This window comes from Pectobacterium parvum, from assembly GCF_020971565.1.
In the GTDB taxonomy this organism is placed as follows: Bacteria; Pseudomonadota; Gammaproteobacteria; order Enterobacterales; family Enterobacteriaceae; genus Pectobacterium; species Pectobacterium polare.
Genome location: NZ_CP087392.1, coordinates 1,845,488 through 1,902,464 on the forward strand (window position 1 = coordinate 1,845,488; position 56,977 = coordinate 1,902,464).

Annotated in this window: 56 protein-coding genes, 2 tRNA genes and 1 pseudogene (2 of these 59 cut by a window edge); 28 read left to right on the top strand and 31 right to left on the bottom strand. The window is 48.1% G+C overall.

Annotation, left to right across the window (positions count from 1 at the left end):
- The 3 genes from LOZ86_RS08245 to LOZ86_RS08255 all read left to right on the top strand — a co-directional run.
- Nucleotides 1-768: the 3' portion of an ArdC family protein gene (locus LOZ86_RS08245; RefSeq protein WP_039513709.1), read on the top strand. It extends 177 nt beyond the left edge of the window; 768 of the gene's 945 nt are visible here — the last part of the coding sequence; its start codon lies beyond the left edge, outside the window; the stop codon is at nt 766-768.
- Between the two features lie 320 nt (nt 769-1,088).
- The gene (locus LOZ86_RS08250) at nt 1,089-1,325 is read left to right on the top strand and encodes a type II toxin-antitoxin system CcdA family antitoxin (protein ID WP_014699357.1); all 237 of its coding nucleotides are present in this window, start codon (nt 1,089-1,091) and stop codon (nt 1,323-1,325) included.
- Between the two features lie 2 nt (nt 1,326-1,327).
- Nucleotides 1,328-1,642 carry a CcdB family protein gene (locus tag LOZ86_RS08255; protein WP_039513711.1) on the top strand — a complete coding sequence of 105 codons (315 nt, stop codon included), beginning with the start codon at nt 1,328-1,330 and terminating at the stop codon, nt 1,640-1,642.
- 33 nt (nt 1,643-1,675) lie between these two features.
- Here the strand turns inward: LOZ86_RS08255 and mobC are convergent, their stop codons facing one another.
- The 16 genes and pseudogenes from mobC to LOZ86_RS21400 all read right to left on the bottom strand — a co-directional run.
- Complete coding sequence (gene mobC, locus LOZ86_RS08260; RefSeq protein WP_039513714.1) at nt 1,676-2,428, bottom strand: MobC family replication-relaxation protein; 753 nt, start codon at nt 2,426-2,428, stop codon at nt 1,676-1,678.
- Between the two features lie 8 nt (nt 2,429-2,436).
- Entirely contained in the window at nt 2,437-4,173 is a 1,737-nt protein-coding gene (locus LOZ86_RS08265) for a type IV secretory system conjugative DNA transfer family protein (protein WP_039513716.1), read from the bottom strand.
- 793 nt (nt 4,174-4,966) lie between these two features.
- A complete protein-coding gene (locus tag LOZ86_RS08270; RefSeq protein WP_161547089.1) occupies nt 4,967-5,269 on the bottom strand; it encodes a conjugal transfer protein in 303 nt (100 codons plus the stop codon).
- Nucleotides 5,270-5,312: 43 nt separating this feature from the next.
- Nucleotides 5,313-6,329, bottom strand: a complete 1,017-nt coding sequence (gene virB11, locus LOZ86_RS08275; RefSeq protein WP_039513719.1) for a P-type DNA transfer ATPase VirB11 — start codon at nt 6,327-6,329, stop codon at nt 5,313-5,315.
- The gene (gene virB10, locus LOZ86_RS08280; protein ID WP_230243061.1) at nt 6,319-7,551 is read right to left on the bottom strand and encodes a VirB10/TraB/TrbI family type IV secretion system protein; all 1,233 of its coding nucleotides are present in this window, start codon (nt 7,549-7,551) and stop codon (nt 6,319-6,321) included. The genes virB11 and virB10 overlap by 11 nt, the downstream gene beginning before the upstream one ends.
- Nucleotides 7,548-8,441, bottom strand: coding sequence for a P-type conjugative transfer protein VirB9 (gene virB9 / locus LOZ86_RS08285; protein ID WP_230243063.1), 894 nt, complete (start codon nt 8,439-8,441; stop codon nt 7,548-7,550). Before virB9 ends, virB10 begins: the two co-directional genes overlap by 4 nt.
- Nucleotides 8,438-9,121, bottom strand: coding sequence for a VirB8 family type IV secretion system protein (locus tag LOZ86_RS08290; RefSeq protein ID WP_230243065.1), 684 nt, complete (start codon nt 9,119-9,121; stop codon nt 8,438-8,440). The genes virB9 and LOZ86_RS08290 overlap by 4 nt, the downstream gene beginning before the upstream one ends.
- Nucleotides 9,114-9,254: a hypothetical protein gene (locus LOZ86_RS08295; protein ID WP_181892575.1), complete on the bottom strand. Its 141-nt coding sequence runs from the start codon at nt 9,252-9,254 to the stop codon at nt 9,114-9,116. The genes LOZ86_RS08290 and LOZ86_RS08295 overlap by 8 nt, the downstream gene beginning before the upstream one ends.
- 87 nt (nt 9,255-9,341) lie before the next feature.
- A complete protein-coding gene (locus LOZ86_RS08300; RefSeq protein WP_039513725.1) occupies nt 9,342-10,382 on the bottom strand; it encodes a TrbL/VirB6 family protein in 1,041 nt (346 codons plus the stop codon).
- A gap of 11 nt (nt 10,383-10,393) precedes the next feature.
- Nucleotides 10,394-10,618, bottom strand: a complete 225-nt coding sequence (locus LOZ86_RS08305) for an EexN family lipoprotein (protein ID WP_039513726.1) — start codon at nt 10,616-10,618, stop codon at nt 10,394-10,396.
- Nucleotides 10,619-10,628: 10 nt separating this feature from the next.
- Entirely contained in the window at nt 10,629-11,345 is a 717-nt protein-coding gene (locus LOZ86_RS08310; protein ID WP_039513729.1) for a TrbJ/VirB5 family protein, read from the bottom strand.
- 23 nt (nt 11,346-11,368) lie between these two features.
- A complete protein-coding gene (locus LOZ86_RS08315; RefSeq protein ID WP_230243067.1) occupies nt 11,369-14,116 on the bottom strand; it encodes a VirB4 family type IV secretion/conjugal transfer ATPase in 2,748 nt (915 codons plus the stop codon).
- A gap of 9 nt (nt 14,117-14,125) precedes the next feature.
- Nucleotides 14,126-14,407, bottom strand: coding sequence for a TrbC/VirB2 family protein (locus LOZ86_RS08320; protein ID WP_107332632.1), 282 nt, complete (start codon nt 14,405-14,407; stop codon nt 14,126-14,128).
- Nucleotides 14,404-15,069, bottom strand: coding sequence for a lytic transglycosylase domain-containing protein (locus LOZ86_RS08325; RefSeq protein WP_039513734.1), 666 nt, complete (start codon nt 15,067-15,069; stop codon nt 14,404-14,406). Before LOZ86_RS08325 ends, LOZ86_RS08320 begins: the two co-directional genes overlap by 4 nt.
- Before the next feature lie 79 nt (nt 15,070-15,148).
- On the bottom strand, nt 15,149-15,370 hold the full coding sequence (locus LOZ86_RS08330) for a hypothetical protein (RefSeq protein WP_039513735.1): 222 nt from the start codon (nt 15,368-15,370) through the stop codon (nt 15,149-15,151).
- A 900-nt stretch (nt 15,371-16,270) separates the two neighbouring features.
- Nucleotides 16,271-16,420: pseudogene (locus LOZ86_RS21400) on the bottom strand (IS256 family transposase); the annotation flags it as partial.
- Between the two features lie 887 nt (nt 16,421-17,307).
- Between LOZ86_RS21400 and gntA the strand changes: the two are divergent.
- From gntA to LOZ86_RS08365, 7 genes are read left to right on the top strand one after another with little or no spacing between them, the layout of a single operon-like run.
- Nucleotides 17,308-17,988, top strand: coding sequence for a guanitoxin biosynthesis heme-dependent pre-guanitoxin N-hydroxylase GntA (gene gntA, locus LOZ86_RS08335; RefSeq protein ID WP_052237791.1), 681 nt, complete (start codon nt 17,308-17,310; stop codon nt 17,986-17,988).
- A gap of 21 nt (nt 17,989-18,009) precedes the next feature.
- Nucleotides 18,010-18,765: an SDR family NAD(P)-dependent oxidoreductase gene (locus tag LOZ86_RS08340; protein ID WP_039513738.1), complete on the top strand. Its 756-nt coding sequence runs from the start codon at nt 18,010-18,012 to the stop codon at nt 18,763-18,765.
- Complete coding sequence (locus LOZ86_RS08345) at nt 18,762-19,793, top strand: hypothetical protein (protein ID WP_039513740.1); 1,032 nt, start codon at nt 18,762-18,764, stop codon at nt 19,791-19,793. Before LOZ86_RS08340 ends, LOZ86_RS08345 begins: the two co-directional genes overlap by 4 nt.
- A gap of 33 nt (nt 19,794-19,826) precedes the next feature.
- Nucleotides 19,827-20,498, top strand: a complete 672-nt coding sequence (locus LOZ86_RS08350) for a 2Fe-2S iron-sulfur cluster-binding protein (RefSeq protein ID WP_039513742.1) — start codon at nt 19,827-19,829, stop codon at nt 20,496-20,498.
- A gap of 2 nt (nt 20,499-20,500) precedes the next feature.
- A complete protein-coding gene (locus LOZ86_RS08355) occupies nt 20,501-21,145 on the top strand; it encodes a LysE family translocator (RefSeq protein WP_039513744.1) in 645 nt (214 codons plus the stop codon).
- Nucleotide 21,146: 1 nt separating this feature from the next.
- On the top strand, nt 21,147-21,839 hold the full coding sequence (locus LOZ86_RS08360) for a phenylalanine--tRNA ligase beta subunit-related protein (protein WP_039513747.1): 693 nt from the start codon (nt 21,147-21,149) through the stop codon (nt 21,837-21,839).
- Entirely contained in the window at nt 21,836-22,594 is a 759-nt protein-coding gene (locus LOZ86_RS08365; protein ID WP_039513750.1) for an MOSC domain-containing protein, read from the top strand. The genes LOZ86_RS08360 and LOZ86_RS08365 overlap by 4 nt, the downstream gene beginning before the upstream one ends.
- A gap of 466 nt (nt 22,595-23,060) precedes the next feature.
- Here the strand turns inward: LOZ86_RS08365 and LOZ86_RS08370 are convergent, their stop codons facing one another.
- The 5 genes from LOZ86_RS08370 to LOZ86_RS08390 form a co-directional block, all read right to left on the bottom strand.
- Nucleotides 23,061-23,270 carry a TraR/DksA family transcriptional regulator gene (locus LOZ86_RS08370; protein WP_039513753.1) on the bottom strand — a complete coding sequence of 70 codons (210 nt, stop codon included), beginning with the start codon at nt 23,268-23,270 and terminating at the stop codon, nt 23,061-23,063.
- A complete protein-coding gene (locus LOZ86_RS08375; RefSeq protein ID WP_039513756.1) occupies nt 23,260-23,844 on the bottom strand; it encodes a DUF2857 domain-containing protein in 585 nt (194 codons plus the stop codon). The genes LOZ86_RS08370 and LOZ86_RS08375 overlap by 11 nt, the downstream gene beginning before the upstream one ends.
- A 16-nt stretch (nt 23,845-23,860) precedes the next feature.
- Nucleotides 23,861-24,055, bottom strand: a complete 195-nt coding sequence (locus LOZ86_RS08380) for an AlpA family transcriptional regulator (RefSeq protein WP_024108950.1) — start codon at nt 24,053-24,055, stop codon at nt 23,861-23,863.
- A 153-nt stretch (nt 24,056-24,208) separates the two neighbouring features.
- The gene (locus tag LOZ86_RS08385; protein WP_230243069.1) at nt 24,209-25,123 is read right to left on the bottom strand and encodes a hypothetical protein; all 915 of its coding nucleotides are present in this window, start codon (nt 25,121-25,123) and stop codon (nt 24,209-24,211) included.
- 414 nt (nt 25,124-25,537) lie between these two features.
- The gene (locus LOZ86_RS08390) at nt 25,538-25,810 is read right to left on the bottom strand and encodes a helix-turn-helix domain-containing protein (protein ID WP_014699383.1); all 273 of its coding nucleotides are present in this window, start codon (nt 25,808-25,810) and stop codon (nt 25,538-25,540) included.
- A 146-nt stretch (nt 25,811-25,956) separates the two neighbouring features.
- On the opposite strand from LOZ86_RS08390, the gene LOZ86_RS08395 reads away from it, so the two are divergent.
- Both LOZ86_RS08395 and LOZ86_RS08400 read left to right on the top strand, forming a co-directional pair.
- Nucleotides 25,957-26,271 carry a helix-turn-helix domain-containing protein gene (locus LOZ86_RS08395; RefSeq protein ID WP_039513758.1) on the top strand — a complete coding sequence of 105 codons (315 nt, stop codon included), beginning with the start codon at nt 25,957-25,959 and terminating at the stop codon, nt 26,269-26,271.
- A gap of 184 nt (nt 26,272-26,455) precedes the next feature.
- Complete coding sequence (locus LOZ86_RS08400; RefSeq protein ID WP_025918867.1) at nt 26,456-26,770, top strand: helix-turn-helix domain-containing protein; 315 nt, start codon at nt 26,456-26,458, stop codon at nt 26,768-26,770.
- A 131-nt stretch (nt 26,771-26,901) separates the two neighbouring features.
- On the opposite strand, the gene LOZ86_RS08405 is transcribed toward LOZ86_RS08400, so the two are convergent.
- The 3 genes from LOZ86_RS08405 to mtfA form a co-directional block, all read right to left on the bottom strand.
- On the bottom strand, nt 26,902-28,173 hold the full coding sequence (locus tag LOZ86_RS08405; protein ID WP_230243070.1) for a tyrosine-type recombinase/integrase: 1,272 nt from the start codon (nt 28,171-28,173) through the stop codon (nt 26,902-26,904).
- Nucleotides 28,174-28,334: 161 nt separating this feature from the next.
- A tRNA-Asn gene (locus tag LOZ86_RS08410) sits at nt 28,335-28,410 on the bottom strand.
- A gap of 110 nt (nt 28,411-28,520) precedes the next feature.
- Nucleotides 28,521-29,318 (bottom strand): DgsA anti-repressor MtfA, encoded by a 798-nt coding sequence (gene mtfA / locus LOZ86_RS08415; protein ID WP_039480098.1) that lies wholly within the window; start codon nt 29,316-29,318, stop codon nt 28,521-28,523.
- A 93-nt stretch (nt 29,319-29,411) separates the two neighbouring features.
- Here mtfA and LOZ86_RS08420 point away from each other — a divergent pair.
- Nucleotides 29,412-29,495, top strand: a tRNA-Ser gene (locus tag LOZ86_RS08420).
- 1,102 nt (nt 29,496-30,597) lie between these two features.
- On the opposite strand, the gene LOZ86_RS08425 is transcribed toward LOZ86_RS08420, so the two are convergent.
- Nucleotides 30,598-30,996, bottom strand: coding sequence for an H-NS family histone-like protein (locus LOZ86_RS08425; protein ID WP_039480102.1), 399 nt, complete (start codon nt 30,994-30,996; stop codon nt 30,598-30,600).
- A gap of 526 nt (nt 30,997-31,522) precedes the next feature.
- Here LOZ86_RS08425 and LOZ86_RS08430 point away from each other — a divergent pair.
- Entirely contained in the window at nt 31,523-31,690 is a 168-nt protein-coding gene (locus tag LOZ86_RS08430; protein WP_039480104.1) for a YqaE/Pmp3 family membrane protein, read from the top strand.
- An 81-nt stretch (nt 31,691-31,771) separates the two neighbouring features.
- Here the strand turns inward: LOZ86_RS08430 and LOZ86_RS08435 are convergent, their stop codons facing one another.
- Nucleotides 31,772-33,247 carry a sensor domain-containing diguanylate cyclase gene (locus LOZ86_RS08435; RefSeq protein ID WP_230243155.1) on the bottom strand — a complete coding sequence of 492 codons (1,476 nt, stop codon included), beginning with the start codon at nt 33,245-33,247 and terminating at the stop codon, nt 31,772-31,774.
- A 283-nt stretch (nt 33,248-33,530) separates the two neighbouring features.
- Between LOZ86_RS08435 and LOZ86_RS08440 the strand changes: the two genes are divergently transcribed.
- Nucleotides 33,531-34,445, top strand: coding sequence for a lipid kinase (locus tag LOZ86_RS08440; protein ID WP_039480106.1), 915 nt, complete (start codon nt 33,531-33,533; stop codon nt 34,443-34,445).
- Between the two features lie 194 nt (nt 34,446-34,639).
- On the opposite strand, the gene LOZ86_RS08445 is transcribed toward LOZ86_RS08440, so the two are convergent.
- The 3 genes from LOZ86_RS08445 to moeA all read right to left on the bottom strand — a co-directional run bounded on the left by LOZ86_RS08445 (nt 34,640) and on the right by moeA (nt 37,336).
- The gene (locus LOZ86_RS08445) at nt 34,640-35,239 is read right to left on the bottom strand and encodes a nitroreductase family protein (protein ID WP_039480107.1); all 600 of its coding nucleotides are present in this window, start codon (nt 35,237-35,239) and stop codon (nt 34,640-34,642) included.
- A 100-nt stretch (nt 35,240-35,339) separates the two neighbouring features.
- Nucleotides 35,340-36,098 carry a molybdopterin-synthase adenylyltransferase MoeB gene (gene moeB, locus LOZ86_RS08450; RefSeq protein ID WP_039480109.1) on the bottom strand — a complete coding sequence of 253 codons (759 nt, stop codon included), beginning with the start codon at nt 36,096-36,098 and terminating at the stop codon, nt 35,340-35,342.
- A gap of 2 nt (nt 36,099-36,100) precedes the next feature.
- Nucleotides 36,101-37,336, bottom strand: coding sequence for a molybdopterin molybdotransferase MoeA (moeA, locus tag LOZ86_RS08455; RefSeq protein WP_039480111.1), 1,236 nt, complete (start codon nt 37,334-37,336; stop codon nt 36,101-36,103).
- 601 nt (nt 37,337-37,937) lie between these two features.
- Between moeA and LOZ86_RS08460 the strand changes: the two genes are divergently transcribed.
- The 4 genes from LOZ86_RS08460 (at nt 37,938) to gsiD (ending at nt 43,353) form a co-directional block, all read left to right on the top strand.
- Nucleotides 37,938-39,839, top strand: a complete 1,902-nt coding sequence (locus LOZ86_RS08460; protein ID WP_039480113.1) for a dipeptide ABC transporter ATP-binding protein — start codon at nt 37,938-37,940, stop codon at nt 39,837-39,839.
- Between the two features lie 25 nt (nt 39,840-39,864).
- Nucleotides 39,865-41,409: a glutathione ABC transporter substrate-binding protein GsiB gene (gsiB, locus tag LOZ86_RS08465; RefSeq protein ID WP_181892708.1), complete on the top strand. Its 1,545-nt coding sequence runs from the start codon at nt 39,865-39,867 to the stop codon at nt 41,407-41,409.
- A gap of 108 nt (nt 41,410-41,517) precedes the next feature.
- Entirely contained in the window at nt 41,518-42,438 is a 921-nt protein-coding gene (gene gsiC / locus LOZ86_RS08470; RefSeq protein ID WP_039480114.1) for a glutathione ABC transporter permease GsiC, read from the top strand.
- Between the two features lie 9 nt (nt 42,439-42,447).
- Nucleotides 42,448-43,353, top strand: a complete 906-nt coding sequence (gsiD, locus tag LOZ86_RS08475; RefSeq protein WP_039480116.1) for a glutathione ABC transporter permease GsiD — start codon at nt 42,448-42,450, stop codon at nt 43,351-43,353.
- Between the two features lie 161 nt (nt 43,354-43,514).
- Here gsiD and pepT read toward each other — a convergent pair whose 3' ends face one another.
- Nucleotides 43,515-44,744 carry a peptidase T gene (gene pepT, locus LOZ86_RS08480; protein ID WP_039480118.1) on the bottom strand — a complete coding sequence of 410 codons (1,230 nt, stop codon included), beginning with the start codon at nt 44,742-44,744 and terminating at the stop codon, nt 43,515-43,517.
- A gap of 173 nt (nt 44,745-44,917) precedes the next feature.
- Between pepT and LOZ86_RS08485 the strand changes: the two genes are divergently transcribed.
- On the top strand, nt 44,918-46,513 hold the full coding sequence (locus LOZ86_RS08485; protein WP_039513764.1) for an ABC transporter substrate-binding protein: 1,596 nt from the start codon (nt 44,918-44,920) through the stop codon (nt 46,511-46,513).
- Between the two features lie 45 nt (nt 46,514-46,558).
- Here LOZ86_RS08485 and LOZ86_RS08490 read toward each other — a convergent pair whose 3' ends face one another.
- A complete protein-coding gene (locus LOZ86_RS08490; RefSeq protein ID WP_014914935.1) occupies nt 46,559-47,230 on the bottom strand; it encodes an epoxyqueuosine reductase QueH in 672 nt (223 codons plus the stop codon).
- A 209-nt stretch (nt 47,231-47,439) separates the two neighbouring features.
- Here LOZ86_RS08490 and dusC point away from each other — a divergent pair, with 209 nt between their 5' ends.
- The 8 genes from dusC to LOZ86_RS08530 form a co-directional block, all read left to right on the top strand.
- Entirely contained in the window at nt 47,440-48,372 is a 933-nt protein-coding gene (gene dusC, locus LOZ86_RS08495; RefSeq protein ID WP_039513765.1) for a tRNA dihydrouridine(16) synthase DusC, read from the top strand.
- A gap of 313 nt (nt 48,373-48,685) precedes the next feature.
- A complete protein-coding gene (locus tag LOZ86_RS08500; protein WP_156890176.1) occupies nt 48,686-52,477 on the top strand; it encodes a putative adhesin in 3,792 nt (1,263 codons plus the stop codon).
- A 146-nt stretch (nt 52,478-52,623) separates the two neighbouring features.
- Nucleotides 52,624-54,036 (top strand): S-methylmethionine permease, encoded by a 1,413-nt coding sequence (gene mmuP, locus LOZ86_RS08505; RefSeq protein ID WP_039480123.1) that lies wholly within the window; start codon nt 52,624-52,626, stop codon nt 54,034-54,036.
- Nucleotides 54,029-54,976 carry a homocysteine S-methyltransferase gene (gene mmuM / locus LOZ86_RS08510; RefSeq protein WP_039480124.1) on the top strand — a complete coding sequence of 316 codons (948 nt, stop codon included), beginning with the start codon at nt 54,029-54,031 and terminating at the stop codon, nt 54,974-54,976. The genes mmuP and mmuM overlap by 8 nt, the downstream gene beginning before the upstream one ends.
- A gap of 16 nt (nt 54,977-54,992) precedes the next feature.
- Entirely contained in the window at nt 54,993-55,541 is a 549-nt protein-coding gene (locus tag LOZ86_RS08515; protein WP_039480126.1) for a hypothetical protein, read from the top strand.
- A gap of 397 nt (nt 55,542-55,938) precedes the next feature.
- Nucleotides 55,939-56,481 carry a class IV adenylate cyclase gene (gene cyaB / locus LOZ86_RS08520; protein WP_039480130.1) on the top strand — a complete coding sequence of 181 codons (543 nt, stop codon included), beginning with the start codon at nt 55,939-55,941 and terminating at the stop codon, nt 56,479-56,481.
- Between the two features lie 60 nt (nt 56,482-56,541).
- Nucleotides 56,542-56,898 carry an FMN-binding protein gene (locus tag LOZ86_RS08525; RefSeq protein ID WP_039480132.1) on the top strand — a complete coding sequence of 119 codons (357 nt, stop codon included), beginning with the start codon at nt 56,542-56,544 and terminating at the stop codon, nt 56,896-56,898.
- A gap of 62 nt (nt 56,899-56,960) precedes the next feature.
- Nucleotides 56,961-56,977, top strand: the 5' end (the start) of a protein-coding gene (locus tag LOZ86_RS08530) for a DUF6622 family protein (RefSeq protein ID WP_039480134.1). It continues 493 nt past the right edge of the window; 17 of the gene's 510 nt are visible here — the first part of the coding sequence; it begins with the start codon at nt 56,961-56,963; its stop codon lies off the right edge, out of view.

A 56,977-nucleotide genomic window follows, 5' to 3' on the forward strand; every position in this document is an offset into this window, starting at 1 on the left:
TCTTTCCCGTGGCAACGAGTGCCGGGCATGTCTGGGGTGCCTTCCAACTTCGCAACCGGTATCGCGTATAGCGGAATGAATATCATGCTGTTGTGGTGCAGTGCGTCAAAACAGGGCTTCGGTGATTCACGCTGGATGACCTACAAACAGGCGCAGGCAATAGGCGGGCAGGTTCGCAAAGGCGAGCACGGCACGACAGCCATTTTCTACACAACCTTAGAGAAAGAAAACGAAGACGGTGACATCGACCAGATCCCGATGCTGAAAACCTTCAATGTGTTCAATGTTGAACAAATTGATGGCCTTCATCTGCCAACTGAAACAGTCAGCCCGGAAGCAACCTTTGACCCGTTGCCGGAGGCTGAAAATCTGTTCCAGAAGAGCGGCGCAAACATCATTGAGAAAGGACAAAACGCCTTTTTCAGACCCTCAACCGATGAAGTCTGGCTACCAGAGCGCCATCTGTTTTCAGATGCAGCTAATTTCTATGCTACCGGCCTGCATGAGCTGGTTCACTGGAGCGGTGGTAAAAAACGACTTAATCGTGAAATGAAAGGGAAATTTGGCAGTGCAGATTATGCGGAGGAGGAATTAGTGGCGGAGCTGGGAAATGCTTTTCTGATGGCGGATTTGGGGATTGTTGGAGAGGTACAGCATGAAAACTATATTGCTTCCTGGCTGAAAGCACTGAAAAACGATAAGCGCTATGTTTTCAAAGCGACCAGCGCCGCCTCAAAAGCGCATCGTTATTTGATGGATAAGATTTGAGTTGAAGAATAAAAAGCTGCAAAGGAATGCGGCTTTAACCTTATATCGGGGCAGGGAAGGTGACAGATGTTTAAATTTCCCTGAGAATTTTCCGGGCATCGAATGCCCGGAAAATTCTCAGGCTGCGGGTGCGGGCGGCAAAGAGCCCGCGCATCTCGCAAACGGCCTTTGTACAGCGGTGATTGCTGTAAACGACGGCTCAGGTATGGCGGCTGACTGTGAAGTTTGCAGGACTGCAACGGTAGCAGAGCCTGTTTTTGGTGTTATGATAAGTGTATTATGCCGTGTAATACACACGTATTTCATGCAGGAGAGAAACCATGACCGCGAAACAACGCAACACGCAGAGCGTGACCATGACAGTGGAGCGTGCCTTACTGGTAAGAGCGCGTGAGGCGGGTATTAACCTGAGTGCTACCCTGACAACCGCGCTGGATGCAGAGCTTCGCTATCATGAAGCGAAAAAATGGCAGGAAGAAAACAGGGAGGCTCTCGCAGCACTAAATCGTTTTCATGATGAGCAGGGGTGTTTCAGCGATGAATACAGGACGTTTTAACCATGCAATCCACCGTATACGGTAATACCGGGAAAAGCGTCGTTTACCCGCTGTTGCTCGATGTCACGAGCGATATTATTGGACAACTGAATCGTCGGATAGTGATCCCATTGCTCCCTATTGAAAAGTATCCGGCAGGCCGCCGGCCGGAGCGCCTTGTCCCCGTCGTCAGGCTGACGGACGGCAAAGAATACGCCGTAATGACCCACGAGCTGGCAAGTATCCCTGTTCAGGCTCTGGGGGCGGTGTTTTGTGATGCGTCGCAGTACCGCACTCAGGTAAAGGCGGCAATAGACTTCCTCATCGACGGGTTCTGACATTTCTTTCTATGCGGTTAAACAGGCATACCTTTAATCGTCGCTGACGGGGGCCTGTTCAAGTTCGTCTATCGTGCGGAAGAGAAACATCTCCCGGATCTTTGCATCAAACGGGACGGGAACGTTGTTCCTTACCACCGTCCTGATACTGTCAAACAGCCTGATGAGCGCGATTTTGGTTTTGTTGTTCTGCATAACATACATCGCATAGTGCCAACGTCCGGCGTCGCTGGCGGCCAGGTGACTGTTAACGATGCTGATGTAACGGGCGCGGGTTTTCATCGACCGCTCTGTTTCGACCGCAACGATGGCACCGCTGTTTAAGGTAATAATGCCGTCCGGTCTGTGCCGGAAGCCCGGGTATTGCGACATAAACTCTCTCCGATCGCCGTTAAGCCAGCCTGTACCGCCTTTTTCCTCAAGGGCGATCCTGACCCGCTGATTTAACAGTCGATGCTCCAGCGTCGAGTGTTTGAGTTTTCCCGGTTCAAAATAGGCGGGGAAAACCTTGTCATCAGCGCTAACCACCATCGCCAGTCCCTGCATACTGAGCCCCCACAATGATTTTTTCCCGGTCAATACCGGATATTCGTGTTTAATCAGGAGGCCCATCGCAACCGCTTTATTGAGCAGTTTATACATCGCATGGTTATGTTTACCTTTATAGCCGACAACTTTTTTTAAGGTACGCAAATCAGAGAACGTTTCTTCCTTGAGAAAATACAGCAATGCCTGCATTCTCCGTTTTGCGGCTTCATTTCTTTCAGTAACGTTATGAATAAGCATTGATAGCCTCACAGGTTAACGGAGGGTTTGTGAATCTGATTTTCTTTTTCGGTATGCGGAGGTTTTTTATGCTCAAATGAAAACAGGTCGATATATTGCTTCTTCACTGGTATGTGGAATAGTTTGGTTGCCTTCGCCAGATCGTTCTGGGTAAAAACAAAACCAACAAATTTGGGGAGGTTAAGCAACATGTTGCTGTCTATATAATATCGTTCAGCCTGGCGGATCATCCTGTCAGTATCCATTTTCTCCGTCAGGGATATATCCGTTTTAACTTTCCTCATTTCATCGTCTACCAGAATAGAGCCGGTCATCCTTGCCACCCAGTCAGCAGTGTCCGGATCGCGAAGGCGATAAACCAGCATAAACTTGCAGTTCTCAATCACCGAACCGGCTACAGCATCACCCTCCAGATCTGCCGGACAGTCATACAAATCTTTTACCGACTGGTGAGCCATGATGATATGCACACCTTTGTCCCGCGCTGCGCCAAGTCCTTCAAGTGCAGGGCGGGACAGGTGATACTTGAGTTCATCAAGGAAAATAGCGACCGGACGAGGTTTGCCTTTTATCCGGTCACGCGTTTCGGCTATCTGAATCAGGCGGGTTAAAATCATTCGCTGAGCCGAGATGATTTTCTGGTTACGCATCGAGCCGATGATGTAGCAACATCCGCCTTCATCAAAAATGGTCTTTAAGGAAAATCCCTTATTGGCATTAATGGAGTTCACTAAAGCGATTTCCTCAAGCTCGCCATAAAAAGCAGGCACATCTTCACTGAGGGATTTCACAAAGTCGGTGTTAAATAAGTCGCGTAACGTCATTTCCTTTTCATAAATAGCTGCCGTATTTCTGGCTGCCCGACGATCGGCAATACGGTAAAAGTCAGCGCCTTCACCTTTTTTACCTAGGCTGAAACCGGCATTAAACAGTTCCTCCAGTTGTTCATGAGAAATATCAGCCAGTAAATCAAGCTGAAAATTAAGGTCATTCAGGTTAATAAGAACAAATTTTTTTCCCGCTTTCTGACAAGCTTTCCGTAGTACATGCGGTGCCCACTCATCATTTTTAGGATCTTCGACAAATACGCCTTCACCTGAAAGTATTGCCTGATAAAGCAGTACACAGGCACTGACGCCTTTACCGGAACCTGTGGTGCCGATAAGGTCGGCGTGCTGAGTTTGAAATTCGTCGGGGGTGATATATTGCGGCTGATTATCTTTATCCAGCCCGATAAAAATACCTTTACTCAGATCAATATAATCCAACGGGTTATACGCAATACTGTCAGGTAACATGTCTCTGACTTCACGAACATCCGTTCTGACATTTCTTTCCAGTTTACTTTTTTTAATCATCCGATGTTTTAAACTGTCGATTTCACCCGTCAGCAGCCTTCGGGCAGTAATATGAAAAGCCAGACCAGAAAACGTAAATCCGACAGTCAGTATCCAGCGTGATAATCTGAGCAGGATGTTATTATCGAGCACTTTAAAGAAAAAACTTAGCCCCTGAATGGTCAGCGGTGACAGGGTACCAAATATGAAAAAGAAGGTGGATACACCCGCCACCAATTTTAACCAGAAGGGGGCATTTTTTCTTTCTTCACGTGGCAGATTAAATATAAATGGCAGCGTCAGTCCGGCAAATATGGATAATATTACCGGGTTGTGTTGCAGCCAGAGTAGAAAAAAAGAAAAGGCATCCGTAAAGGCATTCAGCCTTTGCATCAGATGAGTTCCCATTACAGTGACCTCCGGTCTGATTTCGGTGTGACGGGCGCATCGCATGGGCGTCACCGATGGACGCTAAACCCCACGCCCATACGCGACGCCTATTGATGACGCCCATAAATGAATGAAAAGCACTGAACGTCTCCGACGCTCATGCCCGTTATCCGCGCTTTCAGAAAACAGCCGACGCATGGTCGTCAATTCCCTGAAACGCCCGAATGACGGGCAACGGCGTGTGACATTACGCTCGTGCTGGACGCTCTCACTGCATGTCATATGGGGGTAATGTCGCGGCTGGACGCTGCGCCAAAACCCCCAAGGTCAAAGGCGGCACACCGTCGCCCGCTACGCGCGACCACCCCCTTTGAGACGCCGTTTTTCGCCTATTTTTTCTTTTGTCCGTTCCGGCCAAGCGAAAAAATGGGAAAACGCCTTCAAAGCGGGTGGTCGCGCCACGCTACCGGCTTTTGGCCGGAGACTTAGCTGCGACGGTGTGCGGGGCAAGCCCCCCAAATAAACCGCTATCGTGGGCGATAGCTTTTCGCTCGCTGGGGCGGCGAAATTTATTCGGCTCCCCCGGCCTGCAAAATCCGCGTGGGCGCGGCTGTTTGCAGATGGGTTCGGCGACGCAAATTAGCTATTTCTACGAAATAGAATTTACTCGCCTTACGCCACTTTTAAATTTCTGCTATTCGCATAAATTTAAAAGCCTAAAACCGTCACGACCAGTGCCGAGTTTGCCATCTCGATTTGACAGGGGAATCGGTAATAATCCAGATGTTGTTATTACCGTTTTTCATTGATTTCAATTACGCACGCGGCCAAATTTATTAATTATCTGGTCGATAATTTTCGGGTTGGCTGATTTGCATTCGAGCAATAAGTCTCTTCGGGCATCGGCGGTACGGTTAGGGTGAAATCCGTGTCTGCTCTTTTTTACAACATTAAAGAAAGAGCTTTCAGCAGACTGACATCCATTTCCTCCGCCGTTACCGGTTGTTTTACCGTACAGACATAAAACAATCTCACAGGCATCAGCGGCCATTACGGAAGAGGGCAGTAAAAAATTCATGCAGAAAAGGCAGGCGGTGAATATGATTGTTTTCATATCAAATACCTTTATTGAGAATGAGCGGGCTTTAACTGTTCGTCTATCTGAATGATTTCTTCATTTGATGAAGGTGTATCGGTTTGAAATAAATATCCCCCATCCGGCGAATATCGCCGTGAATATCTACGCTGACGATGATATCTACGCATTTAAGCACTTTGCGTAACAGCACGTCGAACGGGATATTTTTACAGTCAGGATTTTCATAACAGCGGTCAATGATCCCTTCAATACATTCTTCCGGGCTGCCTGCGTGCAGGGAGGTGATAAGGCCTTCATGCCCGGAGCCGATAATTTTCAGCGCATCCCACGCTTCCCGCCCACGAATTTCCGCCAGCAGAATCCGATCTGGATTCATTCGATAATTCGCTCTGATAAGTCTGCCGGGTGTGATAATCGCCTCGTCTCCTGCATCCGCCGGGTAAAACAGATGAACATAATTAGCGTGGCGGTAAAACCGAATTTCGGGATTATCTTCAATCGTGGTTAGCCTGAGATGTGGCGGAATATAGTGCAGCAACGTCTTCATATAGGTGGTTTTACCGGAGCCAGTTTCACCAACAATAAAGAGGGTTTTGCCATACTCGACGGCCTTTTCGATAAAGTGGGGAATATCACCATTGTTATAACAGCGGGTCAGTTCATCATCTTTGCTTTCGTTTCTCTCCTTACCTGCTATTCGGTTATAAAACCCGGCATCAATCCAGGACTGATGCGTTTTCTGCTCAAATGACGGGTTTCGCAGCGTAATAGATACGGTATTCCACTCGCAGGCTGGGGGGATAATGGTCTGGACACGTTCACCTGATCCTAATGTAGCGGAAAGGATAGGGGAGGTATCATCGATATTGTCCTCATTCCATGAGGCCAGTGCTTTGGCAAACGCATGGCACTGACGCAATGTAACCGGAGAATCATGCTTCTGCCATCGACCGTTTATTTTGGTGTGGATCTCTCCGGGGCGGTTGATGGCGATTTCTGTCAGGCCTGCCAGTGGCAGAAATTCACCAAATAACTGGTTTTTCATAAAATCCAGCGACAGGTTTTCAACGTTCATACCACCTCTTTTTTAAACGCAGTTGATAAACGGAAGAGAAATCGATATCCGTACCTGTCATGATGCCGATCACATCGCCCTGATTGAGGTACATCGTGGGCGGGATATTGATGCTGTTTTCTAAGGCTGTTTTCGCCATTTCTGACGCGGCAGCGCGGGTGTTTTCGGTGTAATCGGTATTGCAGTCTTTCCCCGGTGCTGAATCGGATGCGGCGGCGGCCACATCTTGTACGGTACTCAGCATCAACGCATTGCCGAACCGTTCCCAGAAATGGGTATCAATCCAGCCGCTAATCCCAGCCTCACCCAATGGACCTGTGGCTTCGGTATCAATCAGCGGGATTTGCAGGCTACCGGGTTCCGGTGTGCGTAATTCCGTCCAGATGACAAACATTCGGCTCCGGCCATGTTGCAGCGCCCCGGTGCGGTAGATGCCTCTGGCGACGGTTCCGGCAGGGAGCAACTTCACGTAATGGTTGGCGCTGTAGACATCTTCGCCGATGAGGCACGAAATACGACCGCCCACATCAGAGACAAAACGCCGCATCATTGAACACGGAATATAACGATCAACCGGAAGGTAAAGATTGGGATCGAGACCCAGCCGCCTGACGCTGGTCACTTTCGCCACGCTGGGATTGGCGTCGTTAGTTTCTGTGCCAGATGTGGTTGCAGGCGCGCCTTTGTTCTGATGGCTCTGTGTGCCGGAAGGTGCAGTTTGTGAAGCCTGAGCATGACCGCGTTGTGTGGACTCAGCGGCACTATTTGACCCATCAGTCAGTGCTGCTGCCTTATTTAAAGCAGGTGGCTCTGACGGTGGTGCAGCCTGTATTGGGGGATTATCTGTTGCGGTTTCTTGTTTGTCCTGACGGAATAGGCCGAACGGATTGTTGTCCATGCCGAGGTTTTTACGCTCATGTTGCCCCGTACTGGCTGACGGCGGACTTGGGGTTTCAGCCGCCCTATCATCGCTTTGCTTTAATGATGCAAGGAAGCGATCTCCACCCAATGCCAGCGCAATCAGTGCGCCCAGACTTAGCAGGCTGACCAGCAGTGTCCGGCGGCTTGAGGCTTTCTTGAAACGGGTGACTTCGGGTTGACCGGGAAGCGTGTTCTGCTCCGGTGCCTGACTCGCTATCGCTGAACGGGCGCGTTCACGGGCTTCGGCTTCCAGCTCCGCCACGGTTTTTTCCGTTGTCTCTGAGTCTGCTTTATCAGTCATCTGGCCTCCAGTGTGACGACAGGTGAAACGGTGTTACCGCTGCCAACGGTGGCGTTGCCGAATGACGTATTCTCAATCCCGACCACCGCGCTGCCGTAGCGCAATACCAATTGTGGCGACATTGCCCGCACGACGACCACGGTGTAGTTTCCGTGTTTGGTTATGCGGGGTGTTACGGTCTGTTCCTGCCCGTTAACGACCCGGAAGATAGACGGAAGGATTTTGGCGGGAGAAAAACCCAGATAGATAAAGCGGCCATCATCGTAAGTAAAATCTGGTGCTATGGAGGCTGAACCTGTCGCGACTCGCTTGGTATAAAGCCAGTTACGCGGCGTGGTAGCCTGCTCAAATGCTGTTGTTATCTGCTGCTTTTCCTGTGTTTCACGCAGGAGTTTCAGCCGCGCTGAGCTGGCTGCGTCTGATCGTTTGCGCTCGTCATCCGGATAGCGAAAACGGATAATAAAGGCCTGGAAAGGCGAGTCATTCTCCAGTACGTTCAGTTCCAGACTGTAATCGCGCTTTGATGTTACGACAAAGAGATTGGTTCTCCACTCGCTCGCCGTTGGCAGAAACACCTTATTGACGTTGTTGCCATTATCATCGGTTACCGGTTGGGTGATAGGGTTTGGGCTGATACCGACTCGATTATCGCTTTTTGTGACTTTCCAGCCCTTTGGAAAACCCGCTTGCGCGTCGATGACTTCTTCATCGTCATCAAACAGGAGTGTGGTGAGGTAGCCGGGGCGGGTGTTGACGATGGTCGCATTTTGGCTGTTATAGGTGACATTCTGCATTCGGCTGTCATACGTGCTGCTGCGCGGTATCGCCGCGCTCCAGGCTGTGGATGACATCAGAAGGAGCCACAAAATCACTGTTTTTTTCAGCATCATTCAACCCTCAGTTCTTTATCTCGCTGGTAACTGGTCACGATGAACCCCAGCGGATTCACTTCTCGTTGGCTGTCGGTCAGTTGTTTGCGGGGGAGGTAGCGATAAGTCAGACGAATGTTCCAGACATCTGTTTTAACAGAGTTATCGACAATGCGGCGGATAGTCCGTTTAATGCGTAAGGTCGCCAGATGATCAGGATCTGTCGCGGTCGCGTGAACGTTGGAAATAATGTCGATAGACACGACATATTCCGCTTTATTGAAAATGACATCGGGTGCCTGATTGCTGTTAAACCCGTCGAGATAATCCCGGTTCACGCTGTCGCTGTTGAATAACTGCACATCGTCATAATCGCGCTGGAGAGCAAAATAGTTATACCCCTCGCGGAGCCTGACGTAATGCGCCGCTAACGCCTGAGCCAGTGCTTTTTCAGAGGAAATATTCTGCTCTTTAATCCGAGTCATATATTCATAACGCCCGGTTTGTTTGTCCACCGACCATAATTCTATTTCGGTGGTTGTCAGCGGTAGCAGAATAATCAGTGCGGTGATCGCCATAGCGGCCAAAGCAAACCCTATGGCCGCTATGCGCCACGCCAGTTTTTTTTCCCGTTCATCCTTTTCCAGCAGGACCGATTCAAAGGTTCGGGATGACGCAATGATGTTTTCTGTTTCAGCCATGCTTTGTCAGCTCCTGAATAATCGCTGGAGAATTAACCGGTTGGGGATCGCCAGATACTGGCGGGAGATCGTGCTGACGCTGTGCGCAGCCCATGAGGACGCATAGCATCAGAAAGATGAGGCTGGATTTCATATTGATTCCTGTGTTTGTCGAAGACCGAAATACTTTACCGATGGCGGTTGCCACGGTACGAGATGGAGGGATGGGGTTAGAAGGAGATTAGCGGTTACGCTGTTGGTTGAAACGCTTCATGCTGTCGATAGACGCCGCACGTTTTTGCCATGCGGAGAGGGCTTTGCTGGTGCCTGCGGCGATAAGTGTACCTGTTGCATTAGCGGCGCTGAAGCCCCCTTTTGCCGCCAGTCGAGCACCCGCCGCCCCAGTTTTCATGGCGGGTTTCGCTGCATCGGAAGAGGGTTTCGCCAGCCCACGCAGACCACTCATGGCGGCACCCTGTAGTGCGACCTGAACGGCGACGCCACCTAATGCGTTCGCGATTTTGGCTGAAAACCAAATAATGACGCCTGAAATAACACCCGCAACGCAGCACTGAACACCCAGTGTGATGATGTTGGCGCTATCTGCAAAATTAACCGCTTTATCTAACAGGCCATTAAGATAATTGATGACAATCCTGATGGATAACGCGGAAAACATAATCGTCAGGATCACTGTGAAGATAATTTTCAGCCAGTTGTTAAACATCGGAATAAGGAATCCATACAGCAGGCAGAAAATAAATAGCGGTGCAGTGGTAGTCATTAATACAATGATAATTCCGGCTAACAGGTTAACCGCCGAACCAAATAGCAAAGTGACGATTGCACCTCCCCAGACCAGAAGTTGGGCAATACCGCCGTTGAGCTTTACATAGGTGGAATCATCCTGCTGATAAAGCTTTTGTCCTATTGTTTGCGCTTTCGCCCAAACGGTATCCAGTAACACCCAGACATTGTCATCACCGCTGACGCCGTCGGTTAATCCGTGAATGGCAGAAATGGCTAAATCCAGCCAGCCATCGAGATTTAAAACGAATGTCATGATTAATAGCATTCGCCCGACATCCCATATGACATCTTCTACTGGTGTGTGGAGTTTTCCTGCTAGGGTTTGATAACCCCGATAAGTGACAAATAACGTGAAGGAGCTGACGGCGATAACGCTTACCATATCGCCGTACACGGAGGTTTGTCCCCGCAGTACGGCATGTAAACCGTCAGTGATCGTGTTGTTCATTCCAACAAACATACCACCTGACATAGATGACCCCTTTAATTCAAATCGGGAACCTTGGCATTTTCCTGACGGAGTTCAAATCGCGCCTCTCGTGCATTTTTGCAATCTTGGGTGTCATCACCGGATGATTCACACGCTTTATATCGTTGACTCATTTCATCCGGATGTTCTTTGTACCACTGCGTTGATTTCGGGTTGTCACACCCTGTCAGAAATAATGAACCTAAAATAATCGGGAAAATGCAAAATGACGTTTTCATTCTTACCCTCTCAATGATTAAAGTCAGGAATCGGGGAGACGAGTTGTTGTTCATTGAATGCTTTTTGCCGCTGTTGAGTCAACATCGTGGATCGCTGTTCAGCCTGCTTGACTGACATTTCCCATTGGCTGGTTAATGCATTCAATTGTACGCTTTTGGCTGCTACCGCGTTAGCCAGGTCCTGTGACTCTTTCGAGTCTTTGGCGTTGGCAATGCGGTCAGATAAGTCTGATATATCGTTTAATGTGCTATTAATCTTGTTTTGAACATCGCTGGTATTCTCAATCGAGACCGCCTGATTGAGAACAAGTTGTTTGCAACTTTCCAGATAACGTTGCGATGAACTGAACTGATTACAAATATCAAACGATTGATATTTTTTATATAGGCGCTGAAGGTCAGAAGAGTAATAACCGCTTGGATTAGTCAGCAGGTCATCCAGTGAAATACCATTTTTACTGAGGTGTTCGATATCATTTTTTAGGCTTTTTGCCTCGCGGAGAAACCCCTGAATATCGCGTATGCCTGTTGCGGCTGCTAATTGCTGCTTATAAGCGTCAAGCTCACTTTTATAGTGCGTGACCGTTTCCTGCCATTGCTGGAGTTTCTGTACCCATTGGTTAATCGACTCGGTATTACTGGCGGCATCAAACACCGGGATTCCAGCGCTGAGTGCGGGTGTGGAAATCAATAGCGATAACGCCAGAAAGACGTTTCTGGTTTGCATGATGATAACCTCCGAGGTGAATATCAGATAGCCTGGTTCAGGAACGTTTCTTTCCAGTCGGTGGGTGACATATCTTCCTGATAAATGGCATCAAATATTTTCAGGTTGTCTTCACTGCCGCTCAGGATTTTGGTGATGTTCCCGAGGCCCGATAAATCCATTCTTGCCATGGCGACAAACGGGCGAGTTTCACCAGCACGCAGTGGTGTTTTCAGGGCAACCATATAGTGCTCGCTCGGATCAAGATTACGGACGATGTCGTAAACGCTTTCTGGGACTTTCATTTTCTCCACGTAATCTGTACGGCTGGCCTTGGGATTGGCGAGAAATATTTGAGTGCTGCACTGCTCAATAATCGCCGGAGCGATGGGATGCCTGACGATTTCATCGGGCGACTGGGTGGCTGGGATAAAAATGCCGTTTAGTTTGCGGATCACCTTGAGCATATTGAGGGAGAATTTAGAAAACTCGACATCTGCCAGCCATTTCCAGAATTCATCCATGAACATCACCAGTCGGCGACCATCCAGCAGGCTAGTGACGCGGTACAGCAGGTAAAAGGTGATCGGCCCGCGTATGTCGTCATCATCCAGGAATTCCGTACCGTCGATACCAAAGTTATCAATATTGCTGATGTTGAACGTGTCCTCCTCGTTATCGAACACCCAGCCGAATTCACCGCCTTGTGCCCACTGTTTCAGTCGGATTCGTAAGCCGTTAGTCCGGGCCTCTTTGGTCGGTGGCTCTGGCAAGACTTCTAACAGCCGGGTAATACCATAACGGCGGTATTCCGGCGGGTAGTCCAGCATAATGGTATCCACAGCTGTGCTGATGCGCTCTTCATCGCGGGGATCGAGTGGCTTACCGTCACGACGACACAGCATCCGGATCAGTCGCTTGATAAAGCTGATATTTCGTCGAGTTGGCGCAAGTGAGAACGGGTTGAACCCGGTAGGGATACCGGTCCGGATACGGAAGTAGCGACCGCCCATCTGGCGGATAGACATCTCTGCTGCTCTGTCTTTATCAAAGTAAACGGTGGTCAGCCGTTTGAGAGTGGCAGAGGCGGAAAATGTCGCCGGATTACGGTACTTCTGCATCAACTGTTTCATCATCGTCATCAGCAGGGTCTTTCCTGAACCTGTTTTACCGATGATGGCGGTATTCCCCGGCGTTTTCTCATTGAAGTCATTCCGTCCTGCCTGACTGTCATGCAGATTCAGATAGTAACCGCCACCACCGGGGGATTTTAGGATAGCAATAGCCTCACCCCACGGATTGCCGTGACGTTTGTGGGGATGAAAGTTATGCAGACTCCCCATATCCGCGTAATTCTGGCTACTGACCACCACCAGACGGGGGCGTAACGTATACACGCCGGGAAGTTGAGCCAGATAAGCGGCAGGTAACGACAGCGTAGACAGGGATGTCATGATACCGAGATCGTTAAAAGGCTGAGCCAGCGCATTGGTCTCCTTGACTACCTGATCGGCGCTGGCGGACGAGACCAGCAGCGAGAAGTGATACTTGCCGCAAGACACATGACCAGACTGGAGCAGGTCGCGTAAGACGATCAATTCCTCTCGCTGTGAAATGGCGTCATCATCGGTTGAGTTCAGCCGTTTTTCTGCCAGTCGGATATGATTTTGCGCTTCATCTCGTGCCATGCAGGTGAAAGATTGCGTCAGGACATACTCGCTTTCAGCATACAGCAGTGCATCCAGCAGGCCAGTGTAGGTCTCCGGTGAATAGTCCTTAATTTCCAGACTGCGGAAGAAACGGGAGCTGCCGACCGTCTGACATTCGGCGGTATCGGTGGTAAAGAACACATCCGGCGTGCTGAGTGTGTGATAAAACGGTGTGCGCGTCACCGCCACGCTCTGCCATTTTCCCGTCATCAGGCGATGGTAGAAAGCCAGTTGCGAAGAGTAAACCCGACCTTTCTCCTCATAGAGTCCCAAGGGCGTTGCCACATAACGCGACAGGGCGGTGTGGATGGCGTCATGGTGTTCCAGCATCCCTTTCAGGGCATTATCCAGCGCCGCTTTCCTTTTTCCGGCGGTCTGCGTCTTCATGACTTTTTTCTCCAGCGTGGAGAACGGGGCATAACAGACGGTGAAAAACAGCCGATGCCGCCAGAGCGGCTTCTCTTTTAGTGGCTGGTAATAGCGTTCCGTGACGTCATCTGAAAAGGGAATGCCCGAACTGGCGTTAAAGCCATCCTGATATTTCTCTCGTATGCGGTGAATATAGAAGGTGATCGGTAGCCCTTCATACGCGCGGATCAGGTTGTTGAGGTGGCTTGCCAGCAATGTCAGATGATGTTCATCCTCACATTCAAACACAGTGCCGCCCAATTCCCAGCTAGCGACTAAATCACCGGCGCGATTTCTTATGATGTGAGGATGAATGTGGGAGGAGTAAGGAATGTATTTATCCAGCGTGATGTGCTCGTTTAATTTCATCTTAGCGGTAAACTCCGAAACATTGACGGCGTCATAGTGGCTCGCTAGCATGGCACTGGCACCGAAATGGCGATTCGTGGCAAATCGCCCACGGGTTTTAAAGGCCAGCCACAGCAGTCCGAAATAATGAATATCCGTTCGAGCTTTTGCCTTCATTTCCAGCCAGGCTGGGATCAGTAACAAGGCAAGGTAATAGCTGGTGTAAACCGACAGCAGGACGATAGCCCCGCTGACGATCACAAACGGAACGAGAGGGATACACATAATGGCGGCAGGCCGGGTCAGCGCTTTGTTCAGGGTGGTCATCGGCTCCCCCTAGGATGCCCAATAGGCACCAAAGCCTGATGCACCGACAATCAGGATGGCTCCGATAATGACGTTGCGCATGTCATGCAAACTTTTACCATCAAACAGCACCTTGTAACCCACCCACATGGTTGCCAGTGTGATCGTGACGGCGGCCAGCCCGAGCAAACCAGTGGACGTATTACTCAGCGTATCGTTGGCTTTGTTAAACCCGCTCCCGGCTGCCAGCGTTTGGGTCGATATCAACAGGGAAGAAAACGCAGGCCAGTATTTACGTTTTTGCATCGTCATTTCTCCTCATTAATTACAGGTAGGGATACATCGCCGCGAAGGATGGCGATGGGATAGTGCAGGGAGGTCAAAACCGGTGTGGCTTTATCGGTGAGCTCACCGCGCAGGACGGTGGCCGGATAATGAATCTCTGAAGTAGATTGGCTGGTGGTACTGCGCTTGATATCTTCCCGCGTTGACGGGACCGCATAGCCAATACGCTGGATATAACTGGTTTGGTTAAAGGCGGATTCTGGCTGCTGACCCGTATCGAAATTGCCGGAATAGTAACAACTGAGTGCTCTTTTCAGCGTGCCGCCTCGCTGGTAGCAATCGGTGAGGATACGCTCAAAAACGGACAGATTGGTGCAGGGATCTAACAAGTCATGCGCTGTTACGCCGTAATGGCGAAAGTTGGTACTGGTGATTTGCATTAACCCGACTGAATAGCGGCGGCCTTTTGCGACTACCTGCTCGATGATGTTGATGGCAGTTTGTTTGCTGGTGGGCTGATGAGAAATGACGCCTACGCTATCGGGCGCTCTTTCTTCCTTCGGCACAATCTCAGCGATGGCGTAAGGGTTAAAGCTGGATTCCACTTTAGCTACATCAAACGCGGTGGAGGGGTGAATAGTGGCGGCACACTGCATTACCGCCGCCATAAAAGCAGTGGGTGAAAGCATGGTTGCCTCGATAACAAGTCGAGCCACACGTAGCCATCAGACTGTCGGTGGCAGGGGAAAGGTGCGTGAAGGTTGAGTGTTAATCGTGTTGGGAGGCTTGTGGTATGTCGCTATCGTCTCTCGGTTCCAAGAGCACCAACTTACCGGAGACAGCAATACCGGGTGTCAGTACGATGTTCAATCCAGGTTTTCCGTTATGAGCGAACGCTACGCCGACTTTTGTCCAGTACGTGTTCTTTTCTCTACTGGTATCGGGTTGGCTTTCCTGCGTGACAAACACGTGATAGGTAGGTTTTCTCATGCTATTTCCTTTAATAAAAAGTCATGGTGAATAACTCAATCGATCACATCCCGATTCTGCATTCCGGTTTCAACGGGTCAGCGAGAACATTCAGCGGCACCCTGAATTGTGGTTGTGTGACAGCCCGATTCGCATTGTTAAAGAGCAATACCCGCCCCGGACGAATAAACGTCCATAAAGCTCGCCAGTTGAAGGTGGCGTGATTAGCGTGCGATATAGGCGTCAGGATGAAAATGAGAAAATCAAAAAGGGAATGAGAGAGAAAATGTATAGCGTGGTGATTATTTTTAGCGGATGGATTGTGTTGACTTAGATTTGATTTTTTTTGTGGTTCAGTGCCGTACCTAATATGAGTGACAAGTTTTTTCCAGGGGCGGACATTGATAAATTAATTTTCAAGAGTTTATTTTGGGTTGGTAAGAACTGAAGGAAATATAGCGGAATATGTATTTTTCTGATTGGGTATAATGATTTTTATATAAATTATAGTGAATCTCTGGATGTATGGGAACTATGTGTATACATGCATTTTTTGAATTTTTAGATATAGAGTTTGCGATGTTTTTGGTGATTGTGTGAATGTTAATTTAATGAATGATAGAATTAACCCTCCTGTCAATGAAAGGGTTAAGATATTTTCATCTCATATTTCACTCGGTGGTAGGCGGTAAAAATGAGTTAATTATGTAAGGAGAACATATTTATAACGATGATTTATAATATTACTAAAATATCAATGTGGACGATAAAGTATAAAGATTTATTTTGGCTGACTGATAATGGTTTAGTTGATGTGTCGTTTATGTTTTTTTCGCCAATTATTTCAATACATATCAACAGGATAAGGATGGTAATCTGGTGGGGAGTGTTCAGAATTCTGTGCCATGTATAAAAATAATACAGCCTTATCATATTGTTCAGTCGCACTTCAAAATAAATGATTAACTGCAACAAGATCAAATTTCAGCTCTGGAAGGACACTGTCCATTTCTTCTGTGCATTCATCAGGCCGAAATAAAGTAACTTCAGAAGATGGCTTTCATCTGGGAAATAATATTAAATTATTTTTTGTCAGTAAATTAGTGCTTCCGTAGGGTTTATCATTATTAGAGGAGGTGGTTACAGCACAATGAACACGGGGCGATTATCCTGTGAAATAATCTTATTGATATGCGTCTACCTTGAAACAGAAGCTACACACACTTGAATGACACACTATGCCAGAGCAATTACGATAATTTTTTCCATCGGACATCTCTTTATTTTTCAGTTGTTTTGTACTTACAGTATGTGGCTCATTAAAGCCAATTAAGGGGGAGGTGTCCATTCCATTATCGCATAATAGTAGAAGGTTGTATGAGCATCAGGAGTTGTTTGGAAAATGAACAATATTAACAGCTAAGCACCATCTGGCGGCCGTTTTTAGATGAAACATCCCTGACGTTTTATGCCACAAACCATTCACCAGAATGGAGTGGAAATATGCAAAGTTATTTAGTTTTAGTTGTATGATGCTGCCACTCTCCCCCTGTTTTGGTTGGCATTCTGGCAGATAATAAAAACAGGTATACCGTTACTGCTCATAATTCTACAACAAAGCCTCTCAATATCTCTTCCTGGTACTCGTCAACGCAAAAAATTCGGAAACGACAATATTAATAAGAAATACTGTTGTAAATTTTTGGACTTACCCAGTGAAGTGAAGAAAATAATTAGCATAAAAATTCACTCAAACAATATAATAACTTAAGTTATTAATAGGATATTGATGAATGTCGATGTAATTGCAATGATAATCATGATTACTATTTGATAGTTAACGTTTTTTTGGTTTTTGAATTTTTGTTAATGGATTTTATCTAAACTGTTATTGACTTATAATGTCTTCGATTATAGATTTTTATGCATAAAAACCGATTTATCATTCAGGAAGAAGTATGTCAGCGGATTCGATGGAAGTTACTAATAGCCCCGTAGTTCTAAAAGAATTCATTAAGTATGTGGGTTCTAAACACTTTGCCTGCATCGGCGCTAAAACAGCTGCAGCGATGGAAACATTGATACACAGAGACTGCAGTGGAGAGAGTAAGCTTACGTTGGGTGACGCCTACGGATTTCTCCGGCAGTTCTGTTCTCAGCGCGAAGATATCAGCATGACCAACAGCACCTTTGTACTCACCTTCAGTGACAAAGAATTTGCTGACGAAACTTCATTTGAATCCTTTGTTTGGATCACCCTTGCAGAGATGCATACTTATGACAGAAAGGCTGGTTTTTCATGGAGTGATGAGTGTTCTTCTGATCCTACTTCTCCTGAATTTGGCTTCTCTTTGGTAAATGAACCATTTTTTGTCGTTGGGTTACACCCACTCTCATCCCGTGAAAGTCGTCGTTCTCCCTTTCCGGCTCTAGTATTCAATGCACATAGACAGTTTCGTCACCTGAAGCAGTTAGGAATGTTTGAAAAAATGCAGGCCGAAATCCGCCGACGAGAAATCAATATTCAGGGTGACCTCAATCCTAATCTGAGTAACTTCGGGGATGAGAGCGAAGCAAGACAATATGCAGGGAATGCCACTGCCTCAGATTGGACATGCCCGTTTAGTAAAAAGAACTGAAAATCATCTAAGGTTAAAACAATGGAAACTGTAATTATTACCGGAGCCTCTTCGGGCTTTGGTGAGGCTATCGCTATACGATTTTTGCAGGAAGGCTATAACGTTATAGCTCTGGCGCGTCGCGCTGATAAATTACATATGCTCAGTAATCAATTTCCCGGGCGGGTGCTACCTGCGATAGTGGATATTACCGATAAAGAATCTGTTGATGAGGTGCTCAGTAATTTGCCGGAAGAATTCAGTAATGTTACGGTCCTGGTAAACAATGCGGGCTTATCGCTTGGTTTTGGTCCATCTCAGGTAAATGATATGGACGATTGGGAAACTATGATTAACACGAATATTATTGGACTTATTCATATCACCAAGCTGGTGATTGCCCGATTCATAGCTCGCAATGAGGGGCACGTTATAAATATGGGCTCTGTAGCTGCCAGCTACCCTTATATGGGAAGCAATGTATATGGGGCGACAAAATCATTCGTACAGAATTTTAGCTTAAATCTGAAGACCGATCTTGAAGGGACAAACGTTCGGGTAAGTTGTATTGCTCCGGGATTATCTAAGACTGAATTCGCGTTGGTCAGATTCAAAGGAGATATCAAAAAAGCCGACTCGTTATATGAAAATAAAACTTATCTCACACCTGAAAATATTGCTGAAACCGTCTTCTGGACGTTTTCTCTTCCGAAAAATGTGAATATTAATATTCTCGAAGTAATGCCAACCGGGCAATCATTCGCACTTGGATTCACCAAACAACAGGACGTAAAATGAGCATCATCAACAGCTATAGTGACTGGGGAAAGCTTGAGGAAATTATTCTTGGCAGCCCCGAAAATCTGACACTCCCAGACCTTGATATTTCATCCCGTCATTTCTTCGATCTTCAAGATGATTTCCGTCAGGAAAAAAATGCTGAATTCGTTATTGCAAAAGTAAAGCAGGAAATGGAAGAGGATTTCCAGGAACTTACTTCTATTCTTCAGAGATTTGGGGTAACGGTACGCCGTCCTGAGGCCATTAAACTGGATGCTGAATGCGTCAGCCCGCACTGGAAATCTCAGCAGTCGCACGCACTTATGCCGCGAGATTGCCTTCTCGTTCTGGGCGATACACTTATTGAAGCACCGATGCCTTCCCGTAATCGTTATTTTGAAAGCCAGTCATTCAGGAAAATTGCTCGCGATTACTTTTCTAAAGGGGGAAAGTGGCTTTCTGCGCCTAGACCTGTCCTGACTGATGACACTTACCTCTGGGACGATGCTGTGCCGTATCTTGCAGAAAACGATCCCCTCTTTGATGCCGCCAACATACTGCGTTGTGGTAAAGATGTGTTCTTCAACATCAGTAATAGCGGTAACAGAGCAGGGTTTGAATGGTTGGAGAGGACATTCGGAGATAAATTCAATTTTTACCCTATGTCCATCTGCAGTGACCACGTAGGTACAACGCTTCAGTTGCTGCGTCCGGGTCTTGCTCTTGTCAATGGTTCTCGAATGAAGGCTGCAGATATTCCTCAACAGTTGCGTAACTGGGAACTCGTGTTCTTCAATGAACCAGTTGATATTGGCCATGCTTTTGACTGGGCCCGGGCTTCAGTGTGGATTTCAATGAACGTACTCTCTATTGATGAAAAAACAGTGATTGTTGAAAAAAATCAGCACAAGCTTGCAGAACTTCTAGACCGCTGCGGAATGGAAATAATACCAGCTTCCTTCAGACACGGAAGAACCGTGGGTGGGGGATTCCACTGCTGCTCGCTGGACGTTCGTCGCCAGGGCAGTTCTGAGAGCTACGTTTAATTTCCATTCCTGGCCCTGGAGGCATGCGGAAACATGAGCTTTAATACATTGCTCATAAAGGGAGCAATCAATACTTCAGGCGATAAGCCTGAAGTATTAAAAATGGAAGTCTCACGGTACGATCCTTATCAATATGATGAGGATTGCGCTGTATTTGAAATAATATTTAAACACGGTGAGCTACAGCTCTTAAAAATAGAACTAGTGAACCTGTTCGAGCTTTGTTATCTGCGAGATTTGATTTATCTGGAAGATAGATGGAGTGAGGACGGGTTACTCATGGCTCTTTCGGTTGCTTTGAAGTTTACTGGGTTCGCAGAGTTTCTTATTACAGGCGATTATCTCTTTTCAAAGGTAAACCATCTTCAGGTTCGTAACACTAGATTCAAAGAAATTGTATTCCAAGAAACAACGGTTAAATCCAGTAAAGCCTACCTGGTTAAATATGTTCCGGATGAAATATTGATAACCCATAATCCTGATGGTTTCTCACCGGGAAATGAGGGCTCAATTCTGGATAACGCTCTGAGCAAAGGTATTGAGTTAAAATATATGTGCAGAGCAGGAATCTGTATGAAATGCAGAAAAAGAATTATGTCTGGAGCCTGTGTAGAGCTATCACCTCAGGCAGAAAATAGCATGATCAAGGAAATGCATCTCCTTACGTGTAATTCACAAGCATTAACTTCACTTGTTATAGGATGAATATGGAACACAGTAGTCTTCTTGCATTCGCGCTTGCCGCCTTACTTCTGAACCTGAGTCCAGGTCCTTCACTGCTGTTTGTCAGCGCAAGGGGGATGAGTCAGGGAAAAGCGGCAGGTGCTGCTTCAGCTCTGGGTCTTGCTACGGGCAGTTCTATTCATGCTGTGCTCGCGGGCTTAGGCATCACGGCCATTGTTGCCCAGAGCGCAATGGTGGCTAATGCGGTCGCGCTTGTAGGCGGCGTTTATATACTGTATCTCGGCTATGATTCTATCAAATCAGCCAGAGACACGGGGAATTTCGGTTCTTCTGAGGAAAGCAAACCCAAAAAAAATAGCCTGATGCGACTTTATTTTCAGGCTGTATCCGTAGAGTTTCTCAATCCAAAGACCATTCTTTTTTATCTGTCCATTCTGCCTGGACTTATCCTCTCAGGAGGTTACACGCCAGTTGAAGCGCTCATCGTTTCGCTGATCGTACCAGCCACTGCCTTGCCTGTGGATATGGTGGCGGGATTAACTGGGGGGTTGCTTGCGAAAATGTCACAACGTAATCAAAAAATGACCATTGCGCTTAATTACGTGTCAGGTGCCGCTCTGGTCTTAATCGGACTTATTTTGCTTTATAAAAACTTCATGGCTGGATGATATGTATTTTACGATTGATGAACGCGCTGCTAATGCAGGTGTGACGCATGCTCTTTTACTTGTTGTACGTGGTGTTATCGTTTCTCCGTCACGTGAAGATTTTAAAAAAAAATGTGCGGAAACGGTATCGGGCTCGCTGCCACTATATACTGAGAAGTTTAACAACGGAATGCGTGAAATAATTTCTTTTACTACAGGTAAAAGTGATTTCCGTACAGCGGGTGAGAAGTTAAGAAGTAACTTTTCAGAACGAGGGTTTCGCTCAATAAATAATGTTGTAGACTCTTACAATGAAGCAGCTTATTTTTATGGGCTGGGCATTGGCGGACATGACGTATCTAACATTAGAAACGATGCACATTTGGAGGTCACATTATCTTCAAATGAGGACACGGTCGTTCCCCTGTTTGAGACCCGTACGAAGAAGATCAATCCCGGTGAGCTTATTTATAAATTAGAGGAAAAAATTGTCGCATGGATAGGCAGTAAAGACGTCGATTCTGATGATTTTCGTATAGGAGATGAAACAAACACGTGTGCGTTTGTTATTCTCGGTCATTCATCTGTAAGCGCAACTGACCTCTATACTGTAGGTGCCAGAATAAGGCGAAATCTGACTGAATCATCCTATAATTTTGATTCCATAGGATGCGATTCTCAGGAGTTTTATTATAACACGAGGATGCTACCATGATTAAAATCGAACAGTTAATTAGCTATCCTCTGAAGTCCGGGGCTGGAATAAAAACCGAAGTCATCAACGGTGGAGTTTCCGGTATTGATGGGGACCGGGAATTTTGCCTTTACCGCAAGAGCGATAATAAATTCATCTCAATGAGAGATAATATTCGCATTGCGGACGTTTTGATTGTATCTGATGAAAATAAAATTACAGTGAGGTGCCATCAGAATGAAAAATATTTTGATGTCACTAGTACTAGGAAAAATAATATCCGTATCTGGTCACGGGATGTTGATGTTTCAGTTATGTCATCTGACGCATCAGAATATATAAGTTCACTTATTGGTGAAGACGTCATTTTAGCAAGGTTGTATCATACTGGCGATTACAGTCAGAGCTTTATGGACACGGGCCCTGTGCATATTATTTCTATAGCTGCGCTGACTAGCCTTGCTTCGGCTATAGGATGCGATAGTATTAACCCTCTGGTTTTCAGGCCTAATATAATAGTTCCTGATTTTGCCGGTATATCTGAGGGATGTGTGGAGGAAATTATAATTAACGGTGTCAGATTTATCGTCACTGAGCGTACTGAAAGGTGTAATGCCGTTTCACTGCTTCATAATAAAATTCACGGAATAAGTGATTCAGAGTTACTTGAAAATATTGATGAAGCAAATGACTATGATGGTGCCTTATTTGGGCTATATCTTCAGGCTGAAAATCGGTTTCAATTGAATGTGGGTGACGAAGTTACTGTGTGCTGATAACTCCCGTTATTAAAACGAACGCTTTTTAATCTATGATCTGGTTGTTTAGGAACTGATCCTCAGCAGAGACCCCGCCTTTTTGCTTTCCAGATGACAGGCGGGGAAGCCTGAATGATGTTGATAGTTTCTTCCTGATTAATTCCTGTCTTTGTGAAATGCAACTCTCCGACCCTCTTTCTCATTGGTTACTAAACCAGTAACAAAATAACAATACCGTTCTCCGCCTGAGTCCATGCCAGCGTCAGCCGACGCTAGGTCTGCGGGTATGTATGACCTGCTCACGCTGCCAATGATATTATTCGGTTTGTAAAGTGTTCATTATGACAACTCAGCTAATACAGATAAGTAATAAATGTGACGGCTTTCTGTTCAGTCATTACTGCTTAAAATATGGACAATAATTGATTCAGATACTAAAAACACGCAGAGAAGAGCATTTCTCTGCGTGTTTTTCTGCATATTATCAGCGCTGACGGCGTTCAAGTATGGTTTGGCAATCCGTACAGGTTGTCACGCCCGGCAGGGTTTGCCGTCGCTGCTCGGGAATGGGTTCACCGCACAAACGACAGTAATGTAATGAGGGTGTGGTTGCTGGTTTAAAACGATTCTGTTCAATCATCTCTTCCAGACGTTGCTCATTAAATTCCTGATCGCGATCGATCTCATCTGGCATGCGATGTCCTCCTGTTCAGTGCTTCTTTCTCACAAAGGGTGATACGGTTCCAGACGGCGGTCAGGGAAGGCCCTTTTTCCCTAGAGGACAACGATTCAGTGACCTGCATCATGGCTTCTAGTGCGTCAGGTGTATCAAGATTTTCAGAGCGGTTCTTTTTCCATGACAGCCAAATTTCGGCATCAATGGCTTCATCTGGGATAGGCGTTCGGCCATAAGGGATGGTGACACCCAGCAACCTGCGGCGAGTGCAGACCTCATTCGAGGTGAGGCCAAAAAAATGATTAAGGAGTGCAATAGATCCCCCCAATCTGATGGCCCGATTAATCTGCTGCTGGCGTAGCGCTTCCTGATGGGACAGCGTCAGGATCTGTTGTAGAACGTCATGACGGACAGTGATTGACATAAACTGCGCCGATGCCCGGCTGACGATAAACAGTTCGTCGAGAGATAGCTGATTGAGGGCATTCAATTCGTCGAATGTGAATCCTAACGTTTCACAATAACGAAAATTGCCTTCCTTGAGCGCGGCTAGTGCGTTTGTTAATACCGCGTAATTTAGTGAAGGGAACATAATTCTGTATCTCCCTTCAGCGTGTTAAGCGGTTAGCTAATTTGAGGTTAATCCAGTCGTCAATTTCAGATTCGAGCCAAGCTACGCTGGCAGGTCCAATCTTTATTGAAGAGGGAAAGGTGCCTTCTTTCATGTACAGGTAGATCTGCGAGCGTTTCAGACCGGTTTTTACTTCCACTTGTTTCAGACGTAATAACTGATGAGCTGTCATAAATACCTCCAGTGCAGAAATGGGATATGCCCGGAGATGACAAAAAAACACAATGAGGAAAGGAGTGAAAGTTGAAGAACCCGTATTACGGACACCACAATCCTTAATACGGGTTTTTAGATTGAAGCGTGTAATGTCATTTTAATTTGGAGCCTAAACGGATGTCGGTGAACCACGTTCAAGCGCCGTTTTTAACGTATCGCCACTGAATCGATCGGTCATGCCTTCGTCTGATGCCCATTGTTCAAAGATGGACAGAAGCTTATAAGGTTGCCTGATTAATGGGCTGATAGACTCATTGTTTTTACAGGCAAGCCAGAACAGTCTGGATAATGGCGTGGATATACGTGTTGAGGAGGGGGGAGAGGTATCGTTTTTGGCGGGCATGTTAATTAATTTCTCAAGTTCAGCATGTTTGATGACAAAACAGGCATCCCTTGGTAAATCATGAATCGGAAAATATTCTCTATGGTTATACTGCCTTGTTCTCTGGTATGGGATTTTTTCAGTAATATGTGATGCGATATTTTTAGGAAGTCTCATGATTTGCTGTCTTATCCTTTCACGATACCTGATTTTCTCAAATATTTGAAAGTGATCGTCGCCAATATTGACAGTAAGACCATAGTTAACGTGATTTTCTCCGATTATGGGTTGTGGAATACCCAGAGATCTCGCTAATAAACGTTGAACCAGAACGTATTCATAACCGATGAGCGTTGTATCAATCACTTGTTGAGTGGGGTAAGCATATTTACCCTCGGTGGTGACAATTAAGTTTCTGTTATTGATGAAACAGTTCTTTTCGAGAATGCATAGCTGGTTAATCAAATAATTGCCTATAGGCTTAAGTTTTGCCTTAGCATTTGATGTTTTGATTCTTCGTAAGATGACTGGCGATTGGAAGTAGATTGAAAGGTTGATATCTTCGTATAAGGCATGGCGATAAATATCAGCTTCTGTTAACGGTGAGTTTCTTATCTGAGTCGCGATAACTATGGCTTCTGGTATCGTAATCCAGTTAAATTCATCACTCGTGGTATTGAAAATCCTATTTTTCATTATCATGATTCATCTCCTTTATATGAAAATGATATATGCATAGGTGTCTAACGTTCCCTTATGCAGCCATGACGTATAGATAGGATTCTAAAAATGAGAAATAGGATTAGTGAGGGGTTATTGTGATAGCGGTGATGTTATTAATTGCTTTTCGCTGGCCGTCACAAAAAATGTCTAAATTAGGAATCCATCACCAAAAAAGCTCTCTCGCTCATGTCGTTTTTTATGCCACGCGTTGCCGATTTTATGCAGATCAATACAGTCAAAGCTCTGTATCAACAAAGAAGGGGAATACCCTGAATCAGGCATATCAATTGGTTCGAGGTAATTAACGAACCAATTGATGATGTGGAATGGTTGAATCGAGTGGAGACCAGAATGTTATTCCCTGATTGTTGGCGATTAAGCCCAACAAATGATCTAATTGTTTTTATGACGAATTTCTCGCGGAATGCGCTGCCCTTGGGAATCGAAATAGCGATTCGGCCAGATTTCACTCGCTGGAATGCCCAGTGCGTCGGCGATCAGTCGTTCACCTTTCGGCCAGGGGCGGTTTAGTGCATTTGCGAGCGTTGATGAACTAAGGCCTGCCTCACGTGATACGGCTGCTAACGTTGTCTTACGTTTACGCAGAGCTGCAATGATATCGGCAGGATGCCAGTCCATTCGTTGTTCCTGTTGTTCAATGTTCATACGTCCTCCTCTTTGATTGAAACTTTACTTCTTCCAGTAAACTATATCTTTATTATGGGTGAAAAAACAACCAAAAATAAAGATAAAATTTATTTAGGGAAGAAATGCTTTAAGAAGGGCTTAGTGAGAGAAGCGATAATCAATCTATGTTGATCAGTACCGTGGATAACACCGTGATTGGTAAGCGATTAAGACTAGCCCGAGTGAACAAGGGATTAAAGCAGATAGAGCTCGGTTGCCTCGCTGGTTTGGATGAGGAAACGGCAAGCTCTCGTGTGAGCCAATACGAAAGGGAAGTCAGTGCGCCAGATTTTGGGCTGGTTTCTCGGTTCGCTACAGTGCTGGATGTTCCAGAAGCGTATTTCTATGCTGTCGATGATGATCTCGCCACCTTGATCTTACAGTATCACCGCTTCAAGAAAGCCAACCCAAACTCCGCGCTGCTCATCACACCTCAGTAAGGTTGGTGGCCTAATGCGTCTGGTGTTCAATTCCTGTGCGTTTACCCTTCTAAATTTAATTATCCCTACTCTCAATAAATTAAATCTTCATTTTTGAGTTTAAAATAACCAAAAATAAATTTTAAATTCACTGGGCGAAGAACGACTTCAAGAGCGGCATGGAGGGAACGGCGATAATCGGGTAATGTTAATCTGCGAAGCAGGTAATGCCGTGATTGGTAAACGATTAAGATTGGCCCGAGTGAATGCAGGATTAAAACAGGTCGAGCTCGGTTGTCTCGCTGGACTAGATGAAGAGACGTCGAGTTCCCGCGTAAGCCAATATGAAAGGGAAGTCAGTTCGCCGGATTTTGGTCTGGTTTGCCGATTTGCGGCGGTGCTGGATGTGCCGGAAGCCTATTTTTATGCTGTCGATGAGGATCTCGCTACGCTAATCTTGCAGTACCATCGTTACAAGAAAAGTAACCCTAATTCTACGTTGTTGATTACCCCGCAATAGACCTTCATTCACGTATCCAGTCTGAGCAATTTACTGACATTTATATGTTTTGTGAATTTCTGAGACCGAATTTTCTCGCTGTCTGAAAAGCAGATCCTGTTATCAGGATCTGCTCTTAGGAGCGTTATCGATCAGGCAGCTCCAGCCGTCTTATGTTGTTGAGCATAAATGTATGGCGCAACATATTCTTCCCGGTTGGTATCCAGATAATCCGACCACCATTGCATCATCGCTTTACGGGCATCGAGATACTCTGCTTTATGGATGTAAGCCGCTCTAACGCTATTGCGTTCCTGATGGCTCATTTGGCGCTCAACTGCATCCTGCGCCCATAGTCCAGAGTCCATCAAGGCACTACAGGCCATTGCGCGGAATCCGTGGCCGCAGATTTCATCTTTTGTGTCATAACCCATCAGGCGCAAAGCCTTGTTGACCGTGTTTTCGCACATTGGCTTATACGGATTATGGTCACCGGGAAATATGAGTTCCTGATGCCCAGAGATTTCCCGTATCTGTTTCAGAATAGCGATGGACTGACGGGAGAGGGGAACGATATGCGGCGTGCGCATTTTGGCACCACGCCCAGAATAACGCACTCCGGGGATGGCTTCGCGGGTGGCTGGAATGGTCCAGATTTTGTTTCTGAAATCGATCTCAGCCCAGCGGGCAAAACGCAGTTCGCTGGAACGGATGAACAGGTGCAGGGTGAGTGAGACTGCCAAGCGGGTTAATTCTCGTCCCTGCTTGTAGTCCTCAATGCTAGCCAACAGGTCCGGCAGTCGTTCCAGTGGAAGGGCAGGGTAGTGACGTTTAACGGGAGGAGCGATTATCCCGTCCAGATTGGCCGCCGGATTATGTTCTATCAACTCTTGATGCACGGCATGACGCATGATGTTGCACATGTGCTGCCGGGTACGCGCCGCCACCTCCAGCAAACCTTTTTTCTCAATCCCTTTCAGCAGATCGATGAAGTGGCGAGTTTTCAGTTCTGTGACTGGCAGGTGTCCAATTATTGGGAATATATGATTGTTCATGCTGGAAAGCAGACGGGCGGCATGGTTCTCTGACCACGTTCGGTTGCTTTTATGCCACTCCAGTGCCACATGCTTGAAGGTTTTTTCTGGTGAGGAAGCGGTTTTTTCAGCAGAGCGCTGTTGTGCTGGATTGATATTCTGCGCCAGCAACTTGCGGATACCGTCACGCTGCTGACGAGCGTCGGCTAAAGATACGTCTGGATAAGCACCTAGGCTGAGGCGGGATTCTTTTTTATTGATACGATATTTGAGATACCAGAGACGTGAACCGCCTGGATTAACCAGCAGATACAGACCATGAGAATCGGAAACTTTGAAGGGTTTAGCGGATGGTTTTAAGTTGCGGATTTTTGAGTCGTTAAGAGACATTTGGGGGTCACTCCGTCATCGAACCAACTTGACCCCAAATCTGACCACCAAATTCTCCCGATGCGGAGGGTAAACTAAAAATCCATCGGGAAGACTTTTCACGCTAACCTATTGAATCTGAATTATATAAGGATTCGCAAAGAGGCATGAAAACAAGAATTTGGCTCCTCTGACTGGACTCGAACCAGTGACATACGGATTAACAGTCCGCCGTTCTACCGACTGAACTACAGAGGAATCGTGTGAACGGGGCGGATGATATCTGCCACCCGCAGTACTGTCAACGGCAAAATCAGCTTTATCGTCTGACTGCTTAGGCTGTGTACAATTCGCTGTTTTTTTATGAGTTAATAAATGGATGGCGCACGGTAATTGGTGCTGCTTTGCCAGCTTTTTAGACGGACGAGCGGATCCTGCCGATAGAACTTTTGGAAGCAGCGGTATAGATCGGGGAAACGCTCTTCGAGAAGTTCGGGGGCGCTGAAGAAGTATTCCGACAGCACCGCAAAGCACTCTGCCGGATCGTGGACGGCGTAGGGATCCATGCTGGCGGCATCTTCGCCCACTAGATCGATTTCTTCCTGCAAGGCATCCATCGCGCCGTGCAGATGCTGTTCCCACGCTGCAATCTGACGCAGTGGAATAAGGGGGACGCCCGTCGCTTCGCCGCTGCTGCGGATGTCCAGCTTGTGCGCAACTTCATGAATGATGAGGTTGAAACCGGAGAGATCGAAGGAATCCTGCACTTCCTGCCAATTGAGGACAATCGGCCCCTGATCCCAACTTTGGCCGGACTGCACCATTTTCCCCTTATGCACCAGCCCGATGTCATCCTGCCACTCTTCCTCAACAATAAACGGGCCGGGGTAAATCAGAACTTCATAGAAGCCATCCAGCGCATCCATTCCCAGCGACAGCACCGGCAGGGAAAACAGCAGGGCGATGCGCTGCTGCATGATGTCCGTCAACACCAACTCCTGCAACGGAATCAGGCGCTTTTGCTTCAGAAACTGATCGGCAAGGGCGACCAGTTGCTGGAGCTCTTCGTCGCTTAAAGGTGCGAGAAGTGGGATGGAAATCGCAGCTTGCCAGTGTTCAAGCGTCTGCACTTGAGGTTGAGTGTTTTTCCACGGCCATTTAATCATTGTTATTGCTCGTTCAGTCGTCACTTGAATTTAAAGGCGAGGGCGGGTGCTGTTAACATGCCGTAAAAGTAGGCATCATGGCAACTGCTAAACGGAGAGATGCCGGAGCGGCTGAACGGACCAGTCTCGAAAACTGGAGTCGGGCAACGCTGCTGGGGGAATTCCTTACCTTCTCCACTAATTTAATAAAATCAATGAATTGAGTGCTTGTCTTGGTTTCGTCCTGCATAAAGTAGCCCATTGGCAGTCGATTTTTCTGGCCACTCATTTCTATCATGTTGTATTCTGCTGGGCATTCACTTTTACCTCCTCTAGCTCACATTCTCAAAACAATTTATCTTTAGGCCCTTGTTGGCATGAGGAAACCTGTTCTAGCGGATGTAATAGCCTCCGTTTAAACCGAACACGTCACCAACAAGACCGTCTTATCTACGTAAATTGCTTCAGTGCAGGAACATCTATGCTTCTTAGAGGATAAAAAAGAAACAACAAAAGAGAATACTCATCAGAAAATTATTATCGGTAAAGAGGTTGTCAAAGTCTTCGAGTGTGATATTTATTATGTAGATAAGGAATAGGTTTTTTGGGATTTTACCTGATATCCCGAATCTTAATGAAAGTGAAGTCGAAGCCTACAGGATCAAGCCTATATCGACACTGTTATAAATAAATCCAAATATTAGTCATATGTTTCATGCCCGAGTGGTGAACTGGTCTAAAACTTGTTTTTAGATCGGCAAGTTGTTGAGCAAGCCCCAGAGGGCGCAGTAGTTAATTTTGTCGAAATTGAAGATGGATTAGTGGGTAAGGGTGTCTCTGGCTATCAACCTCAGAACGTCCAATACGTTCAAAGCCAAAATCCTACAGCCAGTGTATTCTGCCCGTTTACATCAGTAGTTAATCGAGAATATGGTGAAAGCGCTGTATGCCTCAGCATTTTGCCTATACCTTGTCCATGATAACTAGGACTATAAAAAGTACCTTCATACGTCCGTTATGTAAATACATAAAACCAATTGCTCGCCCTGTGGGGTCACATGCAAGCGTAAGTTCGACTGTCAAAAGGAATAAGGAAAGTTATTTTCCCATAGCTAAGCGATTTTTTATCGCTAAAAAATGGTGAGTCGCATCAACAGTTTTACACCATATTTCCATAATACGCTGGGTATCTTGTTTTGTGGATAAACGGATTTTAAACATGTATGCTTTTGATTTATTAGATAACCGTCAGCAGTGAATTTTGCTAACGGTTTTTGGAATATGTGTATTAACTTTTACGTCAGATAGCAAAATCTTCCAAACTCTTGCCATTATCAAGCTCTGCTTTAATGGCCTTCGGCGTCCGACCTTGACCTGTCCATTTCTGCTCGTTTCCGTTTTCGTCGATGTATTTGTATTTGGCAGGACGAGGTTCACGTTTAGATTTTACAGACTTGGATGATGTTCCACCAAGTAACTCTGATGGATCAATACCATCTTCTAATAATCTGGCACGTAAGGCTTCGATTTTGGCCTGACGTTCAGAGTTTTGCTGTTGTGCACTGGCTTCTTCTTCACGACGATCTTCAACAATAGTCGTTAGCTTTTCCAGCATTTCTTCCAATGTCGCTAGATCAATTTCACGTGCCTGAGCACGCAGTGTACGAATATTATTTAGTACTTTAAGAGCTTCACTCATTGTTTTCCCCAATAGATTGGTTTAGGTGATGTGTAAAAATTTGACAACAGATGGTGAGAATCATATATCAGTATTATCAATGAGTAAATAATAAAGTATGCCAATATCATGAGAGTAAATATTCGACTGGTTTTAAGCTGGATGTTCATGTATTAGCGAGCAAGGTGAGAGCGTTTAGACTGAATGTTTTTTTGATTCGATGAGGGGATTATTGGGCCGGCTGTGAGTACTTTTATTATTTACCCCTGAAATTCAGGTATTTCAGCGAGTAGAAATGGAAAGTAAGAATATAGTTGCAATTCGGGCAAGAGCTAACGTGCTCTATACTTTAAATAATTCGTGTCTCTCACTTCATCCCGATGAGCTTACTCAGGTAAGGGAGCTGGGTGACTGAAACTTACAGTCAGTGTCGCGATAGGCAATCCATTCTCTCAGCAAAGATTACTCTCAATGATCTCGTTCCGTACTGACAAATCCTGTGCGCTGAACTACTTTCATAAGGAATCATCACGTTACGGAGGTTGATATGGGATTTTGGCGTATTGTACTGACTATTCTCCTGCCACCGCTGGGCGTGTTATTGGGGAACGGCATCGGTGGGGCATTTATTCTGAACATTATTCTGACGTTGTTAGGTTATTTTCCTGGGTTGGTGCATGCGTTTTGGGTGCAGACGAAAGATGATGGCATTTGATGGCTGAAAAGCCTGTTCGACGATTCGGATGAAATAATGGGGAGACATAGCGCTCCCCGTTACCTTTTTATTGATGGCGCGCTATTGCGCGGCACTCACCACCTGATTACGCCCTTGTTGTTTTGCTTGATAGAGCGCGATATCGGCGCGGTTAATCAGCATGTTCAGTGTTTCGCCCGCCCGATATTCCGCAACGCCGCAACTGGCTGTCACCTGAATTCTTCCTTCACGGTAGGGAAGATGCGTGGTTTCAATACTCTGACGTAGGGCTTCGGCACGTTGCTGCGCGGCGTTGAGATCGCAATCGTCGAGCAAAATGACGAACTCTTCTCCTCCCCAACGACAGGATTGATCGCTGGAGCGGGTATTGGCGGATAGGATGGCGGAAACCTCTTTTAAAACCATATCTCCGACGTTGTGGCCGTACTTGTCATTAATTTTCTTAAAGTGGTCAATATCAATCAAAATAATGGAGAGAGATTTATGCTGTAAGGCATTTTTCGTCCCGAGACGACGGAATAAATAATCGAATGCCTGACGGTTCATCAGGCCCGTTAATTTATCGGTCGTCGCCATCTGTTCCAGACGGCGTTGATATCCGCCAATTGTCAACCACAGCAGAAACAGAAAAAGGATGCTGACAAACGTGCTGATGCCCAGATTTTTTAGCAATGTGGTGAACAGTCGTTTTTCACTGGGGTGGCTGGTTTGCTCAACCATCAAATACCAGCCGAATTCAGGGAGTAAACGGGTGTTGAGGAAAATATGTTCCCCGTTTGCTTGATATTCATAGGCACCGCCGGGGGAAGTTAAAATCGTGGTCGCGATCCGGTTCAGTCCCTGCTGTTCTTGAATTTTTAGCGAGCGCGCGTAACTTTCTCCATGTAGCGTGATATTACCTTGTTTATCAACAAAATAGATCGTCCGATTATAGCGATGTTCGTATTTTTCAATCAGGTGCTTAACACGCTCAACGGGGATGCCCACGCCGGTAATGCCAATAAAATTGTCTTCATAATCCATGACTTTATGGTTAATGAAGATGTCTAGACGCGTGCGGTTTTCAGGATCGACACGGAGATCGACAACGTAGGGCATATCATCCGATAGCACTTTGTGCTGGAAATACCATTGATCGTCGGGGGATGTCTCCGAGACGGTTTTTAGGATGCGTTGTTGGTCGTAATAGAGCCCGGTTTTATCAGAAATGAAAAAAGAAAATACGGTGTTGAAGCGGCGATCGATCTCCTTTAGATAGCGGAATAGCGCCTGCGGATCGCTTTCATTTTTTAGTACCCAGTCACGCAAAAAAGTATCGTGCGCCATCAGAGATGAAATAAAGATAGGCTTTAACAAATCCTGCTGGATTTCCGAATAAACGTTATCGCTGGTTAGTGGCAGGGTATTCTCTTCAATTTCTTCTTCCAGTGATTCTTTAGCGACTTCATAGCTGGTCCAACTGATAACCAGAAAGGCGGCGAGCAGCATGGATCCGAGTATTATGATGGCGCGTGTTTTGTCTAACCAGCGGGCGTTATTGATGAATCCGGTCTGCAACATAGTTTCCCCAGAGAATCATTGATGAGATAGGTGAATAAGTAATAAGTCTCTGTTTTCGCCTAAGAATAGTGGTGCGGCATTTTACTGGAATGACGTCATAGCGCAACTGGCTAAAGAGTTTGCTGGCTTGTTGGATTCAGTATAGTGGTTCCGGTGTGGAAGTATTAGCAGCAGGCTGCTGGAACGTAATGTTTTGTATTTTATTGTGGGCTTGTTAAAGCTCCCTTGTCGGTTTGATTATCCCTATGGTTAGATTTCATCAATCAATGATGTTGGGTGGATGACCATGAGCCATTATTCAGCAGCGAAGGAATCAGGCCCAACAGCGCTTTTATTTATTAATAAACAGGCGCGGAATGGCAATTCCTCAGCACGCTATGTGAAAGAATTATTACAGCAAAGCCAGATCGGCATCGTCGAACCGGATGAAAACGACACGGGTTCGTGCAGCGATATTATACGTACGTATGCGGATCGGGTGGATTTTGTGATTATCGGCGGTGGCGATGGCACGCTGAATTCTGCCGCACCCGGCCTGGTCGATACCGGATTGCCGCTAGGCGTGTTGCCATTAGGGACGGCAAATGACTTTGCCCGTACGGTGGGAATCCCCCGAGAGATACGACAGGCCGTGCAGGTTATCGCTAGCGGGCAGCGGCGCGCCGTTGATTTGGGTGAGGTCAACGGGCATCTGTTCTTTAACGTTTCCAGTATTGGGTTTTCTGCGGCACTGGCGCGCGGGCTGTCGGCGAAATCCAAGAAACGCTGGGGCACATTGGGCTATGCGCTGGCGGCCTTTAAGCTCTTGAAGCAAAGTCGTCCTTTTCGCGTTGAAATTGAGCATAACGGTATCAAAGAGCGGGTGAGAACCGTGCAGGTGTCGGTGGGAAACGGGCGTTTCTACGGCGGCGGCATGGCGGTAGCTGACAGTGCCGCACCCGATGACGGTCGGCTGGATGTGTATAGTCTGGAGGTTTCTCACTGGTGGGAAATGGTGGCACTGATCCCCTTTATCCGCAGGGGAACGCACGGTCGCTGGCGCAAAGTCCGCGCTTTTTCCGCCAAACAACTGATGTTGAATACCTCGAAGCCGCACGATATCAATGCCGACGGCGAACTGATTGGTAAAACGCCAGCGGTATTTGGGATCAGAGAAAAGGCGATTCAGGTTTTTGCGCCACCAGTGCCAGATTAGAACCTGAACTAAAATAAACAGGGACACCGTGCGATGTCCCTGTTTATTGATATATCCGTCATACTTCAAGCCGCATGTGCGTTGGCTACGTTCAGTCACCCGAATCACTTACCTGAGTAAGCTCATCGGGATTCCCTCGCTTGCCGCCTTCCTGCAACTCGAATTATTTAGGGTATAAAGGGGGCTTCAGCGAATTATTTAAATACGCGGAAACGCTCTTCAAAGGAAATATAGGTTTTCTCACCGGCTGGCTGCTCGATTGAGCCGAATGGCATTTGAGCACGCAGTTTCCAACTGGCTGGCAGGTTCCACTGTGCTTTAACATCATCGTCAATCAGCGGATTGTAGTGCTGGAGTGAGGCGCCAATTTTTTCCTGCGCCAGCGTAGACCACACGGCAAACTGAGCAATACCGGTTGAATGTTCAGACCAGACGGGGAAGTTATCGGCATAAAGCGCGAATTTTTCCTGTAGCGCTTCAATCACGGCGGTGTCTTCAAAGAACAGGACAGTACCTGCGCCAGCGGCAAAGGAAGCCAGTTTATTTTCTGTTGCGGCAAAGGCGTCCGCCGGTACAATTTTCTTCAACTGCTGCTTAACAATATCCCACACTTTATGATGCTGTTCGCCGAACAGAATCACAACGCGTGAGCTTTGTGAATTAAAAGAGGAGGGGCTTTCATTAACGGCTTCGGTAATGAGGGCGGTAACCTGATCTTCTGATATCGGTAATTTATTACCGATGGCATAGATTGAACGACGGGCCTTGATTGACTGCAAAAAAGCATTACTCATGGTGTGTTCCTCAGTTTACGTGATGATTTGCCTTGATAAGGTGTCACTGATTTTCGCCGTATTCAATGGCTTATCGTGCCGGATGCCAATCTTTCCTTTTTCAGCCTGATCCGCCGCAGACGTCACAGTGTGGGTTTTTCGGCAGCATCATTTCGCGAAATTGTAGCGTCATCGCATCGAACATCAGCAGGCGACCTGTCGCTAGTCTGCCGTAACCGGTCAGCAGCTTAATGGCCTCCATCGCCTGCAAGCTTCCGATGGTGCCCACCAGCGGCGACATTACGCCAGCTTCGACGCAGGTCAGCGCATTGGCACCGAACAGGCGGCTGAGACAATGATAGCAAGGTTCATCGGGTTGATAGGTAAAGACGCTGATTTGGCCTTCCATTCGAATTGCGGCCCCGGAAATCAGCGGCTTCTTGAGCTGAAAGCCAATGCGGTTTAGACGGTTGCGAATGGCGACATTGTCGGTACAGTCCAACACGGCATCGTGTTGGCTGACCAGCGCCTTCAACGCCTCGTCATCAAGATCGCCATCAATCGTATCGAGCGAAAGATGGGGATTCATGTCGGATAATGTCAGGCGCGCAGATTCCACCTTCGCCATGCCGATACGGGCATCGCGATGCAGAACCTGACGTTGCAGGTTAGACAGAGAGACGGTATCAAAATCCAGCAGCGTCAAGTGACCAACGCCCGCCGCGGCCAGATACTGCGCGGCGGCACAGCCTAGCCCACCCAGCCCGACAATCAGCAGGCGCGAAGCTTTCAGTTTTTCCTGTCCGTCAAAATCAAAGCCGCGCAGCACAATCTGTCGATTGTAGCGCAGCATCTCTTCATCGCTCAGCTCCGGCAACATACTCAGTGCCCCAGCAGCGCGTTGAAGGGCTCGATTTCGACCCATTCGCCAGCGGCAACACGACCGCGATCTTGTTCAAGCACAATGAAGCAATTCCCGAGGCTGAACGAGCTGAAAACGTGTGAACCCTGATGCCCGGTGGTTCTCACTTCTAGTTCACCCTGCGCGTTACGGCTGATAATACCGCGTTGGAAATCGGTGCGCCCCGGCGTCTTTTTCAGTGTGCTGGTGGTTTTGACGCGAACCCGTGGCGGCAGGCACCATTGCGTATAGCCAGACAGACGAGCCAGCAGCGGCTGAACCAGTTGATAGAACGTCAGCGCAGCAGAAACCGGATTCCCCGGCAGGCCGCAGAACCAGGCGTGTTGCAGCTTGCCAAAGGCGAAGGGCTTACCGGGTTTGATCGCCAGCTTCCAGAAATGGATATCGCCCAGCTCATCCAGCATTTGCTTGGTGTAATCCGCCTCGCCAACGGAAACACCGCCGCTGCTAATCACCAGATCGGCAAGCTGGTCAGCCTCATGGAACGTGGCACGTAGCGCAGCCGGATCGTCGCGGATGATCCCAAGGTCATGTACCTCGCAGCCCAGCTGTTCCAGCATCAAACGGACGGCAAAACGGTTAGTGTCATAAATCTGACCGTCTGCCAGCGGTTCGCCGACGGGTTGCAGTTCATCACCGGTTGAAAACACCGCGACTTTCAGGCGGCGCACCACGTCAATCTGCGCAATCCCCAGTGACGCCAGCAGCGGCAGCTCCGCTACGCCAAGCTTGCAGCCTGCGGGTAACACGCTGGCGCCAGCCTGAATATCTTCTCCCGCCAGACGAATATTCTGGCCGGGTTTTACCTCATGCGGAAAGCGGATGCCGTCCTCGCTGACGTCAGCCTGTTCCTGCATGATGACGGCGTCGGCGCCTGCGGGAATCGGCGCGCCGGTCATGATGCGAATGCAGGTTCCGGCAGGCCATTCACCGGTGAAGGGCGCGCCCGCGAAGGCTTTTCCAGCCAGCGGCAGCGCTGTTGAAGCGGACAAATCGGCGCAGCGTACGGCATAGCCATCCATCGCGGAATTGGCGAAAGGCGGGACGTTAATCGGTGAGGTGATAGCATGGGCGGTAATCCGTCCTGCGGCGTTGAACAGGGATACACGCTCTGTCTCGGTAAGGGAAGGAACCTGAGAAAACATGTTTTCCAGAGCTTGTTCAAGAGTCAGTAAACCTGCGTTAACGCTTTCCATCTTCACTCCACAGCTTGTTTTATCAATACGACTGATTTCATTAATATGATTTATTTCATCAGTAAGAATCGTGTTCCGGCAACGCGCCGTTCATAGGCGAAAACCCGTTTCCTATGCCAGTATCAATTATGTCAGAGTTCGTAACATGGGTGAATGTACGCAGGTCAAGGAATAGGGCTTTTATACCCGTCATACTTCAAGTTGCATGTGCGTTGGCTGCGTTCAGTCACCCGAATCACTTACCTGAGTAAGCTCATCGGGATGCCTTCTCTTGCCGCCTTCCTGAAACTCGAATTATTTAGGGTATAGCGCATGACTCGTCAGGCATCAAACGACAAGAACGGGGTGCGAAGCGTCACTTTTTTCCCCACAACTCGGCCCATTTCGGGCAAAAGTGGGCGGATTTGCAGGACATATTGCCCCTGATGGCGTGTCTTTATGACAATTAACTTAATGTTATAAAAAGAAATTTTTCACTGTGTCGATTTCAGTTTCCGCTTTACATCATACCTTGCGCTAAATATAGTCGAAAATCGCTGATAATTTGTCCCTGACCGCGTTGCGCTGATTCCAGCCGCATTCATATGGAGATTCGCCGTTCATGTTGCCCACACAGGATCATTATGCCTCGCTATCTTCCCCTGTTCCGGGGCTGATTTTGCCTGAAAAACGGGTGGTGGAGGTGCGCAACCTGAGTGTCTATTTTGAGCAGCAGGGGCAGCGGACCGACGCGGTGCGTAATTTGACGTTCTCTGTCGATCGCGGCGAAACGCTGGCTATCGTCGGAGAATCGGGGTCGGGTAAGTCGGTAACGTCGCTGGCGCTGATGCGGTTGGTTGAGCATGCGGGCGGCGTGATTCACCAAGGCGATATGTTATTTCGCCGTCGCGATGGACAGGTGCTGGATCTCCGCGGTGCCCGCCAGCGTGCGATGCGCATGTTACGCGGTGCGGATCTGGCGATGATTTTCCAGGAGCCGATGACGTCACTGAATCCGGTTTTCCCCGTCGGCGAACAGATTGCCGAGTCGATTCGTTTGCATCAGGGGATGGACAAACGCGCGGCGCGAACAGAAACCTTGCGTATGCTGGAGCTGGTCAGAATACCGGAAGCGCGCAACGTGCTGGATCGCTATCCCCACCAGCTTTCTGGCGGCATGCGCCAGCGGGTGATGATTGCGATGGCGCTCTCCTGCAAGCCGTCGCTGCTCATTGCCGATGAACCGACGACCGCGCTCGATGTCACCATTCAGGCGCAAATTCTGCAACTTATTCGTGTGCTACAGCGTGAAATGGAAATGGCCGTGATTTTCATCACCCATGACATGGGCGTGGTGGCGGAAATGGCCGAGCGTGTACTGGTTATGCACCGTGGGGAAAGCGTCGAAGCGGGGAGCGCTGGGCAGATTTTTACTGCCCCGCAGCATCCGTATACTCAAGGGCTGCTGGCGGCGGTACCGACGTTAGGATCTATGCGTGGTCAACCGTTCCCAGAAAAATTTCCGCTGCTGGATCAACATTCGGGACGTATTGCGGACAATGTCCCGCAGGATACCGTTCCCGCGCAGGCGGAGCCGATCTTACAGGTCAGCAATCTGGTGACGCGTTTTCCCATTCGCAGTGGTTTATTGAACCGCGTAACCCGACAAGTGCATGCGGTGGAAAACGTCAGCTTCGATCTCTGGCCGGGCGAAACGCTCTCGCTGGTCGGCGAATCGGGATGCGGCAAGTCCACCACCAGCCGTGCGTTGCTCCAGTTGGTTGAAAGCCAGAAGGGCGAAATTACCTTTAATGGTCAGCGAATCCATCAACTGAAAGGTGCCGCGTTACAGCACCTGCGGCGTGATATTCAGCTGATTTTTCAGGATCCGTATGCGTCACTGGATCCTCGTTTGACGGTCGGTTTCTCGATTATGGAACCGCTGCTGGTGCATAACATTTGCCGTCGGCAGGAAGCGGAAAAGCGCGTTGAGTGGCTGTTGTCGCGCGTCGGGCTGGAGCCGGAGCACGCCCGACGCTATCCGCATGAATTTTCCGGTGGTCAGCGCCAGCGTGTTTGCATCGCCAGAGCGCTGGCGCTGAACCCTAAAGTGGTGATTGCGGATGAAGCGGTATCCGCGCTGGATGTGTCGATTCAGGCACAAATCATCAACCTGATGCTGGAACTGCAACGTGAATTCGGCATCGCATTTTTGTTTATTTCACATGATATGGCGGTGGTTGAGCGCATTAGCCATCGCGTGGCGGTGATGTATATGGGGCAGATTGTCGAGATCGGCTCACGGCAAGATGTATTCGAGCGGCCTCGGCACCCTTATACCCGCAAGCTGATGTCGGCAGTACCCGTTGCCGATCCCTCACGCCGCCAGCGTGAGCAGGTGCTGCTGGTTGATGAAATACCCAGCCCGATTCGGGCGCTTGGCGATGAGCCGATCACGGCGCCTCTGGTTCAGGTCGGTGAGCGGCACTTTGTTGCGCACCATCCGATAGCCGGCGCGTATTGACAGGGATTCACAAGGAGAACGTAGCATGAGCGTAATGACGATAAAGCGGCGCTGGTTAGTGGCCGCAGGAGTAACCGCTGCGATGGCGGCTTCACCCGTCTGGGCAGCCAAAAATGTGGTTATCGCCGTGGGTTCCACGTTTACCAGCTTGGATCCGTATGATGCCAACGATTCGCTATCGCAGACGGTGGCGAAGTCCTTCTATCAGGGGCTCTTTGGCTTCGATAAAGAGATGAAGCTGGTGAACGTCTTGGCGGATAGCTATGACGTGAGTCCTGATGGCCTGACGTATACCGTCACGCTGCACCCAGATGTCAAATTTCACGATGGATCGGTGTTTAATGCCGCCGCCGTGAAAGTGAATCTGGATCGCGCCAGTAATCCTGACAATCGCCTGAAGCGATATAACCTGTTCAAGATGATCGACAAAACCGAGGCGGTTGACGATCTGACGGTGAAAATTACGCTGAAGACGCCGTTCTCCGCGTTCGTGAATAATCTAGCGCACCCGGCGGCGGTGATGATTTCTCCGGCGGCGTTAAAGCAGTACGGCAAGGAGATTGGTTTCCATCCGGTAGGTACGGGTCCGTACCGTTTTGTGGCCTGGAACCAGACCGACTTTGTCAAAGTTGAGAAATTTAGCGGCTACTGGAAGGCTGGGTTGCCGAAACTGGACAGCATCACCTGGCGTCCGGTCGTCGATAACAATACGCGTGCGGCGCTGTTGCAAACCGGTGAAGCGCAGTTCGCTTATCCGATACCGTTCGAGCAAGCCAAAGTGCTGGAGAAAAATGACAAGCTGGTGCTGGTGGCGTCGCCGTCGATTTTGCACCGCTACATCAGTATGAATGTCACGCAGAAGCCGTTTGATAACCCAAAAGTGCGCGAGGCGCTGAACTACGCGATCAACAAAGAGGCGCTGATTAAAGTGGCGTTCTCCGGCTATGCGACGCCAGCCGAAGGGCCATTGCCGAACAGCATTGATTATTCAGTAAAATATCACCCGTGGCCTTACGATCCAGCCAAAGCGCGCGAGCTGCTGAAAGAAGCGAGCTACCCGGACGGCTTCACCACGACGCTCTGGTCGTCACATAACCACAGTACAGCACAGAAAGTTTTGCAGTTCACGCAGCAACAGCTGGCACAGGTTGGCGTGAAAGTGCAGGTGACCGCGATGGATGCGGGGCAGCGCGCGGCGGAAGTGGAAGGTAAGAGCGTGAAAGAAACGGGCGTTCGCCTGTTCTACACCGGCTGGTCTGCCTCGACGGGCGAAGCGGACTGGGCGCTCTCGCCGCTGTTTGCAACGGCTTCCTGGCCACCCGCGCAGTTCAATACGGCGTTTTACAGCAATCCGCAAGTCGATGCGGATCTGGCGAATGCGCTGAAAACGACGGATCGGACAGAAAAACAGAAGTTGTACAAAGATGCACAGGACAAAATCTGGGCGGATGCGCCGTGGATTTTCCTGGCGACAGAGCGCCTGGTGTCGGCTAACAGTAAAAAACTGACCGGGTTCTACGTGATGCCGGATACCTTATTCAGTTTTGAGGATGCCGATCTAGCGGAGTAATCCGCCGCAAAAGAATGACCAGGGAGTCGGGTAGCCGTGAGGCTGCCCGCAGTGGTCAACACACGTTCACTCATAGGGAGTCCGACGCATGTCTGTGGAAAACTGTTCATGCTGAATTATTTTATCAAACGACTACTGGGACTGATTCCCACGCTCCTGATTGTGATGGTGCTGGTGTTCCTGTTCGTTCATCTGTTACCCGGCGATCCGGCGCGTTTAGCCGCTGGACGGGAAGCGGATGCAGCCGTTATTGAGATGGTCCGGCAGGATTTGGGGTTAGATAAACCGCTGCCGCACCAGTTCTGGCACTTCTTTACCAATGTCCTGCAAGGGGATTTTGGCACGTCGATCGTATCGAAACGCCCCGTCACCGAAGAGATCGCCATGCGCTTTATGCCGACGTTTTGGCTGACGGTGTGCAGCATGGTGTGGGCAGTCATTTTTGGCATGGCGATCGGTATCGTGTCTGCTGTGTGGCGTAACGGCTGGCCGGATAGAATCGGGATGACGCTGGCGGTCTCTGGTCTCTCTTTCCCTGCCTTTGCACTCGGCATGCTGTTAATGCAGGTCTTTTCTGTTGAACTGGGATGGCTGCCAACGGTGGGGGCGGACACCTGGCTGCACTACATTTTGCCCTCGTTGACGCTGGGTGCGGCGGTTGCAGCGGTGATGGCGCGGTTTACCCGTGCATCGTTTGTTGATGTCTTGCAAGAAGATTATATGCGTACTGCGCGGGCAAAGGGCGTGCGCGAATCGCTGGTGGTAGTGAAGCACGGGCTGCGCAATGCGCTGATTCCGGTGGTTACGATGATGGGGCTGCAATTTGGTTTTTTGCTCGGCGGCTCAATCGTCGTGGAGAAGGTCTTCAACTGGCCGGGGCTAGGGCGGCTGCTGGTAGATGCGGTGGAGATGCGCGACTATCCGGTGATTCAGGCCGAGGTGCTGTTGTTTTCACTGGAGTTTATTCTGATCAATCTGCTTGTGGATATGCTGTATGCCGCGATTAACCCAGCCATTCGTTATAAATAAGGAAAGGGAATGAGACACTGGCGACGTAACGCTATGCTGGCGACGCTCCCTGTCATTAGGGATAAATCGGTTCGTACGCCGTGGCGTGAATTTTGGCGGCGCTTTCTTCGGCAGCATGTCGCGGTCACCGCCGGCGTGTTTGTGCTGCTGCTGATTGCGATCGCGTTTCTGGCACCGTACCTGATGCCCTATGATGCCGAGACCTACTTCGATTATGACCGCCTGAATGAAGGCCCGTCGGCGGCACACTGGCTGGGGGTGGATTCATTAGGACGTGATATTTTCAGTCGGATCCTGATGGGGACGCGTATCTCGCTGGCTGCGGGCATTCTCTCGGTGCTGGTCGGGATGATTATCGGCACGACACTCGGTCTGGTGGCGGGCTACTACGAAGGGTGGGCGGACAGGATCATCATGCGCCTATGTGATGTGTTGTTTGCTTTCCCCGGTATTCTGCTGGCGATTGCCGTTGTGGCGATCATGGGCAGCGGGATGGCGAATGTGATTGTCGCCGTCGCGATCTTCAGCATTCCGGCTTTTGCCCGTCTGGTGCGTGGCAATACGCTGGTGCTGAAGCAGCTTACCTATATCGAATCGGCCCGTAGCATTGGTGCCAGTGACCGGACGATCCTCTTTCGGCATATTCTGCCCGGCTCGGTGTCTTCCATCGTTGTGTTTTTCTCAATGCGCATTGGAATGTCGATCATCGCGGCAGCCAGCCTGTCATTCTTAGGACTGGGTGCACAGCCGCCGATGCCGGAATGGGGAGCGATGCTGAATGAAGCGCGGTCGGATATGGTGATTGCCCCGCACGTTGCGATCTTCCCTAGTCTGGCGATCTTTCTGACGGTTTTGGCGTTTAATTTACTGGGAGACGGTCTGCGCGATGCGCTCGACCCGAAATTGAAAAGCTGAATAAAAATGCCACCTGAACCACCAATTCAAAAAGGAATAGGGCCTGATGCCGTCGGCGCTGCGGCTGGCGCAGAAGTAGACCGGAAAAAATAGACGGGCAAACAGTCAGTGAGGCGTTGTTGAGGCGGACGGGTGTCCGCCTCACGCTTTTCTGGGCGCGGTTATTTCGCCGCCAGCAGGCATAAATTCAATGCCACTTCATACGATTTCACAAACGACGGCACAGGAAGAAACTCAAAGCGCGAGTGGAAATTGTGTGCGCCAGTGAAGAAGTTCGGCGTGAGCAACCCTTTGGCAGACAGCGCAGCGCCGTCCGTGCCGCCGCGCATTGGTGTCACTTTGGGTTCAATGCCCAGCGTGTCGAGTGCGGCAAACAGCAGGTCGATAGCGCGGCGATCGTCGGTGATAGCGTTGCTGATATTGCTGTAGATATCGGTGAGGGCGTAGGTCACGCTGCCAGTCGGATACTGCGCGGCAATCTTCTCTGCGATTGCGGCGATCTGCTGCTTACGCTGTTCAAACGTGGCTAAATCAAAATCGCGGATAGACGCTTTGAGCTTCGCTTCATTGGCGTTCGCCGTCAGGTCGTTAAACCAGACATAACCCTCGCGTCCTTCCGTGTGCTCCGGCGTTTGCTGGCGATCGAACTGGCTGATAAAGTCATGTGCCATGAGCAGCGGGTTAACCAGCACGCCTTTCGCCGACATCGGGTGCGCCGGCACACCGGTAAAGCGAATTTCTGCGGAAGCCGCATTGAAGTTCTCATACACCACTTCACCCAGCCCGCAGCAGTCGATGGTGTAGGCAAAATCGACATCGAAGCGTTTGAGATCGAGCGCTTTAGCCCCACGCAGCCCAATCTCTTCATCTGGTACAAAGGCTACCACGATATCGCCGTGCGGCGTCGCATCGGTCAGGTTCTCCATGAGCGTCATGACCACGGTAACGGCAGATTTGTTGTCCGCGCCGAGTACGCTGGTGCCGTCGCTAAAAATAATGTCCTGCCCAGCATACGGCAGAATTTCTGGGTGTTCCGTCGTGCGTAGCCAGATGTCCTGTTCGGCATTCAGACACAGGTCTTCACCGGTAAAACGCAGCGTTTGCGGGTGAATATGCGGCGACAGACCGACGTCAACCGTATCGATATGAGTAATAAAACCGATACGCGGTGCGGACGGACAGTTACCCGGCTTCACGGCCGTCACGGTGGCGTGCTCATCAATCACCACATCCTGTAGGCCCAGCGCGCGCAGCTCGTCTGCCAGCAATCGCGCCATTTCATGCTGTTCCGGTGTGCTAGGCAACGTTGTCGAACGGGCATCGCTTTGGCTGGTGACGGCGAGGTAACGGTAAAAACGCGTGCTGAGCTGATGAGCCAAACGGTCTGTCATAATGAATCCTTTTTATTCAGTAATAGCTATGACAGTTATCCTAACGTAGAAATTATTTCATTCGGTGGTTTTATTTGTCATTTTATTGTCATGGCTTTTCTCTTTCAGGCAGGGGACGTCAGAAAGCAAACGCACTAAATGGGACATGAATAACACTACAAGCGAGGACTGGAATGAAAAAAGCAGGAATACGATTGACTCTGGCAGCGTTGACGCTGGCGGTCGCCTCAGCGGCCTCGGCGAATACGCTGGTGTACTGCTCTGAAGGATCGCCGGAAAACTTTAACCCGCAGCTTTACACCTCTGGCACCAGCGTGGATGCCAGCGCCGTGCCGATTTATAACCGTCTGGTGGATTTCAAAGTTGGCACCACGGAGCTGGTGCCGAGTCTGGCGGAGCGTTGGGACGTCAGTGCTGATGGGCGTGTCTATACCTTCCATTTGCGCAAAGGCGTGAAATTCCAGAGCAATAAATACTTCAAACCTTCGCGTGATTTTACCGCCGACGACGTTATTTTCTCCTTCATGCGGCAAAAAGATCCGCAGCACCCTTACCACAGCGTCTCGAAAGGGACCTATGCCAATTTTGAAAGCTTGTCCTTTGGCTCGCTGATTCAGAGCATCGAGAAAGTGGATGACCACACGGTGCGCTTTACGCTCTCCCATGCGGAAGCCCCGTTTCTGGCCGATTTAGCCTGGTACTTCGCGTCTATTCTCTCTGCGGAATATGCGGATGCGATGCTCAAAGCTGGGACGCCAGAGCGTGTGGACATGGATCCGATTGGCACCGGACCGTTTGAATTAGCACAATATCAGAAGGATTCTCGCATCCTGTTTAAAGCGTTTCCCGACTATTGGGAAGGCAAGGCCAAACTGGATCGGCTGATTTTCACCATCACGCCGGATGCCTCCGTGCGATACGCCAAGCTGGAGAAGAATGAGTGTCAGGTGATGCCGTTCCCTAATCCCGCCGATCTGCCGCGTATGAAAGAAAACAAGGACATCGTGCTGATGCAAAAGGCCGGACTGAACACCGGCTTCCTGTCGTTCAATACTCAGAAAGCACCGACGGATAATGTGAAAGTGCGGCAGGCGTTAACGATGGCGATTAACAAGCCAGCGATTATCGAAGCTGTTTTCCAGGGAACCGGAACGGCGGCGAAAAACCTGCTGCCGCCGGGTGTCTGGAGTGCCGATAGCGATCTGAAAGATTATGACTACGATCCTGAGAAGGCAAAGGCGTTACTGAAAGAAGCCGGTTTGGCGGAGGGCACCGCTATCGAACTGTGGGCGATGCCAGTACAGCGCCCGTATAACCCGAACGCTCGCCGCATGTCGGAGATGATTCAGGCTGACTGGGCGAACGTCGGTGTGCAGGCCAAAATTGTCACCTTTGAGTGGGGCGAATACCTGAAAAGGGTGAAAGGCGGTGAACATCAAGCGGCACTGATGGGCTGGACAACGGCAACGGGCGATCCTGATAACTTCTTCGGGCCGCTCTTTACCTGTACAGCGGCCAACGGCGGATCCAACTCGGCAAAATGGTGTTATGCGCCGTTTGATAAAATCATTATCGAAGCGCGCGCTTCACAGGATCACGAGCAGCGTATTGCGTTATACAAGCAGGCACAGCAGATGATGCACGATCAGGCGCCGGCCGTCATGATTGCGCACTCCACGCTCTCTATTCCGGTACGAAAGGAAGTGATCGGGTATGAAGTTGACCCGTTCGATAAGCATATTTTTTACCAGGTAGACGTGAAGAAGTAAGACGCAGAAGTCCGGCCCGCTGTGCCGGACTCAAGTGTGGCGTGGTTACTCAGTTTCATCGCCGTAATACAGCTTACCGATGCGGATAATATCGCGCCCCTGTGATTTGCGATGCTTATTGGAATCGCGCAGGGAATAAATGCAGCCGCAATACTCCTGTTGATAGAAACGTTCGCGTTTGCTGATTTCGATCATGCGTGACGAGCCGCCGCCTTTGCGCCAGTTGTAATCCCAATAGGTGATGCCGGGATATTTCTGCGCAGCGTTCTGTCCGCATTCGGTAATCTGCTGCATGTTTTTCCAGCGTGAAATCCCCAGCGAACTGGAAATGACGCTAAAACCGTTTTCTGCGGCGTACAGCGCTGTGCGCTCGAAGCGCATATCAAAACACATGGTGCAGCGAATACCGCGTTCCGGTTCCCATTCCATGCCTTTAGCGCGCTCGAACCAGTTATCCGTATCGTAATCCGCATCGATGAAAGGCACGTTATGCTGTTCGGCGAAACGGATATTCTCTTCTTTGCGGATCAGGTATTCACGCTGCGGGTGGATGTTGGGGTTATAAAAGAAAATGGTGTAGTCGATGCCAGAAGCGGTGATGGCTTCCATGACTTCACCTGAGCAGGGCGCGCAGCAGGAATGCAGCAGCAGTTTGTCTGCGCTGTTGGGCAATGAAAGCTGCGGACGTTTAAATTCTGCGGTTTTGACATTCGACATAAAAAATAGCCACTTCGTTGTGGTCCGTCAGGACGGTGTCGGTACAAATTCGTCACGAATTATTGATGATATGTTCACAAGAGGCAACCTCATGGCCCGCCCTGCGTTATCTTTCCCGTTGCGTTCCCCGTACAATACCCCCTAAGATTGCCTGCTTTTTTTGGCCTGAATGGCTGTGATTAACGATCGAATGGTTACCGAGTAGCGTTATGCGTGTTCTTCTTGCCCCGATGGAAGGGGTTCTCGACTCATTAGTGCGAGAACTGCTGACTGAAGTAAATGATTATGACCTGTGCATCACCGAATTTTTACGCGTGGTGGATCAGTGTCTGCCGGTTAAATCCTTTTATCGCCTTTGCCCGGAGCTACACCATGCCAGCCGCACGCCGTCAGGCACGTTGGTACGTGTTCAGCTACTGGGGCAATATCCACAGTGGCTGGCGGAAAATGCGGCGCGAGCGGTCGAACTGGGCTCGTATGGTGTCGATCTTAACTGCGGCTGCCCGTCGAAGCTGGTGAACGGCAGCGGAGGCGGAGCGACGCTGTTAAAAGATCCTGAACTGATTTATCGGGGCGCAAAAGCGATGCGTGAGGCGGTGCCCGCACACTTGCCGGTTACGGTGAAAATCCGGTTAGGCTGGGATTCCGGCGCTCGCCAGTTTGAAATTGCCGATGCGGTGCAGCAGGCGGGTGCAACTGAACTGGCCGTACATGGCCGCACGAAGGAAGACGGTTATAAAGCCGAATGCATTAACTGGCAGGCAATAGGGGAAATCCGCCAGCGATTGCGGATTCCGGTGATCGCCAACGGCGAAATCTGGGACTGGCAGAGCGCGCAGGACTGTATGGCGACAACGGGCTGCGACGCTATCATGCTGGGGCGAGGCGCGCTGAATGTACCGAACCTGAGCCGTGTGATTAAGTATAATGAATCGCGTATGCCGTGGCCGGAGGTCATGTTGCTGCTACAAAAATATGTCCAGTTGGAAAAGCAGGGTGACACTGGGATGTATCACGTCGCGCGCATCAAACAGTGGCTCGGCTATTTGCGTAAAGAGTACGACGATGCCACCGAGTTATTTAGCGAAATCCGTACCTTGAAGACCTCGGCGGACATCGCCCGTGTGGTTGGTGAGGGCTGACCGGCACAGTCCTGGAAAGGTCTGGTTTTCAAATTGTACTGGTCTAAGACTGCCTCCGGTCCATCTCTAGTGTATCCCAGACGAGCTGGTTTTTATGCTGTATACCGATAAGTCATCAGCTCGGTATTCCATAATGTAGCTTTGCGTTCAGAAAAAGCTCGAGCTATTACAGTAATTAATTTTCATCCACAACTTCGAAGATAAATTGTTTTTTGAAAACATTATCAAACCTTATTTGGATAAAATACCCTGCCAGGCTACATTTTGTAGGTATATATAATACAATTAGAATAATGTAATATAGAAAACAGCCATGCCAAAAATTATTTCAACTTATTATCAACACCGACAGTCTATTGGTCATCATACTTATTGGAATGATAGAAAACAAAGCAGTCAGCAACAGTTCAATACAGTATTAAAAAAGATAGCAAGCAGGCCAGGTCTACATACTGGTAATGTCCATAGACAAAACACCGCACAAGCCATGGTAGGTTTACTTTCGATATTGAGTTCAGTACAAATCAGTGGTGCAAACTTAGGAAGTAGGCAAAATAGAAATAATGAACTTGTTATTGATTATCCTGTTGATAAAAAACCAGAACACTTCAGCTTTAGCCTAAATAATGGAAGTTTATCAATTCCCCATCCTATTAATTTAAGAAAAATTGATTTTTTTAGAGAATTACCTCCTCCGTCAAATATAACAAAAAGAAGTATTCTTTATTCAGATGATATACCTTTTAAAATTCTAAAGGCTATAAATAATTTTAACGGTAACTACCAACTCAGAAATACATTCGATATTTTGTTTCGATTGTCCCGCAATTCGCCTGAATATAGGTATGCTGTAAAAGAAACAAAGGGGTTATTTCTTTTGATGAAATTTATTCAAATGATGAAAATTTTTGTCATAAAAAATGAAAGCATAAAAAATAATGTATTTAATGAAGGGAGGGATATGTTAGATGCATTGATGAATATTGCAAGTGAAATTAATAACCCTCATGGAAAAACTATTTTTGATAAATTCAATGATAAATACATGTCTGAAGCGGCAGTTATAAGAATGATGGATTTACCTGATTCGATAATAAATAAAATTTCTCAGGGGAAACGATTTGATAGTGAATTGATTTATTTTTCAAATGATGAGAAAGATAAAATTATTTTTAGGATGAAACTGCATTTATTAAATAATTTTTTATCAAAAAATAGCCAGATAAATTACAGAATGACATCGTTTGAACAAGTGAATTCTATGATTGACTATATTTCTGGTGAGGGCAATGAAAATAAAATGGATATGATAGTAAATATTTTGTTGGAGCCAGTAAGTATATATGAAAGGATTGAAATAAATCCAATTTCAGAAGCTGGGAAAATGGCTGCCATTTCAGATTTTTTGAATTATAGTATTTTAAACATGTCATTATACTCTTGGTGTGTAAGTAGAATAAAAAATATGAGAGATAATGGGCGTAAGATATTTAATTATGGAAATGTTGAAAATAAACTTATTCATCTTATTAACACTAAGTCAAATAAAGTTAAACTTTCTGACATGGCTCGTGTTTATTATAAAAATAATGTGCTTGGGAAATTAATGCCAACATTGATGTTGCCATTATCATCAGCAGAACGTAAAAAAATGAAGAGAATGGATTTTCTTCAACCGCAATGGGGGTTCGTGCATGCTGGTGCTATGTTATTGAATGCTTTTTCCGTCGATGTTAAAAATTTAATATTGGCAGACTTTGAAGATGTCGGCATGGCATTGGATCTCCTTATTCGTAATAAAATAGTGCCTCAGGAATATATCCTCTATTTTGAGTTGCCCGCCCTTTTATATTATTTTAGTCTTGATGATAGGCAACAAAATCTATCAAATATGAATGAGGGCGATATAAATAAAATATTCATTTCCTATTTTGAAAATACAAGTAATTGGATGGAAAGTAATAATCCTTATACCCAGCTCAATAATCAGGCTAATGGTTGGAAGTCAAGAACGGAACTTGCCATAGAATTACTGAAAAATCATAATGTTAATGAAGGGAGGCTTTCTGACTATCTCAATGCACACGAAAAATTAACAGTTATTACTGATGGAAACTATATTACACTTCCGAATGTAATTACACTTCCGAATATAGACGAGATTTTTAATAAGCAAAATAATGATCTGGCTGATGCCTCATGTAACGTTGATAAATTGCAGTTGTTGAATTTATTTAACTCCTCATTTAGTGAGGAAGATATTTATTTTATTCAACAATCATCAGTAGTTAGCGTTGCGGTTGAATTTAACGCCCGAGAAAGTATTTATAGTGCTGCACTTCCACCTAGTGCAAGAATAGGAATACAAAATGCGCACGCACTGATTTATAGTATGCCTGATCATACTGATTTTTTCCAGTGTAAACTGAATGACGAAAAACGTATTTATGCTTTGGCGTTTTCTAACAAGACTGGGTCGTACCAACTAAAACGTGTCGATTATAATAGGGAAGAGATGCTTTCTTTATTGGATGATAGTTCTGTACCACGTAGAGATAAGGATTACAAACTTAAAGTTTATCCACAGAAAATGTTAAAAAAGGAAGGCGAACCCATTCGAGAAATAATTAATAATTTAGCAGAATCTCATCGTAATAAAATCTTTGCTGAGCTGTATAATAAAGGTTATGACAAAACTTTTAATGAAAAAATGGGTGATTTCTTACTCAGCCTTATACCTTTTTATAGCTGTATTTCTGAGAGCATAAAAGGTAATGAGAAGGAGGCTATCCCTGCATGTATTATTGATATTATAAGTTTCATTCCATTTTTCGGCCAAGTTACCCGAGTGGGGGCCAAGTTTAGCCTTTCATTCGGAAAATATACTTTTCTTTCTCTGAAATATGGGGCGCGGCAGGCGACGCTTAGTGGAATGTTGAAGCAGACGGCTGAAAAAATGTCTATCTATGCCCCTTCAGTTGCGAAAAATATCTCACCTCAGGTTGTTCGTAACTTGGGGGTGGGTTTTTTACGCAGTATAGATCCTGGTTTTGAATTATTAGAATTAGGTGGAAAAGCAGGAATTCATGCGATGGAAAAAGTGTTTCCAAGGTGGACGGATAAATCACCCGGTATGGTTCGACTCACCAATGCTCTAAAGAAAAATAAGGGGAAATCTGGAGATATATTCAGTGAGAATAATGTTGTACATAGTAACTTAAATGGAGGTGTGGCGATTAAAGAATCTATCCTCCAAGGAGGATTTATTAAACGTGAGATTGGTGATGGTTATTATATTCAATATTATACAAAGCCAATGGAAAATGAAGTGGGCAGTAAAGTTCTCGTTATTTCTGCTCATGGCGGATTTATTACGAGTGATACTATCGCCCCTGTGGTTGTGTTGCCTTCAGATATCACGATTAAAATGTTAACACCACATGGTACCTATCTTGAAGATCCTGGATTAGCTACTGTCGTTAATAGAAAGAGTGACTTTACCGCTTATGCTACATTTACACATGGTAAGCTTACTGATGTGAAATTTACACCGCAAACTGAGAATAAAGAGTGGTTGGACGTTGATGGTTATGACCCAAATAATATAATTAATACACAGGGGCGAGAAGAAGGTTTACAAAATTATCGTCATTACAGATATGAAAACGAAAGCGATGAACACATTAGTAACGTGTTAATCGATAATCGTGATCTTGCTAAAAATGGAAAGGCGGAATTGACGGATATCATTACGGTAAGCAATCGTATAAGCGATATCGGAGATACATCGCTAAAAGAAGCCAGTGTTCAGAAAATTATTGATTTAGATAAATCGGGTAAATTAGTGAATGGGAATGGTGAACGTTATAAGACTATCATTTTTTCTCATTGCCGTAATGATTTTCTAAAATCAGATAAGGCAATTTCGACCTATAAAATCGAGCCTCTTCAAACAGATACCTCACAATCGAAAGGTGCAAAAATTAGTAACGTTGAAGTAACTGTCTTATCTCGCAACGATGCCACTTTGCCGTTTACGATAAAACACTACTCTGTTGGCCGTTTTTTATTTAAAGAGGTAATGCCATTCTCTGAGAACCAATAATCTCCTAAAAAGTTGTACATCGGTAACGAATGATAGCCGTTCAGGTTTTATCACTCGCCGCCAGCCTGTACTTTACTTTACGAATCGGTTGACGGTATAACACTCCATCTATCTGGAAGTTTAGACGTCTATAACGAAAGGTCATCATGGAACAACACGCATCAGGCACGGAAGGGCAGTTTAAGCGCACTATGAAAGCTCGCCATTTGGTGATGCTTTCGCTCGGTGGCGTCATCGGTACTGGCCTGTTTTTCAATACGGGCTACATTATTTCAACGACGGGCGCGGCCGGAACGCTATTGGCGTATCTGATCGGCGCGCTGGTGGTGTATCTGGTGATGCTGAGTCTGGGTGAGCTGTCCGTCGCCATGCCGGAAACCGGGGCGTTCCATGTGTATGCTTCCCGCTATCTCAGCCCGGCTACGGGTTATACCGTGGCGTGGCTGTATTGGCTGACGTGGACGGTTGCGCTAGGTTCCAGCCTGACTGCTGCCGGTTTTTGCATGCAGTATTGGTTCCCACAGGTGCCGGTCTGGACCTGGTGTCTGCTGTTTTGTGTGCTGATCTATCTGCTGAATATCGTGTCGTCCCGCTTCTTTGCTGAAGGGGAATTTTGGTTCTCTATCGTTAAAGTCGTCACGATTCTCGCTTTTATCGTGCTCGGTGCTGGCGCGATGTTTGGCTTTATTCCGATGCAGGACGGTTCACCTGCGCCGTTCTTCCAGAACATTACCGCGTCTGGCTGGCTCCCATACGGTGGCCTGCCAATATTGATGACGATGGTGGCGGTGAACTTCGCCTTCTCCGGTACGGAGCTGATCGGCATCGCGGCTGGCGAAACCGAGAATCCGCAGAAGGTCGTGCCGATGGCGATTCGTACTACTGTCGCGCGACTGGTGATCTTCTTTCTGGGCACGGTGCTGGTGCTGGCGGCACTCATTCCGATGGAAGAGGCTGGTATCGCTAAAAGCCCGTTTGTGCTGGTGTTTGAAAAGATTGGTATTCCTTACGCCGCCGACATTTTTAATTTCGTGATTTTGACGGCGATCCTGTCCGCCGCTAACTCGGGGCTTTATGCCTCGGGGCGTATGCTGTGGTCGCTGTCCAACGAAGGGACGCTGCCGCGCCGTTTTTCTCGTCTGACGCGCCGTGGCATTCCGCTTTTTGCGATCTCCATCAGTATGCTGGGCGGGCTGTTGGCGCTGTTTTCCAGCGTGGTCGCGCCGGATACCGTCTATGTGGCGCTGTCCGCGATTTCCGGTTTTGCTGTGGTGGCGGTGTGGTTAAGCATCTGCGCCTCGCACTATATGTTCCGCCGTCATCATGTCCGCTCGGGAAAACCGCTTTCCGACCTTCAATATCGCGCCCCTTGGTTCCCCATCACGCCGATTCTTGGCTTCCTGCTGTGTCTGCTGGCCTGCGTCGGGCTGGCGTTTGACCCAAGCCAGCGGATTGCGCTGTGGTGTGGAATTCCGTTTGTCGCGCTGTGCTATGGTGCTTATTATTTCACGCAGTCAATGAAGAAACGTAGATTAACGGGAGCGGAAGACATTGCGTAAGAATACGGTTACCGAAATGCTGGCGACGGCATCAACGATTGTGCTGGACGGTGCGTTGGCGACCGAACTGGAAGCGCGCGGCTGTGATTTAACGGATCCGCTGTGGTCGGCGAAAGTGCTGGTTGAAAATCCGGCGCTGATTTATCAGGTGCATCTCGATTATTTCAAGGCGGGGGCACAGTGTGCGATTACGGCCAGCTATCAGGCGACGCCGCAAGGATTTGAGGCGCGCGGGTATAGCGAAGCGGAGTCACTGGCGCTGATTGCCAAGAGCGTCCAGTTGGCGGCGCAGGCGCGGGATGATTACCGTCGCGATAATCCGCAAGCTGGGACGCTGCTGGTGGCGGGGTCGGTGGGGCCGTACGGTGCCTATTTGGCGGATGGTTCGGAGTATCGTGGCGATTACCAACTGCCGCAGGCCGAGATGATGGCGTTTCATCGGCTGCGTATCGCGGCGCTGCATGAAGCGGGTGCCGATCTGTTGGCCTGCGAGACGCTGCCGTCTTTTGCCGAAATAGAGGCGCTGATTGCGTTACTGGCCGAGTTCCCTCAGGCGGAGGCCTGGTTCTCCTTCACATTGCGTGACAGCGAACACCTCAGCGACGGCACGCCATTGCGCACCGTGCTGGCGCGGGTCAACGCCTGTTCGCAGGTGGTCGCTGTGGGTATCAACTGCATTGCGCTGGAAAACGTGACGCCAGCGCTGACGCACCTGTCGTCGCTGACGGATTTGCCGTTGGTGGTTTATCCCAATTCCGGCGAGCAGTATGATGCGGTAACGAAAACCTGGAGCAACGCCCACGATGACGCCTGCTCGCTGACCGCCTATTTGCCCGAGTGGCAGGCAGCAGGTGCACGTCTGATTGGTGGCTGTTGCCGAACCACGCCCGCTGATATCGCCGGTATTGCACGCTGCTGTCAGCATGAGGGTCAGCACTAAATAAGGGGATGCCGTGATGGAAAATGATGTGAACCTGCAACAGGCATATTCGCTTGCCAGACAGCGTGTCGCGCCGGGTGTGCCGGTAACGGTGCTGTACATTGGCGAACAGCAGACGACGGTTGTCTGCGGAACGGCGTCACAACCGTCGGCAACCCTGCAATTGACCATCGGTTTTGACAAAACGGCGTCGGCGTTTTTCAAGCATCTTCCCCCCACGCCGGCCGAAATGGAGCGGGCGATCATGGCGGTAGAGGATGAAGTGACGCGTATTCGCCACGACATTCCTGCGGATTCCGTTCTGTTTTCTTTCGACCCCGCATTGGTGGCCCTCGCACAGATTTCGGGAGCAGAAGAAGAGGAAGCAGGCTGGCGTTTACCGCAAGATGACATGGAACGGACATTTAAACGTCTGGAACGCGTCATGCAGGGGAGCCCAGCAAGCTGGGAGGGGATCCCGCTAGAGAACGCTTTCTCCGCCCGATTGCTGATTTTTCGTGAGTTTATGCACCATCACGGCTTCGATTCTGCACTGATTTTGCTATTACCAGCAGTTGCTGCGTGAAGAACTAGCGGTTTTCCTCTTCTCAGCTACTATTAACGGCGGTCAGCGTCCAGCAAGGATTCTGACCGCATTTTTTTGCTGGGAAATCGCCGATAGCATTCATCTACAGATATTCATTGCCAGGAAATTGCACTCGGGATATCTGACGTTGTAAGGTAATAACACGGCATGATTATCGAGGTCATGCCATCGCAGTGCCAGGATGTGACAGGACGTAGGGTGTTAATCAAGGAGGATGAGAGGACGGCCATTGGGCCATATTATGTTACCTGTATGATCTATTTTACGGATGACCGAATCATTATTATCTTGAATTTCCGTATTCAGCGTAATAAAGCGCTGATCGATATTGCGGAGAGTCAATTTTATTTCAGGGAATCCAGTGAGGGGAAAGAACATGGTTGAACATTTCACAGGGAAATATGAAGTTGAACTTAAATTTCGCATCGACGATATAGCCGTTTTTAGGAATACGCTTTTTAGCCTTCATCCCGAGGCTTTCGTCTTTGAAAATAAAGAACATGATGTTTATTACGATGATGCAGAGAATCGCCTGCGACAGCAAAATATCAAAATGCTGGTGCGCCGCATGGAACCATCGGGCATTAAGCTCTGGATTGTGAAAGGGCCGGGCGTCGATCGCTGTGAAGCGGTTAACGTTGAAGGCTTTGAAAAAACCGACAGCATGTTACAGACGTTGGGGTATCAACCTCTTTTTGAAATTCATAAAATCCGCAGCATCTACTTTTTAAACGCCTTCCATATTACGCTCGACTATATTGAATCACTGGGTTATTTCGTCGAAATATCAGTGATGACCGATGATGAAACCCAGTTGAAAGCACTCAGAGAACGGTGTATAGAGTGTGCGCTACGGCTTCAATTGCCATTGGATAATATTGAAACGAAATCTTATTATCAATTATTAGGCTTTAATTAATTGTTCTTTTCTGGTTATTGAATTGTTGTTTTTATTGTTCTATTTGCACACGGGGAAATGATGAAAAAATCTATTTCGGCGGCGCTGGCCACGTTAGTGATGGCGTTCTCTCTGTCCGTTCATGGCAGCGATGGGGTGCACTATAAAGACGGTGCCTACATCGGTAAAGCGCAGGGGAAGGCGGCAGAGGTTGAGGTCACGGTCAGCATTAAAGACGGGAAGATCGCCAATGCTGAAGTGTTGAAGCATGGCGATACGGAAGCGATGATGCTGAGCGCGACGGATCAGATTGTGCCGGAACTTATTGAGAAGCAGGACATTAACAAGGTGGATGCGGTAACGGGGGCAACGTTATCGAGCCAGGGCGTGATTAATGCGGTGAAACAGGCCCTGGAACAGGCCAAAGTCACACCGTAGTCACACCGATTTTTGGTTATCACCGTTGATGAAGGCCTGAGTGATTAAGGAGTCGTACTGCCGTGGAAAACCTGCTGAT

Excerpts from the sequence above, each read along its gene's own strand:
- LOZ86_RS08290 (WP_230243065.1), bottom strand. The coding sequence starts at position 9,121 with ATGGCTGAAACAGAAAACATCATTGCGTCATCCCGAACCTTTGAATCG.
- mtfA (WP_039480098.1), bottom strand. The coding sequence starts at position 29,318 with ATGATTAAATGGCCGTGGAAAAACACTCAACCTCAAGTGCAGACGCTT.
- LOZ86_RS08385 (WP_230243069.1), bottom strand. The coding sequence starts at position 25,123 with ATGATAATGAAAAATAGGATTTTCAATACCACGAGTGATGAATTTAAC.
- mmuP (WP_039480123.1), top strand. The coding sequence starts at position 52,624 with ATGGAACAACACGCATCAGGCACGGAAGGGCAGTTTAAGCGCACTATG.
- pepT (WP_039480118.1), bottom strand. The coding sequence starts at position 44,744 with ATGACAGACCGTTTGGCTCATCAGCTCAGCACGCGTTTTTACCGTTAC.
- LOZ86_RS08515 (WP_039480126.1), top strand. The coding sequence starts at position 54,993 with ATGGAAAATGATGTGAACCTGCAACAGGCATATTCGCTTGCCAGACAG.
- moeA (WP_039480111.1), bottom strand. The coding sequence starts at position 37,336 with ATGGAAAGCGTTAACGCAGGTTTACTGACTCTTGAACAAGCTCTGGAA.
- LOZ86_RS08490 (WP_014914935.1), bottom strand. The coding sequence starts at position 47,230 with ATGTCGAATGTCAAAACCGCAGAATTTAAACGTCCGCAGCTTTCATTG.
- LOZ86_RS08295 (WP_181892575.1), bottom strand. The coding sequence starts at position 9,254 with ATGAAATCCAGCCTCATCTTTCTGATGCTATGCGTCCTCATGGGCTGC.
- gntA (WP_052237791.1), top strand. The coding sequence starts at position 17,308 with ATGTCAGCGGATTCGATGGAAGTTACTAATAGCCCCGTAGTTCTAAAA.
- virB10 (WP_230243061.1), bottom strand. The coding sequence starts at position 7,551 with ATGACTGATAAAGCAGACTCAGAGACAACGGAAAAAACCGTGGCGGAG.
- LOZ86_RS08370 (WP_039513753.1), bottom strand. The coding sequence starts at position 23,270 with ATGCCAGATGAGATCGATCGCGATCAGGAATTTAATGAGCAACGTCTG.
- dusC (WP_039513765.1), top strand. The coding sequence starts at position 47,440 with ATGCGTGTTCTTCTTGCCCCGATGGAAGGGGTTCTCGACTCATTAGTG.
- LOZ86_RS08300 (WP_039513725.1), bottom strand. The coding sequence starts at position 10,382 with ATGTCAGGTGGTATGTTTGTTGGAATGAACAACACGATCACTGACGGT.
- LOZ86_RS08525 (WP_039480132.1), top strand. The coding sequence starts at position 56,542 with ATGAAAAAATCTATTTCGGCGGCGCTGGCCACGTTAGTGATGGCGTTC.
- virB9 (WP_230243063.1), bottom strand. The coding sequence starts at position 8,441 with ATGATGCTGAAAAAAACAGTGATTTTGTGGCTCCTTCTGATGTCATCC.
- LOZ86_RS08440 (WP_039480106.1), top strand. The coding sequence starts at position 33,531 with ATGACCATGAGCCATTATTCAGCAGCGAAGGAATCAGGCCCAACAGCG.
- LOZ86_RS08425 (WP_039480102.1), bottom strand. The coding sequence starts at position 30,996 with ATGAGTGAAGCTCTTAAAGTACTAAATAATATTCGTACACTGCGTGCT.
- LOZ86_RS08375 (WP_039513756.1), bottom strand. The coding sequence starts at position 23,844 with ATGTTCCCTTCACTAAATTACGCGGTATTAACAAACGCACTAGCCGCG.
- gsiD (WP_039480116.1), top strand. The coding sequence starts at position 42,448 with ATGAGACACTGGCGACGTAACGCTATGCTGGCGACGCTCCCTGTCATT.
- LOZ86_RS08270 (WP_161547089.1), bottom strand. The coding sequence starts at position 5,269 with ATGAAAACAATCATATTCACCGCCTGCCTTTTCTGCATGAATTTTTTA.
- LOZ86_RS08320 (WP_107332632.1), bottom strand. The coding sequence starts at position 14,407 with ATGACGATGCAAAAACGTAAATACTGGCCTGCGTTTTCTTCCCTGTTG.
- LOZ86_RS08360 (WP_039513747.1), top strand. The coding sequence starts at position 21,147 with ATGTATTTTACGATTGATGAACGCGCTGCTAATGCAGGTGTGACGCAT.
- mobC (WP_039513714.1), bottom strand. The coding sequence starts at position 2,428 with ATGCTTATTCATAACGTTACTGAAAGAAATGAAGCCGCAAAACGGAGA.
- gsiB (WP_181892708.1), top strand. The coding sequence starts at position 39,865 with ATGAGCGTAATGACGATAAAGCGGCGCTGGTTAGTGGCCGCAGGAGTA.
- LOZ86_RS08430 (WP_039480104.1), top strand. The coding sequence starts at position 31,523 with ATGGGATTTTGGCGTATTGTACTGACTATTCTCCTGCCACCGCTGGGC.
- LOZ86_RS08340 (WP_039513738.1), top strand. The coding sequence starts at position 18,010 with ATGGAAACTGTAATTATTACCGGAGCCTCTTCGGGCTTTGGTGAGGCT.
- LOZ86_RS08380 (WP_024108950.1), bottom strand. The coding sequence starts at position 24,055 with ATGACAGCTCATCAGTTATTACGTCTGAAACAAGTGGAAGTAAAAACC.
- LOZ86_RS08400 (WP_025918867.1), top strand. The coding sequence starts at position 26,456 with ATGTTAATCTGCGAAGCAGGTAATGCCGTGATTGGTAAACGATTAAGA.
- LOZ86_RS08310 (WP_039513729.1), bottom strand. The coding sequence starts at position 11,345 with ATGCAAACCAGAAACGTCTTTCTGGCGTTATCGCTATTGATTTCCACA.
- virB11 (WP_039513719.1), bottom strand. The coding sequence starts at position 6,329 with ATGAACGTTGAAAACCTGTCGCTGGATTTTATGAAAAACCAGTTATTT.
- LOZ86_RS08255 (WP_039513711.1), top strand. The coding sequence starts at position 1,328 with ATGCAATCCACCGTATACGGTAATACCGGGAAAAGCGTCGTTTACCCG.
- LOZ86_RS08365 (WP_039513750.1), top strand. The coding sequence starts at position 21,836 with ATGATTAAAATCGAACAGTTAATTAGCTATCCTCTGAAGTCCGGGGCT.
- moeB (WP_039480109.1), bottom strand. The coding sequence starts at position 36,098 with ATGTTGCCGGAGCTGAGCGATGAAGAGATGCTGCGCTACAATCGACAG.
- LOZ86_RS08460 (WP_039480113.1), top strand. The coding sequence starts at position 37,938 with ATGTTGCCCACACAGGATCATTATGCCTCGCTATCTTCCCCTGTTCCG.
- LOZ86_RS08345 (WP_039513740.1), top strand. The coding sequence starts at position 18,762 with ATGAGCATCATCAACAGCTATAGTGACTGGGGAAAGCTTGAGGAAATT.
- LOZ86_RS08500 (WP_156890176.1), top strand. The coding sequence starts at position 48,686 with ATGCCAAAAATTATTTCAACTTATTATCAACACCGACAGTCTATTGGT.
- LOZ86_RS08395 (WP_039513758.1), top strand. The coding sequence starts at position 25,957 with ATGTTGATCAGTACCGTGGATAACACCGTGATTGGTAAGCGATTAAGA.
- LOZ86_RS08250 (WP_014699357.1), top strand. The coding sequence starts at position 1,089 with ATGACCGCGAAACAACGCAACACGCAGAGCGTGACCATGACAGTGGAG.
- LOZ86_RS08485 (WP_039513764.1), top strand. The coding sequence starts at position 44,918 with ATGAAAAAAGCAGGAATACGATTGACTCTGGCAGCGTTGACGCTGGCG.
- LOZ86_RS08265 (WP_039513716.1), bottom strand. The coding sequence starts at position 4,173 with ATGGGAACTCATCTGATGCAAAGGCTGAATGCCTTTACGGATGCCTTT.
- LOZ86_RS08305 (WP_039513726.1), bottom strand. The coding sequence starts at position 10,618 with ATGAAAACGTCATTTTGCATTTTCCCGATTATTTTAGGTTCATTATTT.
- LOZ86_RS08445 (WP_039480107.1), bottom strand. The coding sequence starts at position 35,239 with ATGAGTAATGCTTTTTTGCAGTCAATCAAGGCCCGTCGTTCAATCTAT.
- cyaB (WP_039480130.1), top strand. The coding sequence starts at position 55,939 with ATGGTTGAACATTTCACAGGGAAATATGAAGTTGAACTTAAATTTCGC.
- LOZ86_RS08330 (WP_039513735.1), bottom strand. The coding sequence starts at position 15,370 with ATGAGAAAACCTACCTATCACGTGTTTGTCACGCAGGAAAGCCAACCC.
- LOZ86_RS08355 (WP_039513744.1), top strand. The coding sequence starts at position 20,501 with ATGGAACACAGTAGTCTTCTTGCATTCGCGCTTGCCGCCTTACTTCTG.
- gsiC (WP_039480114.1), top strand. The coding sequence starts at position 41,518 with ATGCTGAATTATTTTATCAAACGACTACTGGGACTGATTCCCACGCTC.
- LOZ86_RS08315 (WP_230243067.1), bottom strand. The coding sequence starts at position 14,116 with ATGACCACCCTGAACAAAGCGCTGACCCGGCCTGCCGCCATTATGTGT.
- LOZ86_RS08350 (WP_039513742.1), top strand. The coding sequence starts at position 19,827 with ATGAGCTTTAATACATTGCTCATAAAGGGAGCAATCAATACTTCAGGC.
- LOZ86_RS08390 (WP_014699383.1), bottom strand. The coding sequence starts at position 25,810 with ATGAACATTGAACAACAGGAACAACGAATGGACTGGCATCCTGCCGAT.
- LOZ86_RS08325 (WP_039513734.1), bottom strand. The coding sequence starts at position 15,069 with ATGCTTTCACCCACTGCTTTTATGGCGGCGGTAATGCAGTGTGCCGCC.
- LOZ86_RS08405 (WP_230243070.1), bottom strand. The coding sequence starts at position 28,173 with ATGTCTCTTAACGACTCAAAAATCCGCAACTTAAAACCATCCGCTAAA.